The organism is Bradyrhizobium sediminis, assembly GCF_018736085.1.
GTDB lineage: Bacteria > Pseudomonadota > Alphaproteobacteria > Rhizobiales > Xanthobacteraceae > Bradyrhizobium > Bradyrhizobium sediminis.
Map to the genome: position 1 here is coordinate 2517865 of NZ_CP076134.1, position 54584 is coordinate 2572448.

A 54584-nucleotide genomic window follows, 5' to 3' on the forward strand; every position below is an offset into this window, starting at 1 on the left:
CGTCAGCCCGTTCGACAGAGCGGACGAGCGGTCGCCGTAGTAGGCGTAGACGTTCCTGACCAGCGATTCCGGCGAGCGGAACCCGGCCTCGAGGCTTGCGCAGCCGAGACCGCTCATTAGCGCCAGAATGGCCGCCGATATCCGCGCCATCATCGGCCGGCTCGCTTTATTTGCACCCATCGATGTCGTATTCTCTTTGTGAAAACTATCACCGGCGCGAGAGACGGAAAACCGCATGCGCGAACTATTCGATGAAGTGGCAGGACAATCGCCGCTCGATCCGGAGGAGGCGGTGCGCCGTACGACGCGCACCCCGCGGCGCAAGCGCTTTTACGCTCGCGCCGGCGTCGTCGAGACCGCGGACGGTTTCGCGATCACGCTGGATGGCAAGCCGATCCGCACGCCATCGGGGCGTCCGCTGGAGGCGCCGACCCGGGAAATCGCCAACGCCATCGCGGTGGAGTGGGAGGCGCAGCAGGAATTGATCGATCCCCTGACCATGCCGCTGACGCGCTTCGCCAACAGCGTCGTCGATGGCGTGGTCGAGCGGGTAGAGGCGGTCGCCGACGATGTCGCGAAATATCTCGGCACCGATCTGTTATTTTACCGCGCCGGTCATCCGGAAGCGCTGGTGGCGCGGGAAGCCAAGCATTGGGACCCGGTCGTGTTCTGGGCCGCCGAGACGCTGGGTGCGCATTTCATGCTGGCCGAAGGCATCGTGCATGTCCGCCAGCCCGAGCCGGCGATCGCGGCGGCGCGCGCGGCTTTCCCCGACGATCCCTGGTCGATCGCCGCCCTGCATGTGGTCACGACCGTGACCGGATCGGCGCTGCTCGCGCTGGCGCTGCTGCACGGCGTGCTCGACCAGGAGCGGGTCTGGGCCGCCGCCCATGTCGATGAGGACTGGAACATCGAGAAATGGGGCGTGGACGAGGAGGTGGCGGCGCGCCGCGCGGCGCGGCTGGTCGATTTACGGGCCGCCGCCCATATTCTCAAGGCGCTGAATCCCGGCGCATGATCCGCCGAGGTGCGCGCGGCCCGGCGTTCAGGGTCATGCGTTCATTCAGCGAATTGGAGGCGCGAGCGGACGCGAAACCGATTCGGCCGCCCGTTCGCAGCAAAGAACGACAGGATCGCTGACCTTCTTGTGTCAAGTGATGTGACATTCCCTCGTGGCCGATTTCCATCGTATGTTGCAGATCAGTGACATTCAATCGTACTGACTCCGCCTAGGATCCTCATTGCGTTTCCGTTAATTTCCGGGGGACCCCATGAAAAATTCATTGGCGGCAGCGGCTATTTTGGCGATGGGGGCGACGGCTGCCCAGGCGGCCGATCTGCCTTACAGGAAGGCCCCTCCCGTAGCGGTCGCTCCCGCTTACGATTGGACGGGGTTCTACGTCGGCGCTAATGCCGGATGGGTCGGCTCCGTCAACAATGATGTCGGTTTGACGGGAACGGATACCGGTGGCGGCGGCTTCGGATCGGAACTCGCCGATGGATCGACGCCTAGGACTTTCAACACGCGTTACAGTGGCTTCATCGGCGGCGGCCAGGTCGGCTACAATAAGCAGTTCGGTACTTGGCTCCTCGGCGTCGAGGCAGACATCATGGGATCGAACGCCAGCGCCAGCGCCACCCATATCAATCTTCCCCAGCCGCCGTTCCCGGCTCGCTCCGCGATAACGACAGTTGTCTCGAACAAGCTGAACTATCTGGGCACCGTCAGGGGCCGCCTTGGCGTTGTGGTCAATAATCCCTTGCTGCTTTACGTGACGGGCGGTCTCGCCTACGGCCAGACCGAGCTTGGGGTCAGTTCGGTTTGCCCGACTTGCGGTCCGGCGCGTAATCTCGCCACAACGAGCGGCCCGACCAACTTTGGTTGGACGGTAGGCGCAGGCGCCGAGTGGATGTTCGCTGCGAATTGGACCGCCAAGGTTGAATACCTCTATTATGACCTCGGTACCAACACGACGGCGCCGCTCGTCTATAACTACGGTGCAAGCACGTCCACGCTGACCGCCTCGATAAGGGAGACGGGTCAGCTCGCGCGCGTCGGTATCAACTACAAATGGGGCGGCCCACTCGTCGCGAAATACTGATCTTCCTTCCGATCAATTCAAAGGCCTCGGCATTGCCGGGGCTTTTTTGTAGCGTCTGCCTTGCCGTCGTGGCCGGCGCCTGCTGGGGCATTAGATTAACGAGAGGTTTACGACGCTGGGCTAGCCTTCGCCGTCCAGCGAGACCGCCCGATGCCCTTGACCGTCAATCCGATCCTTTCCGTCGTTGCCGCGCAAGGGCCGGCGCGCGACCTCGTGCTGCAGCCGGGGACGGTGGTCGACGCCAAGGTGATGCAACTGCTCGCCGACAATCTGGTGCGGATCTCGATCGCCAACATGTCGATCGATGTCGTCTCGGAAGTGCCGCTGCAGGCCGGACAAGCTTTGCGGCTGGCGGTGTCGCAGAACGAAGGCGGTATCCGGCTCGCGGTGGTCGGGCAGGGCGCCGGCGCGGCCGCCGACACCGTGACACTGACGCCGGGTGCGCTGGTCGACGCGCCGGCCAATCCGGCCGTGATCGGTGCGCCCGCCAAAGACATTCTGACGCCGATCGAGAAGCTCGCGGTGTCCACGGCGGCGCAGGCCGCCGCCACGCAGCAAGGCAGTCTGGCGCCGCTGTTCGCGGACGCCAGTTCCGCCGTGTCGTCGCATGCGCTGCCGGCGAACCTGCAAACCGCGGTGACGCAATTGCTGGCGCAGCGCACCAGCCTCGATCAAAACCTGACAGGCAGCGAGATCAAGAATGCCTTTCAGAAATCCGGGCTGTTTCTCGAGGCTTCGCTGGCGTCGGGATTGGTTGCGCCTGGGGCCGCCGGCGTTCCAGATCTCAAGGCTGCGCTGATCGTGCTTCGCCAGACGCTGCTGTCGTCGCTCGCCGCAGCACGGGGGCCTGCTCAGGGACCGGCCACGGATGTCGCGGCATCGCCGGCGCTTGCTCCGTCGCTGTCGCCGGATGTCGAGGTGCAGGAAATTCTGCTGCCGCAGACGCGGCTCGCGGTCGCGGCGGATTCCCTGGCATTGAGGGGCGGATCGCGCGCCGCGGCCGGCGCCGCGCTGACCTTGTTGCAGGAGGGACTGCAGGAACTCGGCAAGGCCTCGCTGGCGCCGGGAGCCGTGCGAGACCTGCGCAGCGAAGACGTCACCTTCCATACCAACGTGCCGCCGCCGCCGTTCCGCGGCGCGCAACCGACGGCCCAGCCCATCGCCTTGCCGTCGCTCCCACCGGATGCACCGCTCGCCACCACAGCGCATCATCTGCTCGGCGATACCGACGCCGCGATTGCGCGCCAGACCCTGCTGCAGGTGGCTTCACTGCCCGACCGTGTCGATGCGTCTCCGGCACGGATCGATCCGGCGGCGCCGCGCTGGCATTTCGAAATTCCGTTTGCGACGCCACAGGGAACCGCGCTGGCGCAGTTCGAAATTTCCCGCGACGGCGGCGGCAGCGAGGTCGAGGCCGCCAAGCGGGTATGGCGGGCGCGGTTTTCGCTCGACGTCGAACCGGCCGGTCCCGTACATGCGCTGGTGTCGCTGGTCGATGACAAGACCTCGGTGCGGATGTGGGCGGAACGGCCCGCGACCGCGGCGCAACTGCGTGCCGGTGCCGCGCAGCTCAGTCAGGCGCTGAGCAGGGCCGAGCTCGTGCCCGGCGATATCGTGATCCGCGACGGCACTCCGCCGCAATCGGCGCCCGCGCCCGCCGGGCATTTCCTGGACCGCGCGCTATGACCGTGGAAACCAAGAGGCAGGTTGCGGTCGCGCTGCATTACGACAAGACCGGCGCGCCGCGCGTCGTCGCCAAGGGCAAGGGCTCGATCGGCGCCAAGATCATCGAAGTCGCCAAGGCCCACGACATTCCGATCGAGGAGAACGAGGTGCTCGCCGGCGCGCTCTCCAACGTCGAGATCGGCGACGAGATTCCGGCCGAGCTCTACAAGGCGGTGGCGGAAGTGCTGGTGTTCGTGCTGCGGCTGTCGGGGCGGATTCGCTAGGCCGCATTTCCGGTCATCATTATTTTACCACGATGCCGGATGCATCGTCGGCCGCCTTCAACGCCATCGGATGCTCCCCGTGATCAATCGCCGTCATGCGCTCGGCCTCTTTGCCGCCGCCAGCCTTTTGTCTTCCCGCAGTTATGCCAATGTCGCGTATCAGCGCAGCGAGATCCGCGCGGATCTGGCGAAACGCTTCGCCGACGAGGGAACGCCTGGCACCTTCGTCGGCTACAAGACCGACGATTATCTGATCATCGCCAGCGACAAGGATCGTTCCGGCGAAGCGAAGCTGCCGGCCTCGACCTTCAAGATTCCGAATTCGATCATCGCGCTGGAGACCGGCGTGGTCGAAGACCCGGACAAGGACGTCTTCAAGTGGGACGGCGTTACCAGAAGCATCGAAGCGTGGAACAAGGACCACACCTTGCGCACGGCGATCGCCGCCTCCGTGGTGCCCGCCTATCAGGAGATCGCCCGGCGCATCGGGCCCGAGCGGATGCAGAAATATCTCGACCTCTTCGAATATGGCAACCGCAACATCGGCGGCGGCATCGACCAGTTCTGGCTGACCGGCGATCTGCGCATCGATCCGGTGCAGCAGATCGATTTCGTCGACCGGCTGCGGCGCGGCGTGTTGCCGGTGTCGAAACGCAGCCAGGATCTGGTGCGCGATATCCTGCCGGTGACAAAAGTCGGCGATGCCGTGATCCGCGCCAAGACCGGGTTGTTGGGCGCCGAGCGCGGCGAGCCCTCGCTCGGCTGGCTGGTGGGCTGGGCCGAGAAGGGCAGCGCCATTACCGTGTTCGCGCTCAACATGGATTGCCGCGAGCCGCGCCATGTCGCCAGCCGCATCAAGGTGGCGCAGCAATGCCTTGCCGATATCGGCGCGATCTGATCCGCTGCGGCGAGCAGAGGAACCGGAGATGACCGACGTGTCGCATGATCCCGCCCCGCGATCCCTCCGCGAGATCGCAAGCTTCCACGCCCACGTCTATTACGATCCCTACGCGACGCGGCCGGAGGCCGAGCGGCTGCGGGCATGGATCGGCGAGCGGTTTTCCGTGACGCTCGGCCGCTGGCACGACGTCAAGGTGGGCCCGCACGACCAGGCGATGTTTCAGGTCGCCTTCGCGACGGAAATCTTTCCGGAGCTGGTGCCGTGGCTGATGCTCAACCATGGAAGCCTGAGCATCCTGGTGCATCCGAACACCGCCAACCCGCGCCGGGATCATCTCGGCGATCCGCTCTGGATCGGGCCGGCGCTCGACCTGCATGGCGAGAAGCTGCCGGAAGAGGGCCCCATGGAGCAGGCGCCGGCGCCGAACACCCATCCGGTTCTCCGTCCGTAACCGGGATACTTGCTGCCGCGCGGCGAGAACCCTGCCGCCGCAGTATCAGGTCGCCTTCGCCGCATCCTTGCCGATCCGGCCGAGATGGGTGAAGCCGAAACCGGTGGAATATTTCAGGCCGTAGCCGAGTGCGCGGTCGATGCCGATATGGGCCAGCCAGATCATCGCGAGCGAGAGCGTGAGCGGCGAGGGAAGCGCCAGGCCCGTCGTCATCAGCGCCATCGGTGCCAGATAGCTGTGGGCGGCGTTATAGACGGCTGCCCCGATCCGGGGGCCTGCGAGGTATCCTGCGAAGCTCAGATCGGGCGCCAGGAACAAGAGGGCGTAGACCCACCACGATCCCTCCCATACCGCGTAAAGCAGGGTCATGCCCGCAAACAGCGCCAGTCCCTCCAGCCGTAGCAGCGTCCGCGCCCCACCTATGGCGGCGCCTGTCGCGCCCCCGCTTGCGATATCAGTCATCTCGTCGCCTCCGTTGGGCCACCGGATATAGGCGGCCCTGGTAAGGAGTGCCAGAGGGCCGGGAAGGGCGTTTCCCGCCCGCGAAATGCCGTGTTAGAAGCCTTGCCAAATCCTGCGGCAAATACGGGCGGAAGCAGATGAAGGACATCCTGGACACCCTCGAAGAACGGCGCGCCGGCGCCAAGCTCGGAGGCGGCGAAAAGCGCATCGAGGCGCAGCACGCCCGCGGCAAGCTGACCGCACGGGAGCGCATCGAGCTCCTGCTCGACAAGGGGTCGTTCGAGGAGTTCGACATGTTCGTCGAGCACCGCTCGACCGAATTCGGCATGGAGAAATCAAAAGTGCCGGGCGACGGCGTCGTCACCGGCTGGGGCACCGTCAACGGCCGCAAGACCTTCGTCTTCGCCAAGGACTTTACCGTGTTCGGCGGCTCGCTGTCGGAAACCCACGCGCAGAAAATCGTAAAAATCCAGGACATGGCGATGAAGGCGAGGGCGCCGATCATCGGGCTCTATGACGCCGGGGGTGCGCGCATCCAGGAAGGCGTCGCAGCACTGGCGGGCTATTCCTACGTGTTCCGCCGCAACGTGGTTGCGTCGGGCGTGATCCCGCAGATCTCCGTCATCATGGGCCCCTGCGCCGGCGGTGACGTCTATTCGCCCGCCATGACGGACTTCATCTTCATGGTGAAGAACACCTCTTACATGTTCGTCACCGGCCCCGACGTGGTGAAGACCGTCACCAACGAGGTGGTCACGGCCGAAGAACTCGGCGGCGCCTCCGTGCACGCCACCCGTTCCTCGATTGCCGATGGCGCCTTCGAGAACGACGTCGAGACGTTGTTGCAGATGCGCCGGCTGATCGATTTCCTGCCTTCCAACAACACCGACGGCGTGCCGGAATGGCCGAGCTTCGACGACATCGAGCGGGTCGACATGTCCCTGGACACGCTGATCCCGGATAATCCGAACAAGCCCTACGACATGAAGGAGCTGATCCTGAAAGTCGTCGACGAGGGCGACTTCTTCGAGATCTCCGAGATGTTTGCCAAGAACATCGTCACCGGCTTCGGCCGCATCGCCGGCCGCACCGTCGGCTTCGTCGCCAACCAGCCGATGGTGCTGGCCGGCGTGCTCGACAGCGACGCCTCGCGCAAGGCCGCGCGCTTCGTTCGTTTTTGTGATGCCTTCAACATCCCGATCGTCACTTTCGTCGACGTCCCGGGCTTCCTGCCGGGCACCGCGCAGGAATATGGCGGGCTGATCAAACACGGCGCCAAGCTGTTGTTCGCCTACAGCCAGTGCACCGTGCCGCTGGTCACCGTGATCACGCGCAAGGCCTATGGCGGCGCGTTCGACGTGATGGCCTCGAAGGAAATCGGCGCCGACGTCAACTACGCCTGGCCGACCGCGCAGATCGCCGTGATGGGCGCCAAGGGCGCGGTGGAAATCATCTTCCGCGCCGACATCGGCGACGCCGATAAGATCGCCGCGCGCACCAAGGAGTATGAGGACCGCTTCCTGTCCCCCTTCATCGCCGCCGAGCGCGGCTACATCGACGACGTCATCATGCCGCACTCGACCCGCCGCCGCATCGCGCGGGCACTGGCGATGCTGAAGGACAAGCATGTCGAGATACCGATGAAGAAGCACGATAACTTGCCGTTGTAAAAACTTACCTCAAACTGTAAAGTTGTTAATTTAAGCAACAAATCTACTGAGTGATATGCGATGATTTTGGGTTTAGAATGGACTCGCGCCATCCCCCTGAAGGATGCATCAAAGGAAAATCTTATTTATTCGATTCCGTTAGACAAGCTACCCAGTGCGCCCGGGATATATGTGTTCGGGCGGCGGTATGGGCAAAAATTTGAGGCGCTCTACGTTGGCAAGGCCAACAAGATACGTGGTCGCGTCAAGGGTCAATGCAACAACCTTCGCCTCATGCAACATTTGAAGAATGCCAAGTCCGGAAAACGGATCGTTTTGGCTGCCCGATTCATAGCAAGGCCGGGACAGCAGAAGCCCAACTGCCTCTCATTGATTGAACGCGCCCTTATTCGATACTTTCTCTCGGAGGGGCATGACCTTGTGAACAAGCAGGGTGTTAGGATTCGTCGTCACGAGATTACTTCTGCCGGAAAGCACCCCAAGCGATATTTCCCCAGTCCAATATTTTTGGAGCGGTGAGGACGATGCTCGCTGCAGGCATGAGCTCGACGATAGCTAAAGCCCTGTCGAAGGCCATCTCCCCGTTAACTGGAGAGGTCACCAAGGAATTATCTGGCTATTTGGGTGATCAGATAAGGTTCATGAGATGGAAAAGTGCTATTCATATTGTGAAGCGCGCGAGATTGTTCTGCGATGAAGAGAATCTAGCTCCCGAAAGAATCCCTGTAAAATTTCTAGTGCCGTTCTTGGAAGGCGCCTCATTCGAAGATGTAGAATCTGATCAATCAATTGCGGACATGTGGAGCTCCTTGCTCGGCGCTGCTGTTACAGGCTATCAGGCTCGGCACGCAGTCTATGTCGACATATTGAAGAAGCTATCGACAAAGGAGGCGAGCTATTTTCGAAGCCTCCACTCTCTTATCATGAAGGAGGAGATTTATCAGGATGATGGATTTGATCCTGACATGTGGAGTTCGAACGACAGACAAGACCAGATAGATTTGTTTGTGTCGTCGTTTGAAAGAGAAGGCGGTCAAATCTTGAAGATGTACCGCGAAGGGGATTTTATTCCGACCGAACCCTATGATCAATTAATGAACAGCCTTATGGGCCATTGCATCCGGACTGATGTGATACCTCTCGCATATGATTTGGGCTTTTATCAATCGGAGGGTTGGACGAACGGGATCGGAAGCCCATTCAAACAGTCCGAGGAGCACATCGAAGCGATTTTCAATCTCGTAGCTCTGGGATTGATGGAAAAGTTCGATGTCGCTGCGTGGTACCCGAAGCGGCATCAGGTTGGCAAATGGGCGATACGCGGCACTTGCTCATTCGCAATACTCACGTCTTTGGGTTTTGATTTCATGAAAGCTTGCATGCGAGAAGAGCTGAAATCGCCCAAGGGGAAAAAGGCACGAAGGACGAGTCCCGCAAAGAAGGTCTCTAATCCCAAATAGCGCGCAGGGCAGATTAGCGCAGCGTAATCCACCATGTCTCCGTCCAGCACCGCTTCGGCGGCGGGTCGAGTCCGTCTTGCGTCCTTTTCTCCGTCACTACATTGCCGCGGCAAAAAGAGAGCCCCGCCCCATGTCCACTGTCTTCGCCTTCCTCCACCATCTCTGCGCCTTCACGCTGGTGTCGGCGGTCGCGATCGAGTTCACGCTGGTCCGCGGCGAGCTGACGCTGGCGTCGGCACGCCGGTTGTTGGCGACCGATGCGGTGCTCGGCATTTCGGCCGCCGCGCTGCTGGTGATCGGGCTGTTGCGGGTGTTCTTCTTCGAGAAGGGCGCGGACTACTATTTCCACAATCACGCCTTCCTGGCCAAACTCGCGATCTTCATCGCGGTCGCGCTAATGTCGATCGTGCCGACCCGCGAGTTTCTGTCGTGGCGCGGGGCGCTGCGGGCCGGGCAGGCGCCGGCGGTCAGCGCGAGGAAGCTGGCATTGGTCCGCAGGATCCTGCATGGCGAATTGTTCGCCATCGTCCTGATCCTGCTGTGCGCCGCGATCATGGCGCGCGGCGGCTGGGTTTAAGCTATCATCCACGCCTCCGGAGCCCGCCCATGTCCAAAACCTATTTCGTCGTCCGCGCTACCGTCGCCGATCCCGCGAAGCGCCGGGCGTTCGACGAATGGTACAGCCGCGAGCATCTGCCCGACGCCACCAAGGCGTTCGGGGTGAAGAAGGCGCGGCGGTTCTGGAGCGCCGGCGATCCCGCGCTGCATCTGGCGATGTACGAATTCGCCGACCAGGCCGCGCTCGAGCGCGCCACCGGCGGCGATGCGCTGAAGGCGCTGGTCGCCGAATTCGACCGTTGCTGGCCGGATGTAACGCGCACGCGCGAGGTGCTGGTGCTGGCGGAGGAGGTCGGCTAGGCGAGACGTTTTCCACTCGTCGTCCCCGCGACCGGCAGAGGCGGAAATAGCCTTTCTCTCGCCCCACTTCACCGCCATGCAGCATGATAATAGGCAATCCCGCCGCCGCCGGGCCGCTCGCATGCAGGACTAAAGCCGGGCGAACCGGCTTGCCAAGCCTGCTGCGTGGTGGCCTAATCAGCTTCAAGGTCAAGCAAAAACCATCATCGACAAGGAAACGCATCATGGGCTTTCAATCACGGCGCGCGAACGCGGCCGCCCTTTATCGAACATTGGCTTTGGCGGCCTTTGCGGTCTTCGCACTCGCCGGCGGACCGGCCACAGCGCAGGGCTGGCCGGAACGGCCGGTGACCTTGATCGTGCCGTTTCCGGCCGGCGGCGGCACCGATGCTTTCGCGCGTCCGCTGTCGGCGCAGCTCGACAAGCAGCTCGGTGTACGCGTTCTGATCGACAACCGCGGCGGCGCCGGCGGCACCATCGGTGCGGCAGCGGCGGCCAAGGCCGAACCCAATGGCTACACCTTCTTCGTCGGTGCGGCGCATCATGCGATCGCGCCATCGATCTTTCTCAAGCTCGATTACGACATTGAGAAGGATTTTATCCCGGTTGCCCTGATCGCCGCCCCGCCGCAGGTGATCGTCGTCAATCCCTCCAAAGTTGAGGCCAAGACGCTGGCCGAATTCATTGCCTACCTGAAGGCGAATCCGGGCAAAGTGGATTTTGCCTCTGCAGGTCGCGGAACCACCCATCAGCTGGCGGGCGAATTGTTCAACATCCTCGCCGGCACCAAGATGAATCATGTGCCGTATCGCGGCGCGGGTCCTGCGATGCAGGATCTGGTCTCCGGGCATGTCCATGTGATGTTCGACGGGCTTGGTTCGTCGGCGAACCAGATCCAGGGCGGCACGCTGCGCGCCCTGGCGGTCGCGGCGCCGCAGCGCTCGGCCGCGGTCCCCAATGTGCCGACCGCTGCCGAAGCGGGGCTCAAGGGCTTCGAGGTGTCGACCTGGTATGCGCTGTTCGCCCCGAAGGGCACGCCGCCGGAGGTCATCAAGCGGATGTCGGCCGAAGTGCGCAAGGCACTGGACTCGGAGCCCATCAAGGAAATGTGGGCGAAGAACGGCTCCGCTATCCCGACGCTGATGGGGCCGGAGTTCGGAAAGTTCGTTGCAGCCGAAGTCGTGCGATGGCGCGACGTGGTGCAGAAGGCCGGCATCAAGCCGGAGTGAGCCAGCGCTCGATGTCGATGCAGCTCAATTGAATTGCAGTAAGGACAGGATTTTCATCGACCGGCAGAAGCGGAAGCAGCTTCCGCTTCGCCTTACTTCATCCCCATGCAACTCGCATAGAACGTCGTGGTCGCCGGCCAGTCGGAGAACATGGCGCGCACGCCGACCTGTTGCGCCAGCGCATCGAGCACCGTGAGCGTGTCGCCGTCGCGGTCGATGGCGCGTTTGATCGAGCGGTGATAGAAGCCGCCCCCTTTGCCCAGCGGCCCGTCGCGCTCCAGCGACCAGCCGATCAAATCGAGGCCCGCGGTCTTGGCAGCCCTGGCATATTCCGACGGCACGATCTCGCCCTTGTCGTTCAGCGCCAGCATCAGCGCGATCGGCGGCCCCAGGATCTTCACGCCAGAGGCCTTCAATTCCGCCATCGAAGGTTTCCAGGTTTCGGGCTTTCCGGCGTCAAGGCCCTGCTTCTCGTAACGGTCTTCGAGATAAACCGCCTGCGCCGCGAACTCCGGCGCGGTCTTCACCCAGAACAGGATGTCGGCGAGGCCAAAGCTTTGGGCGAACACGTCGCTCGCGGGGATGCCGGCGGCCTTGTAGGCGTCCAGCATCTGTGCGGCGTATTTCTCCTGGGTGTAGTCGCCGTCGAACGGCATCGGCACTTCAGGCGCTTTCAGTTCGGGCGTGAATTTGGCGCCGAAGCTCCTGATCAGCGCAATGCTCTCGTCGTGGGTCATCAGGGTTCCGGAATTGGCGTAGAGGTCGGTGCGCCAGCGTGGCGTGCCGTTCTGGAAATCGGCCGCGGTGGTGGCGTTCGGGTTCGAACCGTCCATCTTGGCGGTGAGCTGCCTGAATTCGGCGAGCGTGATGTCGCTGGTGCAGCATTTCGCCGCCGCCTTGCGGCCGGTCGCGGGATCGGCCGGGACGAACGGCTGCGAACATTTTGCGGCGAGTTCCGGCACCGACAGGATGTTGGTGGTGGTTGCCAGGTCGCATTGCGAATGCCGGCACACCAGTTGCCGGTCTTTTGTGAACGTCACGTCGCATTCGATCACGCCGGCGCCCATGCGGGCCGCCGCGGTATAGGATTCCCGGCTGTGCTCGGGGAATTGCAGCGCAGCACCACGATGGCCGATCGAAAAGTCGCTTCTGCGGAACGGACCGGTGCACTGGCTCAGCTTCTGCTTCAGCGCTCCGTCCTTCATCTTGTCGACGAGGTAGAACGGTCGCGGGCCGATCTGTGCTTCGGGCAGCGCTACCTGCGCCGCGGCGGGGGAGAGGAGGGCCACGCCCAACAGCGCGGACAACAGCGTGAAACGATGGCGGGTCGGCATGGGCGGTTCCCTCGAGATGATGCGCAGGCTGATATCACCATAGCATTGTGACAGTGGGTGTGGGGTTGCGTAACACAGCCCGGGACCGATGAACGCGCGGTTCAGCGGCTATTCATCTCGCCGCGATCAAACTCGCGTCGCATCACTCACCACTCCTTGCGAAGAGGGAGCTGTCATGGAACGCCGCCATTTTCTGAAACTCGCCGTTGGATTTGCCGCGGGCGCGGCCGCGCTGGCCGCGAGCGCGCAGGCAGCCCCCCTGATGCCGCAACCTCTCGCCGCAGACGGACGGCTGCCGCCGGAGGGTGATGCGCATCCCGCGGTCGTCACCGGAGACGAGGTGGATCGTCTCACGCCCGAGGAAGTGCACTGGGGCCGCGGACGCGGCCATCACCGGGGCTGGGGCAGGCGTCACTGGGGCTGGCGCCGCCGTCATTGGGGCTGGCATCGCCGCCGCTGGCACCGCCGCCGCTACTGGCGCCGCCGTTACTGGTAATATCCCGAATGAAATAGTTCACGGGAGGGCGGGAATCCGTCCTCCCGTTTCCGCGTTGACGACAGGCCGCCGGCTGCTGCCCTTCAAACAAACAAAAGCCCCGCGCGAGCGGGGCTTTGCCGTGAACCTTAATGCCGTCAATAACGGCAACGTCCATGACGCCAGACCATGCCGTAGGGGCAGACGCGGGCGCGAGGCACCACCACGACCGGAGCCGCCCGGTACACCACCGGCGGACGCACCACGACCATGGCGGCATTGGGCCGGCATCCGCCATAGGGGCCGCGATGGAAGCCGCGACCGCATCCGCCGGCGGCATCGGCCGTGGCGCCAAAGCCCACAACCGTGGTCGCAAGCAGGGCCGCTGCGATAAGATACTTCATGGTTTCTCCCTCATTTCGGGCCGCATCGCGCGGCGCCGCAATCCCGGCGATTCGATATGTTGACGAATTGCAACAGATCGAAACATTTCTGCGACCTTAATGAGGCGACCTGAACCCGGAATGAATGCGGGCGCGCTAGACGGTGGCACTCTCGTCAAGCCCGGCCATGAGCACAACGCAACAGTCAGCCGCCAGTCTCGCCGAACAGCGCGGCGAAACGTTTCTCGCCGGTGCGGGTGAAATTGACGACGCGGCTGCCGGGGGTGGCGTCGCGCGCGGCCCATTTCAATTCGGTGAACCGCGCCATGATGGCCGCGCCCAGCGTTCCCGCGAGATGATGGCGGCGCTCGCTCCAGTCCAGGCAGGCCTTGCACAGCGGCCGGCGCGGATGCGCCAGCGAGCCGGCGTCGATCTGCAGCGCTTTCGCCATGAAGCGCTCGCCCTCGGCGGTGAGCTCGATCACCTGCTTGCTTTGCCGCAGCAGCCGCTGCTGCTTCATGCTGTCGAGCATCTGCACGCCGAGATCGCCGGCCAGATGGTCGTAGCAGATCCGCGCCCGGCGCAGCGCCGGATCCTTCGGCCCGGTGCGCACCCGCATGTGGCCGACGCGCGCGGCAAGGCCGGCGAGGCCCTCGAGCACGTCGGCGACGTCGGAATCGCTGAGGCGATAATAGCGGTGGCGGCCCTGTTTCTCCTGCTCGATCAGGCCGCCGGCCTCGAGCTTCGACAAATGCGAGCTCGCGGTCTGCGGCGTGATGCCGGCCTGGTGCGCCAGCTCGCTCGCGGTCAGCGCGCGGCCGGTCATCAGCGCCGTCAGCATGTTGGAACGCGCGGGATCGCCGACCAGTGCGGCGATCATGGCGATATCGGGACCTGCTTTCATAGTTCGATGTTAGACGAAGCATCGACGTCGATCAAGCGGCTATTGTCGGATCCGACAAGTGCTCGGGCTCGTCATTGCCTGCGACAAACGCGAAGCGTTTGCGCAAGGGAGCGCAAGCGATGAAGCAATCCATCGTGCCGATGTGGCAGCATGGATTGCTTCGCTTGCGCTCGCAATGACGATCGCTGGCGCTATGGCGTAAAAAATCCACCGGAGGTTTCCTTGGCCGTCACCGTTTTCATCCGCTACCAGCTCGACCCGTTCAAGCGCGCGATGTTCGAGCAATATTCGAAGAACTGGCTCACCATCATCCCGAAATGCGGCGGCGACCTCTTGGGCTACTGGATGCCGCATGAGGGCACCAACAACATCGCCTTCGCGCTGATTTCGTTCGAAAGCCTCGCGGCCTACGAAAGCTATCGCGCGCGGCTGCGCGCCGACCCCGAAGGCATGGCCAATTTCGATTTTGCCGAGCAAAATAAGTTCATCCTGGCGGAAGAGCGGACATTCTTGCGCCCGGTGATGCGGTAGACTGCCGCGACGCGCAAGGGAGGCGAACATGATTGCCGTGATCTTCGAAGTCTGGCCAAAGCCGGAGCACCGACAGGAATATTTCGATCTGGCCGCCGAACTGCGGCCGGCGCTTCAGACCATCGACGGCTTCATCTCGGTCGAACGCTTCGAAAGCCTGACCGAGAAGGGCAAGATCCTTTCACTTTCGTTCTGGCGCGATGAAGAGGCCGTTGCGGCCTGGCGCAACCTGCCGGGCCACCGCAAGACCCAGGGCAAGGGCCGTGCGGTGATATTCGAGAACTACCGGCTGCGTATTGCCGGGGTCATCCGCGACTACGGCATGACGGATCGTGCGCAGGCGCCGACGGACAGCCGCGCGACCCACGACGCGCACTAGCCTCGAACATGGCGCGCGGATATCTTCGCGGCCCAAACAAGCAATCGAAGGGAGCGACCATGGCGGTCACGACTTCAGACAAGCGCGCGACATTCCGCAAACTGCACGAGGGCGGATGCTTCATCATTCCCAATCCGTTCGACGTCGGCAGCGCCAAGGCGCTGCAGCATCTCGGCTTCAAGGCGCTGGCTTCCACCAGCGCGGGCTTTGCCTGGACCATCGGCAAGGCCGACAACCAGGTCACACTCGACGATGTCTGCACGCATCTTGCTGCGATGTGCGCGGCCGTCGATCTGCCGGTCAATGCCGATTTCGAGGGCGGGTTTGCGCATGAACCGGCGCAGGTTGGCGCCAATGTTGCGCGCGGGGTGTCGACCGGCGTGGCCGGGCTGTCGATCGAGGATTCCACCGGCGATGCGGCCAAGCCGCTTTATGAGCGCGCGGTCGCGATCGAGCGCATCAGGGCGGCGCGGGCCGCGATCGATGCCGACAACAGCGGCGTGCTGCTGACCGGCCGCTGCGAGGCGTTCCTGTGGGGGCTGACGGACCTCGACCTGGTGATCGACCGCTTGAAAGCCTATTCGGAAGCGGGCGCCGATTGCCTCTATGCGCCCGGCATCAAGACCAGGAAGCAGATTTCGGCTGTGGTGAAGGCGGTGCATCCGAAGCCGGTCAATCTCCTGATCGGCGCCTCCGGCCTCAGTCTCGGCGAAGCCGCCGAACTCGGCGTCCGCCGCATCAGCGTCGGCGGTTCGCTGGCGCGGGCGGCGTGGGGCGGCTTCATGCGGGCTGCGAGCGAGATGGCCGGGAAGGGCACCTTCACCGAACTCGCCAATGGTTATTCCGGCGGCGAATTGAACAAGATGTTCCGCTGACAAAAAGACGCGGCGGGCAATTCGTTGCCCGCCACGCAGTTTGTCAGCTTGCGGACTCTTCAGCCGTTACTTGCTGGCCGGGTTCGAAGCCGGCGGGCTCTGCGGGCGCGACGGAGCGGCGCCGGTGGTCATTCCCGGTTGGCTGTTGGCCCTCGGGGTCACGTCACGCATCCCCGGAGGGGCCGCGGGAGGCGACGATTGGGTGTTCTGCGCCGTCGCCGACGACGGAGTGGTTCCGGCCTGATCGACCGACGAGCTGTTGAGGCCGTAGAAGACCGCGCCCAGCACGACCGCGATGGCGATGGCGAACATCGCCACCTTGCTGCCGCTGGTGGCGCCCTCGACGAGCTCCGGATCGGCCCGCAGCTGATTGTTGAGACGGGCCTGGCGGCTGAATTCGTCGTCGCTCAGGTTGGCGCGATAGGGATCGTTCGGATTGGATTGGGTGGCCATGAGTTGGTTCCTCCATTGCGGCACGACAATCGCCGGAGTCCGCGGAGGTTCCCGGAACCGTGTAACTTTCAGCCTGTTCAGAATGGAACCCGCCACGTAAGTTCCACGAATCTTTTCCATGGGGTTGCGATGTGGAGCCTGCCTGCCAGTGATGTCGTTTTATACGGGCTCTCGCTGGTGGCGCTCACGGCGCAGGCGATGACCGCGGCGTTGGCTGCCGGAAAGCGCAGCATGGATTGGGCCGGGGTCTGCATGCTCGGCTGCATCACCGCGCTCGGCGGCGGCACCATCCGCGATGTGCTGCTCGGGCATTACCCGCTGGTCTGGGTGCAACACCCGTCCTACCTGCTGCTGACGGCGGGCGCTGCGCTCGCCACCATCCTGATCGCGCGCGTGGTGCACCGGCTGAACACCGCGTTTCTCGTGCTCGATGCGATCGGCCTGGTGGTCTTCACCATGGCCGGCTGCGACGTCGCCTGGCAAATCGACCCATCGTTGCCGCTCGTGATCGTTGTGGTGGCGGGGATGATCACCGGCTGCGCCGGCGGCGTGCTGCGCGACATCCTCTGCAACGACGTGCCGCTGTTGTTTCGCGCCGAACTCTACGCCAGCGTCTCCATCGTCACCGGGCTGTTTTACTCGACGGGGTTCGGCCTGAAGCTGAATGACGAGCTCTGGACGGCGTTGACCTTCGTGCTCGGCCTGTCGTTCCGTCTGCTGGCGATCCGCTACAAATGGGAAATGCCGAAATTCGTCTTTGACGAGAATCGCCGGTAGACGCGCGGGAGGTGAAGTCCTATCGGCGCGCTTTCCTGACCTGTGCCGGCGTCACCGGCGGCGCGGCGTTGCCCCAGGAATTGCGGATGTAGTTGGTGACCTCTGCGATCTCTCGATCGGACAGTTGCTTGGCGTAGGCCGGCATCGATCCGGTGTTGGGCGCGCGCGGCGTCGTCACCGTCTGCGCGCCGTCGAGGATGATGCGGAGCGTGCTCGACGGATCGGCCGCCTGCAGATTGGCGTTGCCGGGCAGCGGTGGATAGATCCGAGGCGCGCCTGAGCCGTCGGCCTCGTGGCAGGCGATGCAGGCGCGGGCGTAGATAGCCTTGCCTGCGGTCATCTCCGCCTGCGGCGGCGGCGTCACCGCGGGCTCCGGCGCGCCGGCCGGCAGGTCCTTCAGATACACCGCGATGGCTCGGATATCGGCGTCGCTCATCTTGGATGTCGAATTGACCACCACTTCCGCCATCAGCCCGGCGGCGTGGCTCTTGCCGTTGCGGCCGCTCTGCAGATATTCGGCGATGTCCTCGATGCTCCAGGATTTCAGCCCGCTACGGTCAGAGCCGTCGAGGCGCGGCGCGAACCAGCCATCGACCAATCCACCGCCATAGGCTTGGCCACGTTTGTCGGCGCCCAGAATGTTCTTCGGCGTATGGCAGGCGCCGCAATGCGCCGCTCCCGTGACCAGATAACCGCCGCGATTCCATTCCGCGCTTTTCTGCTGGTTCGGCTGGAAGATACCCGGACGGAAGAACAGGAAATTCCAGCCCCGCATCAGCACGCGGTAGTTCAGCGGCCAGCGCAGTTGCGGCGGCGGCGGGCGGTTGCGAACCGGCGGCAGCGTTGCGAGATAGGCGCGGATCGCCAGCACGTCGTCACGGATCAGCCTGGTGAAGTTCGGATAGGGGAAGGCCGGGTAATAGCGCGAGCCGTCGGGCGCCACGCCGTAGCGCAGGGCGCGGATGAAGTCGTCGTCGCTCCAGGCGCCGAGCCCGGTCTCGCGATCCGGCGTCAGGTTCGGCGAATAGATGGCGCCGAACGGGGTATCGATGCGCTTGCCCCCGGCGAACGGTTTTGAGGGATCGGCGGTATGGCAACTGGCGCAATCGGCGGCGTAGGTCAGAGCCTTGCCGCGTGCGATCGTCTCGGCCGAGGGGGAGGGCTGGGCATGGGCAATGGCTGACGCGGTGCACAAAAAGAGGCCGGCGAGAATCGCCAGGCTTGCGCGATGTCGTCCCTGCACCAATCTGTCTCTCCTTGAGGCCTTGTAGCGCAAAACGACACGGCGAGCGCGTCACGTCGTTTCGCCGGCAGCCCGCGCCGAGACACAAAGCGAAAAAGCCGGCCGCCGTTTCGGGCACGAAATTGCGATTTGCGGATGCGGGGCTCCATTGCCGAGAATTGTGATGCGCGGCCCGCAAAAACCGACATAGACTGCCGCCAAGCTGAGAGAATACCTGGCTAAAATCGGGCTAAAATCGCTTGGGCGAGGCGGCTCAAAGAGGGTGGAATGGGAATCAACCAAGGTCCGATCAGTCTCGACCAGAAATACACCCAAGGCTCCGGCCACGTCTTTCTGACCGGCATCCAGGCGCTGGTCCGCCTGCCGATGGCGCAGATCCGCCGCGACCGCGCCGCCGGTCTCAATACCGCGGGCTTCGTCTCGGGATACCGGGGTTCGCCGCTCGGCGGCTACGACCAGCAACTGTTCGCCGCACGCAAACACCTCGAGCAGTACAACGTCAAATTCCAGCCCGGCGTGAACGAGGACCTCGCGGCGACGGCGATCTGGGGCTCACAGCAGCTCAATCTGTCGAAGGGCGCCCGCCACGACGGCGTGGTCGGCATCTGGTACGGCAAGGGCCCCGGCGTCGACCGCTGCGGCGACGTGTTCCGCCACGGCAATGCCGCCGGCTCGGCGAAGAACGGCGGCGTGCTGTGCTTGGCCGGCGACGACCACGGCGCCAAATCCTCCACCGTGCCGCATCAGTCCGACCACGCCTTCATCTCCGCGCTGATGCCCTATCTCTATCCCTCCAGCATCCATGAAATGATCGAGATGGGCCTGCTCGGCATCGCGATGTCGCGCTACTCGGGCTGCTGGGTCGGCATGAAGGTGATTACCGAGACCGTGGAGACCACCGCGGAGATCGATCTCGCCGACGAGATGAAGCCTTTCATCATCCCGACCGATTTCGAGATGCCGCCGGGCGGGCTCAACCTGCGCTGGCCCGACGACCGCTACGACCAGGACCGCCGCCTGCAGGACTACAAGGGTTTTGCCGCGATCGCCTTTGCCCGCGCCAACAAGGTCAACCGCATCACCATGGATTCGCCGAATGCGCGCTTCGGCATCATGGCTTCCGGCAAGAGCTACGAGGATATCCGGCAGGCGCTGCGCGAACTCGGCGTCACTCCGGAAGTCGCCGCCAAGATCGGCTTGCGGCTCTACAAGATCGGCATGCCGTGGCCGCTGGAGCCCGAGGGCGTGCGCGAATTCGCTGTCGGTCTCGAAGAGATCATGATCATCGAAGAGCGCCGCGAGATCGTCGAGAATCAAGTGAAGCAGGAGTTGTTCAACTGGCGCGACGACGTCCGCCCGCGCATCGTCGGCAAGATGGACGAGCACGACAAGCGCTTCCTGCCCTTCGCCGAGGAACTCAGCGTCGCCTCCCTGGCAGGCTCGCTCACCGAGCGGCTGCTGCGCCTCAACCTCAATCCCGAAATTGCCGCGATGCTGCGCGCCAAGGCCGACTGGTTCAACGGGCGGCTCGCCACCCAGATGCAGCCGGTGTCGCCGATTTCGCGCACGCCGTATTTCTGCTCGGGCTGTCCGCACAATACTTCGACCAAGGTGCCGGAAGGCAGCCGCGCCTTCGCCGGCATCGGCTGTCACTTCATGGCGCTGTGGATGGACCGCTCTACCGAGACCTTTACCCATATGGGCGGCGAGGGCGTGCCGTGGGTGGGCGTTGCGCCTTTTACCGACGAAAAGCATGTGTTTGCCAATCTCGGCGACGGCACCTACTTCCATTCCGGCAGTCTCGCGATCCGTCAGGCGGTCGCCTCCGGCGCCAACATCACCTACAAGATCCTCTACAACGACGCGACCGCGATGACCGGCGGCCAGCATGTCGACGGCGAGCTGTCGCCGCAGCAGATCACCTTCCAGCTGCACGCTGAAGGCATCCGCAACATCTATCTGGTGTCGGAAAATCCCGACGCCTATCCGGCCTCCGACATCGCGCCGGGCACCAAAACCGCGCATCGCGACCAGCTCGACGCCGTCCAGAAGACGTTGCGCGAGGTGAAGGGCGCTTCCGCCATCGTATTCGTGCAGACCTGCGCGGCCGAAAAGCGCCGCCGCCGCAAGCGCGGCACGCTGGAGGATCCGGCGCGCCGCGTCATGATCAATCCGGCGGTCTGCGAAGGCTGCGGCGACTGCTCGGTGCAGTCTAACTGCATCTCGGTGGAGCCGCTGGAAACCGAATTCGGCCGCAAGCGCATCATCAATCAGTCGACCTGCAACAAGGACTATTCCTGCGTGAAGGGCTTCTGTCCGTCCTTCATTACCGTCGATGGCGGCAAGCTGCGCAAGCGCGCGCCGGCCGACCTCGGCCAGATCGGCGAGCTGCCGGAGCCGGCTTCGAGGCCTTCGCTGGACCGGCCCTATAACGTCGCGGTCGGCGGCGTCGGCGGCACCGGCGTGCTCACCATCGGCGCGCTGCTCGGCATGGCCGCGCATATCGAGGGCAAGGCCAGCATGATCCTCGACATGTCCGGCCTCGCGCAGAAGGGCGGGGCGGTGCTCAGCCATGTCCGGCTGTCGGAACATACCGCCGACGTCACCTGTTCGCGCATCGTCACCGGCACCGCCGACCTGGTGCTCGCCGCCGACGAGGTCGTCGCCGCCGCCAAGGAAACCATGACGCTGTGCGAATCCAGCCGCACCTATGGCGTCATCAACACCCATCTCATTCCGATCGCGGATTTCATCCTCAACCGCGATTTCAATTTCCAGAGCCGCAAGGTCAATCACGTCCTCGAAACGGCGCTGCGCAAGGATTCCTCCTTCTTCGACTTCACAAAGCCCGCCGAGATGCTGCTCGGGGATTCCATCGCCACCAATATGATGATGATGGGCTACGCCTATCAGAAGGGCCTGCTGCCGCTTTCGGCCAAGGCGATCGAGCAGGCGATCGAGGTCAACGGCGTCGCGATCAAGATGAACACGGAAGCCTTCCGGCTCGGCCGTCTCGCTGCCGCCGATCCGGCGCGGCTGGTGGCGATGATGAAGGGCCAGGACGAGACGGTGGCGCCGAAGACGCTGGAGGAGATGTCGCTCGACGAGATCATCGCCCATCGCAGCGCGCATCTGACCGACTACCAGGACGGCAGGCTCGCCGACCGCTATCGCATGATGGTGGCCAAGGTGCGCAACGCCGCGCTCGACGGCGGCTACGGCGAGGCGCTGCCGCGCGCAGTCGCGATCAACTACGCCAAGCTGCTCGCCTACAAGGACGAGTATGAAGTGGCGCGGCTCTTTACCGACGGCCGGTTCGAGAAGCAACTGCGCGACCAGTTCGACGGCGACTTCAGGTTCTCCTTCAACCTCGCGCCGCCGATCCTCGGCGGGGCCAGGGATGCGCTGGGACGGCCGGTCAAGCGCAAGTTCGGCGCCTGGATGATGCCGGTGTTCCGTCTGCTGGCGAAGATGCGGAGCCTGCGCGGCACATCTTTCGATATCTTCGGCTACAGCGCCGACCGCAAACTCGAGCGCGAACTGATCGCCGGTTACGAGAAGGACATCTTAACTGTGCTCGGCTTGCTGTCGCCGCTGACACTGGATACCGCGATCGAAATTCTGTCGCTGCCGGATCGCATCCGCGGTTACGGGCCAGTCAAGGAGAAGGCGGTGCAGGCGGCGAAAATCCGCTATGCGGAATTAGCCGGGGATCTCGTCAACCCGCCGCCGGCGCCACGGCAGGTCGCGGCGGAATAGGGCCTTGCGATCTGGGGCGCTTGCCAATCCCGTTCTGACGCGCGAAGACATCCGCTGGGAAGAAACACCAGCGGAGAGTTTTGTTGACCATCAAGGGCAAGGCCTACATTGCCGGGATTTACGAACATCCAACCCGGCACGCACCCGATAAATCCACCGCACAGTTGCACGCCGAAGTTGCCAAGGGGGCGATCGAAGACGCCGGGCTGACCAAGGCCGATATCGACGGCTATTTCTGCGCCGGCGACGCGCCGGGCGGGCTGTGGCCAATGGTGGATTACCTCGGCCTCAAGGTGCGCCACATGGATTCCACCGAGACCGGCGGTTGTTCCTACCTGATCCATCTCGGTCATGCTGCCGAAGCCATCGCCGCCGGCAAATGCTCGATCGCGCTGATTACGCTGGCCGGCAAGCCGCGCACCGGCGCGATGCCGCCGCGCGCGGCGGGCGCCGAGCTCGATTTCGAGGCCGCCTACGGGGCGACCACCCACAACGCCTACGGCATGTGTGCCATGCGCCACATGCACGACTATGGCACCACCAGCGAGCAACTGGCCTGGATCAAGGTCGCGGCCTCCCATCACGCCCAGTACAACCCGCATGCGATGCTGAAGGACGTCGTCACCGTCGAGGACGTGATCAATTCGCCGATGATCTCCGATCCCTTGCACCGCCTGGATTGCTGCGTCGTCTCTGACGGCGGCGGCGCGCTGATCGTCACCACGCCGGAGATCGCCAAAAGCCTGAAGAAGCCGCTGGTGCGCCTGATCGGCCATGGCGAGGCGATGAAGGGACCGCGCGGCGGCAAGGATCTCGATCTCACTTACTCCGCCGGCGTCTGGTCCGGACCGCGCGCCTTCGAAGAGGCCGGCGTCACGCCGAAGGATATCAAGTACGCCTCGATCTATGACAGCTTCACCATCACGGTGCTGATGCAGCTCGAAGACCTCGGCTTCTGCAAGAAGGGCGAGGGCGGCAAGTTCGTTTCCGACGGCAATCTGATTTCCGGCGTCGGCAAGCTGCCGTTCAACACCGACGGCGGCGGCCTCTGCAGCAATCACCCGGTCAACCGCGGCGGCATGACAAAAATCCTCGAAGCGGTGCGCCAGCTGCGCGGCGAAGCGCATCCGAAAGTGCAGGTGCCGAACTGCGATCTCGCCATTGCCCACGGCACCGGCGGCCTGCTCGGCGTGCGTCACGCCGCCTCAACCTGCATTCTGGAGCGTGTGTAATGGCCGAAGCAAAGAAGTACCCAACGCCGCAAGGCAATCCCGAGACCGCGCCGTTCTGGGAAGCGGCCAAAGAGGGCAAGTTCCTGATCAAGCGCTGCACCGCCTGCGGCGAAGCGCATTATTTCCCGCGCTCGATCTGCCCGTTCTGCTTCTCCGACAAGACGGTGTGGGAGGAGAGTTCTGGCGAGGCCACCATCTACACCTGGAGCCTGATGCGGAAATCGCCGACCGGTCCCTACGCGATCGCCTATGTCACGCTGAAGGAAGGCCCGTCGCTGCAGACCAATATCGTCGATTGCGAGCTGGAGAAATTGAAGATCGGCCAGAAGGTGAAGGTGGTGTTCAAGCCGACCGACGGCGCGCCGCTGCCGTTCTTCACGCCGGTCTAGTTCTTCCTTCTCCCCTTGTGGGAGAAGGTGGCAGCCGAAGGCTGCCGGATGAGGGGTCTCTCTCCACGGAGAAGGTTTATCCGTGGAGCCAACCCCCCCCACCGTAGCGAGTTTGTTGCCGACGCCTGTGTAGCCCTCTCCCACAAGGGGAGAGGGCGCAGCAACGGGCGCCGAAAAAGAAAATGAATTCGGGAGAGAACCAGAAATGCCGATCAAGTACGACGAGCTGATGGCGCTGAAGAACCTCGGCCAGAAATACGCCTACACCGACCGCGAAGTGATGCTGTACGCCCACGGCATCGGCATGGGCGCCGACCCCATGGATGAGAAGGAGCTGGCCTTCGTCAACGAGGCGGTCGCCATCCCGCGCCCGCTGAAGGTGGTGCCGACGTTCGCCTCGGTCGCGGCATGGGGCGCCGGCCCCGGCGAGATGCATCTCAACCGCCTGATGGTGGTCGACGGCGAGCGCGACATCACCTTCCACAAGCCGCTTGCGATCGCCGCTCACATCACCGCCGATTCCACCGTGCTCGACGTGTTCGACAAGGGCAAGGACAAGGGCGCCGTGATCCGGCACCAGACCGTGCTCAAGGACGAGAAAGGCGAGAAACTGGCGACGCTGGTGGCGTCGCGTTTCGCGCGCGGCGACGGCGGCTTCGGCGGGCCTTCGGAAGGCCAGCCCGAACCGCACAAGGTGCCGACCCGCAGCCCCGACAAATCAGTCGACATCACGACGCGCCCGGATCAGGCGCTGATCTATCGTCTCTGCGGCGACCGCAATCCGCTGCATTCGGATCCCGAATTCGCCAGGCGCGCCGGTTTTCCGAGGCCGATCCTGCACGGCATGTGCACCTACGGTATCACCTGTCGCGGCGTGCTGCAGACCTATGCCGATTACGATCCTGCCGCCTTCCGGCAGCACGCGGTGCGGTTTTCCTCGCCGGTCTATCCCGGCGAAACCGTGACCATGGAAATGTGGAAGGACGGCAACGTGATTTCGTTCGAGGCCAAGGTGAAAGCGCGCAACGTCACCGTCATCAAGAGCGGCAGGACGGTGCTGGGCTAATTCGCACGTCATTCCGGGGCGCGCGCCTGCGCGAACCCGGAATCTCGAGATTCCGGGTTCAGCCCTGTGGGCTGGCCCGGAATGACGGCAAATAACGGAGGAGAGAACACCATGGGATTGCTCGATGGCAAGGTGGCGCTGATCACCGGCGCGGGTGGCGGGCTCGGCGAGGCCTATGCAAAGCTGTTCGCGCGCGAGGGTGCGGCTATCGTGGTCAACGACCTCGGCGGTCCCCGCGACGGCAGCGGCGCCGATGTCTCGATGGCGCAGAAGGTGGTCAATGCGATCAAGGCCGACGGCGGCCGCGCGGTCGCCAACGGCGCCGATATCTCCACCATGGCCGGCGGCCAGTCGGTGTTCGACGACGCCATCAAGCACTTCGGCCGCGCCGATATCCTGGTCAACAATGCCGGCATCCTGCTCGACCAGACTTTCGCGAAAGCGACCGAAGCTGCCTGGGACAAGGTGTTGAAGGTGCATCTGAAGGGCACCTTCTGCGTCACCCAGCCGGTGTTCCGCTGGATGCGCGAGAACGGCGGCGGCGTCATCGTCAATACCTCCTCGACCTCCGGCCTGATCGGCAATTTCGGCCAGAGCAATTACGGCTCCGCCAAGGGCGGTATCTGGGGTCTCTCCAACGTGCTGGCGATCGAGGGCCGCAAATACAACATCCGGATCTGGACGCTGGCGCCGGGCGCGCTGACCCGCATGACCGCCGACTTGCCGCGCTATATCGAGAATCCCGGCGCCGCATTGGGGCCTGATGGCATCGCCCCGGCCGTGCTATACATGGTCAGCGAGCTCTCGGGCGACCAGACCGGCAAGACGCTCGGCGTCTCCGGGCCGCGCGGGGTGCGCGAAATGCGAATGATGGAGAAGCCGGGCTGGAAGCCGCCGCATACCGGCTGGAAGGCCCAGGATATCGCCGCACACGCCAACGAGATTTTCTTCTCCGAGGAAGAGATCAAGATGGGCGCCCGGCGGTTTTAGAAACGTCGTCGTTCCGGGGCGATGCGAAGCATCGAACCCGGAATCTCGAGATTCCGGGTCTGGTCCTTCGGACCATCCCGGAATGACGAAAGGGAACAGAGGCACACATGACAAAGCTCACTCCCAAGGCCGCAGGTACCTTCGCGATCGCGCCGACGCCGTTCCACGATGACGGCCGGATCGACGAAAAATCCATCGACCGGCTGACCGACTTCTATACCGAGGTCGGCTGCGACGGCGTCACGGTGCTCGGCATTCTGGGCGAGGCGCCGAAGCTCGACGCCGCGGAAGCCGAACAGGTGGCGGTCCGCTTCGTCAAGCGCGCCAAGACCATGCAGATCATCGTCGGCGTTTCCGCGCCGGGCTTTGCCAGCATGCGCTCGCTGGCGCTGAAATCGATGGATGCGGGGGCTGCCGGCGTGATGATCGCGCCGCCGCCTCACTTGCGCACCGACGACCAGATCACGGGCTATTTCAAGCAGGCCCAGGAAGCGATCGGCGACGATATTCCCTGGGTGCTGCAGGACTATCCGCTGACCCTGACGGTGGTGTTCACGCCCGCGGTGATCCGCAAGATCGTGATGGACAGCCCGTCCTGCGTGATGCTCAAGCACGAGGACTGGCCGGGGCTGGAGAAGATCTCCGCGCTGCGCGCCTTCCAGAAGGACGGCTCGCTGCGGCCGCTGTCGATTCTGACAGGCAATGGCGGGCTGTTCCTCGATTTCGAAATGGAGCGCGGCGCCGACGGCGCCATGACCGGCTACGCCTTCCCGGAATTGCTGATCGATGTAGTGAGGCTATTCAAGGAGGCCCGCCGCGACGCCGCGCATGACCTGTTCGACGCCCATCTGCCGCTGATCCGCTACGAACAGCAGCCCGGCGCAGGGCTGGCGGTACGCAAATATGTGCTGCAGAAGCGCGGCATCATCGCTTCATCCGCGCAGCGCAAGCCCGGCGCGACCATTACCGCCACCGCGAAAGCCGAGGTCGATTATCTGTTGTCCCGGGTCGCCCGCGTCGACAAGCGCGCCAACCTGCAGCCGCAAGCCAGCGCGGCGGTGTAACCTGATCCTCTTTTCGACCGTCATTGCGAGCGAAGCGAAGCAATCCATAGTGCGGGCAAAGGAAGCGTGGATTGCTTCGTCGCTTCGCTCCTCGCAATGACGGGAAAATTGAGATTTATGACAAGTCCAGGAACGAAACCCATGTCCACCGAAGCCGCCAAACCGCCGCGTCCCGCTTCCACCATCCTGTTGCTGCGCGACAGCGCAGCCACGAAAGGCGCCGACGGCAAGAGCCGCGGCGAGATCGAGGTCTTCATGATGGTGCGCCATTATGAGATTGACTTCAATTCCGGCGCGCTGGTGTTTCCCGGCGGCAGCGTCGACAAGGGCGATCAGGATATCATCGCCAATCCCTCGCTTTATGCCGGCGGCGAGAGGCTCGACGCCAGCGCCTTGAGCTTCCGGATCGCCGCGATTCGCGAAACCTTTGAAGAAAGCGGCATATTGCTGGCGCGTCCCAAGGGATCGAAGGCGCTGGTCGATGCCGGGCGGGCCAGCGAGATCGAGGCCGCGCATCGCGCAGATCTTTGCGACAACAAGATCACCTTCCTGAAGGTGCTGACCGACAACGGCATGGTGCTGGCGCTCGACGAACTCGTGCCCTATGCGCACTGGATCACGCCGGAGGGCATGCCGAAGCGTTTCGACACCTGGTTCTTCCTCGCCGCCGCGCCCCCGGAGCAGGCCGGCGCCCATGACGGCAAGGAATCCACCGACTCGATCTGGGTGTCGCCGCGCGAGGCGCTGGAAGGCGGCGAGAGCGGGCGGTTCAAGCTGCCGTTCCCGACCACCCGCAACCTGATCCGGCTCGGCAAGCAGTCGAGCGTACAGGCCGCGCTCGACGACAGCAGGGGCAAATCCATCGTCACGGTGATGCCGGTGATGACAAAGCTCAACGGCGGCCGCCAGCTCCGCATCCCGCTGGAAGCCGGCTACGACGGCGAGGTGTTCGAGGTCGGCGTGGTGGGGTGAGACAAAGCTGGATTGCATCGCGGAGCCTGTCATCGGGCGCGCGTTCGCGCGACCCATTGGCTCGCAACGACGACCGCGGCGCTTGTGTGCACGTCCGGCACACTTCGGCACGCAACGAAGTATTCCAGATCTCCCGTCCTGTAGTCTCCCGTCTCGACAGAATCGAGAACGGGAAACCACGACATGGAACAGACCCGCCAGCCCAACATGGCCGTCGAACTCGCGCTGCTCTTGGCGCTGGCGACGCTGTGGGGCGCGTCCTATACCTTCATCCGGCTCGGTGTCGCGACCATTCCGCCTGTTACCCTGATCGCCGCGCGCACCCTGATCGCCGGGCTGCTGCTCCTGGTCATCATGCGCTGGCGCGGCGTGAGCCTGCCGGCGGATGCCGCGACCTGGCGGCGCTTCCTGTTCCAGGCCTGCCTCAACAGCGTGATTCCCTGGACCATGCTGGCTTGGGGCGAGCGCGCGCTCGATGCCGGGCTTGCCACCATCCTCAATTCGACGTCGCCGATCTTCACCTTCTTTCTCACACTCGCCATCACGCGCCATGAGACGCTGACACCGCGAAAACTGCTCGGCGTCGGGGCAGGGATGGCCGGCATCTGCCTCATCGTCGGCGTGCAGGCGCTCAGTGGATTGGGCGAGCAGCTGGTCGCGCAGGTGGTGACTGTGCTGGCGGCGATCTGCTACGCGGGCGCTGCGATCTTCGGCCGCGGCTTCAAGGGCCTCGATCCGATGGCGCCGGCCGCCGGCTCGCTGTTGTGTGGCGCGGCGATCCTGATTCCCGTCAGCCTGGTGGTGGACCGGCCATGGACGCTGGCGCCGTCGATGAGTTCGATCTGGGCGCTGCTTGCGCTGGCGGTGTTCTCCACGGCGCTCGCCTTCGTGATCTATTTCCGGCTGATCCAGACGCTGGGTTCGGTCGGCACCACGGCGCAGGCCTATTTGCGGGTGCCAATCGGCGTCGCGGTTGGTGTGCTGTTCCTCGGCGAGAGCCCGTCGGCGACAGCGTGGATCGGCCTCGGTTGCGTCGTGATCGGCGTCGCCGCGATGACGATCCCGGCAAGGAAGCGGGGATCGACGAGATGGCTTCGTGTTTGAGCCGCTTGCAAGCTTCGGCCTTGGCTTCATTCCAAGGTCGCACGCCATGCAGCCCATCCTCTTTGGCCCGGATAATTGGGCATGACCTTGGATGGTTCGAAGCCGATAGGAGACCGCTAGACCTTTTCGGGCTTGGGCTACGTATGCTATATCCTGCAAGTTGTAGGGGGACGGTCCTCGCTCGAAGCGCAGATGGGGGCCGTCAGAAAGACAGACGGGGCAATGATCCTCAATCGTAAGCACCTGCGGGAAGCCCAGCTCACGGCTTTGGGCGGCGGATTTCTAATTGCAATCGCATTTTGGTTTCGCGGCGCAATCGAATTCTACCTTGGTCAGACAGCCACTAGTTGGCTGCTCAACGTTCTCCTGCTTCTCTATTTGGTGTCATTGATCCCAGTATCGAGCGGCTGGCTCGACATCCGCCACTGGGAAAGCACCGAGCGCGAGCAGAAGGAGGAAGACGAGCGTGATCAAGCCAAATGGAACAGCGAGCAAAGAGAGCAACAGGCCAAGTATGACGCCTTCCTGAACTGGGTGCGACAAAACCCGCGGACCGCCGACCGCCTGATGCGCATCGCCGAAGAGGAGCAGATTGAGAACCCGGAATATCGTAGCTGGCTTATCGAGCGACGTGAACGCGAAGGCCCCAACCCGTTGACCGACCTTCCCCGCTTGTTTGATTGGCTAAAAGCCCGTCGTGATCTCAAGCAATTTGGGATCGACCCTCCGCTACCCGGTTAGCGCGATCAAGGATCGTCGATGGCTTCAGATTGGTCAGGCTCTATCAACGTCAAAGTGACGGAGGCCAATATCCGTTGCGTTGTTACGGGCACCGATTCCGACGCTCTGGGCGTTGCAACAATGTCAGGTGAAGCATCGCTGTCACGCATTTCCGACACAGAGCCACCACGACAGGAATTTCGCCTATCGCTAGCGATCCAAGGTCGCTCGGCATTGCAGGCAAAGGCGGCAGCGACGGTGTGGCCAAAATTGTTCGACGAAGTCGCGGAGAACGATGATGTCATTGGCATTCTTCTTAAAGCCGACGAAGACGATCATCGGCGAGGGGACGTATTTCTCCTCGCCACTCAGTTTGACAAGCTAATGCCCGTGATGAGTAAGTTCACGACTGGCGCGGTTGTTGTGCTTTATATTCGGAAGAGCACGCTGTCCGAGTGCGACCTGATAGTGATGATTGACCTCAATACGACGGTTATCGCGCCATAGTGGGACAGCACCGAATAGCTCGACCCAGGGCGGGACGGGGGTGACGGTCGAGAGCCGGCAAACCCGGAGCTTGCGAAAGCGCCAAAAAGACCGTCAGGGCGGCGCGGGGGGACCGAGCATGTTCCCCCCCGGCCTCCAATCCATCGTATATATGGCCTCTGATTGGAGCCGGTCTCAATAACCATGCCTTCCGAAGCGCCGCAAAAGCCAAGGTCGTTCTCGCTCTCGATCGGTCAGCTGACATTTGGCAGTTTTCTGCTGGTGCTGGCCGTGATCACGATCACCAGCATCGCCAGCGTGGTCGCCATCCGTCACATCGATTCGACCTTTGCCGAACTGCAGCGGTTGCAGAGCGTCGGCGACCTCGCGCAGGACATCGACCGGCGGATGAACGAACTGCGCCTTGCGGCGCGCGACTTCGTCACCGATCCCGGCACGCAATCGACCCAGGTCGGCGACGCGGCCTCGGCGCTCAGTGAGATCCTGAAGAAGACCCGGCTGGAGCTTGCGCCGGAGCAGCAGGACATGATCGACGGCGTTACCGCGCGATTGGCGACCTATCGCAGCGGCATCGAACGCATTTCGTCGCTGATCAACCGCCGCGCCGAACTGATCGTCGGCCTGCCGCCGTTGCGCGAAGGTTTCGATTCGGCGATCGCCGAAACCCCCGATCCGGTGATCGCCTCGACCTTGTTCCAGACCCAAAGCCGCATCGCCTCGGCGTTGTTGGCGCGCAACCCGTCGGCCGCCGAGCAGGCGGCGCAAAGCATGCGGGCGCTGACGATCCCGGATCGCAAGCTGCGCGCCGCCGTCGACAATTACGCCGAAGCAATCATCGCGATCTCGATCCGCGAACGCCAGATCGCGGATATTGACAGGGAAGTGCTCGGTTCCGAAGGCCGCCTGATCCAGCGCGTCACCGAACTGCTGCGCGACGTCAGCGAGCGCCGCGGCCGTGTGCTGTCCCGCGATTTCGCGCGGACGCTGGCCGAGGCCAAATGGCAGAGCATCGTTCTTGGTACTGCCGGCGTCTTGATCGGGCTGTGGGCGGCGGCGGTCGTGGTGCGGCGGACTGTCCGGCCGCTCGCCTCGATCTCGGCCTCGATCCGGGCACTGGCGGCGGGCAAGAAAGACACCTCGATCCCCGCCACCGACGTGGAAAACGAGATCGGCGATATCGCGCGAGCCGCCGAAGTATTCCGCCGCACGCTGGTCGACGCCGATGCGGCGCGCGAGGCGGCGGTGCGCGCATTGGCCGAGCAGCGCCTTGCCGAGGAAAGCTATCGCAAGCTGTTCGAGGGTTCGGTCGACGGGATCTACGTGACGACGCCGGGCGGCGCGTTGCTCAACGCCAATCCGGCGCTGGCGCGGATGATGGGGTATGACACGCCGCAGGACCTGATTGACGGCATCAGCGACGTCGCAGAAGCGGTCTACGTGCATCCGGCGGCGCGGGCGGAATATCAGGCGCTGATGCGGCGCGACGGCATGGTGCGCGAGTTCGAGTATCAGGTTCGCGCCCGCGACGGCCGGGTGCTCTGGCTTTCCGACAGCGCAACCGTCGCCCGCGACGAAGCCGGCAAGATCGTCCGCTATGAAGGGACGGTGCGCGACATCACCGATCAGAAGCGCGCCGAGGACGCGATTGCCGAAGGTAGACGGTTGCTGCAGCAGGTGATCGACACCGTGCCCGCCGTCATCAACGTCAAGGACAAGGAGCTTCGCTACGTCCTGATGAATCGCTACATGGCCGGCATCTTCGGCGTCGAGCCTGCGGATGCGATCGGCCGCACCACCACCGATCTGATGTCGCGCTACGGCGCGGAAAAGACCGATGAGCATGACAAACGGGTGCTGGAAGCGGGCAGGGAACTCGGCTTCTACGAGGAGGAATACAAGGATTCCTCGGGCAACATGCGGCAATGGCTGGTCAACAAGCTTCCGCTGCTGAATGCCGAAGGCGAGATCGAAAACATCGTCACCGTCGCGCTCGACATCGGCGAGCGCAAGCGCGGCGAACTGGAAATGCGCAAGGCCAAGGACGCGGCGGAAGCGGCGCTGCGCAATCTGCGCGAGACCCAGAATTCGCTGATCGAGGCGGAAAAGCTCGCTGCCCTCGGGCGGCTGGTGGCGGGCGTCGCCCACGAGGTCAACAACCCCGTCGGCATCAGCCTGACGGTGGCTTCGTCGCTGGAGCGCAAGACCGCCTTGTTCTCCGCCGAAGTCGCCCGCGGCGATCTGCGGCGGTCGAGCCTGACCGATTTCCTCGAGGCCAGCCGTGATGCCTCCTCGCAGCTGGTGGCCAATCTCAACCGCGCCGCTGAACTGATCACCTCGTTCAAGCAGGTCGCCGCCGACCGCAACTACTCGGATCAGCGCACCTTCGACCTCGGCGATCTCACCGAGCAGGTCGTGATGAGCCTTCGGCCGGGCTTGAGAAAGCATAATCTGACGCTGACCGTCGACTGCCAGCCCAACCTCATCATGAACTCCTATCCCGGGCCCTATGGCCAGGTGCTCACCAACCTGTTTCTCAATTCGGTGGCGCACGCATTTCCGGACGGCAAGGCCGGGCAGGTCGATATCCAGGTGCGGGAGTCAGGCAAGGACAATGTCGAGATCATCTTCTCCGACAACGGAATCGGCATGAGCCTCGACGTCCGGCGCCGGGCGTTCGATCCGTTCTTCACTACCCGTCGCGACCAGGGCGGCACTGGGCTCGGCCTGCATATCGTCTACAGCATCGTGACCAACCGGTTGGGCGGCCGGCTCGACCTCGATTCGGAGCCGGGCGGCGGCACGCGGATCCAGATCATCCTGCCCCGGGTCGCGCCGTTGGAGCAGGCTGCGGAATGACGCGCATTTCGCAAAAGGGGATAGAGGTTCTGCGATCAGAATACGCGCAGCCAGGAAGGAGTTTGCTAGTCGACGTCGGCCAGCTTGTGCAGCGTCGCGCCGAAGATCTGGCTGGCCTTTCCGACCAGCGCGGTGCCGTTCATGACGCCTCGCGTGTCGGTGAAGGTGCCGGACACGCCGATGCCGACCGGACTGGGGCCGCCGAACAACGGGTTGGCATCGGGGCTGGACGTGTGACGCTGGACAAGCACCTCGCCCTTGAAGGTATCGTCCTTCACCGTGTAGCTGCCGGTGTAGAACAGATACGCGTCACCGCCGAGGATCTTGCCGTCGCGGAACAGGATCACGCCGCTGCCCTTGCCCGTGCGGCCATCCTGCAGGCTGACATGGATCGAATACAGTCCGTTTTTCATGATGTTCCGATTCCGACGCCCGTTGTCCCCCGGAGTCGGCGGCTAGTTATGCCAAAGCGGGGCACGCAGCGTCAACGCGGCAGCTTGACCGCACCCGACAGCAGACGCTCAAATTCTGCCAAATCGTGTAGCACTGCGATGATGGCGGCGTTGGTGGCGGCCAAGTTGGCCCGCGAAATGCATAGTCTTTGTTGCACCGGCCGGTGGGTGCTGGAGCAAGGGACAGGTGACCAACTGGATCGATTCCGGCGGCGATGCGTTGCCACCACATGCTGACGAAAACATCCGGCCGAACGGGGACCGCCGCCGCGCGGTTCGCTGCAAGACGCGGCTCAGTATCAGTAGTGCGATATTGCTCTCGGTGCTGGCGTCCGATGTCGGAACAGCCCGCGACCGCGGCCAGTTCGCCAACGCCAATCCCGAGCTGAAAGCGTGGTTCGAAAGCCTGAAGAGCGGCAAGGGACCCTGCTGTTCGGAGGCCGACGGCACCGCGATCAGCGATGCGGACTGGGAGTCACGCGGTGGCCATTATCGGGTGCGGATCGAAGGCGAGTGGGTCGATGTGCCGGAAGAAGCCGTCATCACCGAACCCAACCGCGTCGGCCGCACCATGGTCTGGCCGATCCGCGGCTATCTCGGGCTGACGATCCGCTGCTTCATGCCGGGCAGCATGACCTAGGCGCGTCGCAACCTCACGCGTATTTCTGGTCGCGCTCCAACAGCTCGATCGAGATGCCCTGCGGCCCGCGGATGAAGCAGATGCGCACGCCCGGCCGGATCGTGGTGGGTTCCTTGGTGAACTCGACGCCCTTCGCCTTGATCTCGGCGGCGACCGCATCAATGTCCTTCACCGTCAGCCCGAAATGATCGAGCCCCTGATAGGGCGTCACCGGCGGGGTGTTGACGCCGTCGCCCGCCGCGACCGCTGCGATGAACACATTGGCGCCGCCCAGCTTGACGTCGATCCGCCCGGGGCCGCGGACGATCTCGCCGCCGAGGATATTTTCCAGCCAGGCGGCCGTGGCCTCGGGGTCGGGACTACGCAGATGGACGTGATCCCAGGTGACGATCGGCATTGTTGGTCTCCCCGTTGGCTGCAGCACCGACAATTTTAGCGGCCGCATTCCGGCAAGACCATCCCTCCGGTGCGGACCTTTGCGGGCGAATTGGGATGCATTCCAATGTTGACACATTTGGATGGAACCATTGCCGGGTTTCGTGGATTGACCGGATGCTAGCAGCGCCGATTGACGGTGCAGTGCAGCAGCCAGCTTCGTTTCGCCGCTGTCGATGGCATGACATGAACGCAGGGCTTGATCGCATCGAATCGAACAGGCTTGCCGGGCTCGCGAAGCTCGCCGGGTTTCGCGGCCGTTCAGGAGGGCCCGAAGGCAAGACCTTCACGCCGGGATTTATCGGCGTGCTGGCCATCCTGATCGCCGGACTGGGGGCATGGGTGCTGTCCAGCAATGGCAGCAACACCGCTGAAAGCGAACCGCTGAGCCTCGCAGCGGCGGTTGCGAGCGAACCGGCACCGCCGCCCAGCACGGACCTCGGGCTGGACCTGTCCCTGCCCAACCAGGCGGCGAGCCCAGCCGATCCCCCAATCGAAGCGGCTCCCGTGGACGGGTTGAGGATCGCATCGCAGTCCTGGCGAAGGGGCGGCTTGGGGTCGAAGGCCCTGGTAACCCTGACGCTCCGCAACGGCAACGATTACGCGGTCAAGGACATCGAGATCTTCTGCTCGTTTGCCCGCCGGGACGGCAGCCACCTGACCGACCGCAAGCGCATCATTCCCGACACCATCGCCATGAAGAGCCGGAAAACCTTCGCGCGCCTGCATGTCGGCTTCGTCAACATTAGCGCGAATCAAGCGAAGTGCTCGCTGGTCACGGCCAGCCGCATCTGATTCGATCTTCACGAAAAGTTAACCGCTCGCAAAAAATTGGCCCTGCGGGTGAACCGTGCGGGCAGCTTCGGAACTAATTATGTAACCAGCAGTTGAGAGAACGATCCGTGTGGTTCCCGCATGGACGGAGCGGTCCTTGAGATGCCCGTAGCACGATACTTCTTCTATGTCGGCGGAGTGCTGCTGGCGCTGCTGTTCGCGGTTGACGCGTACGTGCCGAAGGAGCCGGTGGTGAGTGCGGCGATCGCGGCGGCGCCGATCGAGAATCCCACCCTGAGGATCCGCTCCGACCGGAAATGGCCGGAGCGTGTCGTATACGATACCAGCGTTCCCACCATCGTTCCGCCGCCGGCTGCGATAATCGAGGCTGCCGCCGCGGTTCCACAGCCGGTTGCCGAAATGTCGGCCAAGGCGCGCGTGCGGGAGTCGTTTGCGCAGTTCAGGCCGGCCGATGTTTCGAAGCCTGATGCCAAGCCGCATCCGAAGCGCAAGATTGCCAAGATCCGGGCGGCCCCACCGCCGATGTCGACGCCGATGATGCGGGTGGCGCAACGCCCGAATTTTGGATTCTTTACCAGTACCTGGTGAGGCAAGGCGTTGTAACGATCTCGCTGCTGCTGGCGCGCTCGGAGTGATTCGAATTCTGCCAATAACGCCCTGAAAACAAATCAATTTCGTCACGCTGCGTTGATCCGTGCGCTCGTCGGCGGTCGGAGAAGGGCTTCGGTCTCAGCTCTTGCCGCCCCAAGGATGGGGCTATGCTTCCGGGCGCCGGACTAGCTCAATAGCCGCGGCGATACCGCCGGTCGCGTCCTCCCGGCGACGCTGTTGCGCCCGCGTAAAACGGGTTGACGATGCACTGGGCGGGGAGGCCCGATGCGGCCTGGGCGCACTGTGCCAGCGAGGTATAGGCGCATTCGAAATGCTCACCGCCGAACATTTCGATGACCTTGAGGCAGACCGGATAGTTCGGATTATACGTCTGGGCGCGAGCTGACGGCGTCGCCGAAACCGTCGCAATCGCCAAGATCGCCAGAGCCAGAATGCGCATTAGAATCTCCATCGGGATTGACGGCACCATATCTCACACTCGCTGCGCCCAGTCACGCTCCGCGCGGCCTCGGCGTATTCGTGGGCCAGCTCGATGTCGTCATCGGTGTGGCCCGGATTCGCGCCCATGCCTCCCGGAACGGTAGCTTGGCAGCTCCAGCGCCGCCGATGGCGCGCTCGGAGAGATTCGAACTCCCGACCCTCGGAATCGAAATCCGATGCTCTATCCAGCTGAGCTACGAGCGCGTGCGTGGCTCGCTTACCAGACTTGTCCCGACAGGGCCAGCAGAGCGCCTCCGGACCCGGCCTGAGGGCCTGCGCGTCCCGGAATCGGATTGGTCTTCACTCAAGAGGCGACCGGATGAGGGGAAATTGCGTTGCCGCGCCTGCGGTCCGGCCATCGCCAGGGGGCCCGATCCGGCGCCAATTGACGCCTGAATGGGGGAAAATCGCCTGCGGATGCCCATTTTTGGTCCAATCCGGATGCTTAACGGAATCCCAACACACTAACGCCAGAGTCCTGCCCTCTGGTCCTCTGGCGGACCGGATTTCCCGGGTCCCGACAGGCTCTATCCGCGTCCGATCGATTCATGCGCATCACGCTCTTGCCTCTGCTGTTGCTCTCGCTGCTGGCCATAACGCCGGCACGCGCCGATCTGCACATCACCCGCGATCACGGCGGCTACGTCACCGAATACAAGGCGAAGTACGAGCGAATCCGCGACCGCAAGGAGCGCGTCATCATCGACGGCATCTGCAATTCGGCCTGCACCCTGGTGTTCGGCATCGTGCCGATGAACAAGGTGTGTGTGACGCCGCGGGCCAGCCTCGGCTTCCACCAGGCCTATTACGACAAGGCGTTTACCTTCGGTATCAAGGTCACCAGTGCGGAGGGGACATCCGATCTGATGTCCTACTACCCGCGGCCCGTGAAGGACTGGATCCGCCGCAACGGCGGGCTGACCACCGAGATGAAGAAGATCAAGAACGGGACCGAACTCTGGAAGATCGTCGACCCCTGTCCAGAAGAGTTCTGATCCCCTCAGGCCAGGTCAATCGTTCCTGACATCACCGGCACACAGCGGCCGCCGATCCAGGTCGCGGTAACCGCACCGTTTTTCTTCTCGGCCTGCGCCTGCAAAATGCTCGGCCGTCCCATCTCGACGCCTTGCGCGATCGTCTTCGACAACAAGAGGTTCGCCTCCGGGCGCAGACTGGCGAGCAGGCCGATCAGCGCGACGTTGGCAGCGCCGGTCGCCGGATCCTCGGGAATGTTAAGGTGTGGTGCAAACATCCGCGCGCGGATGTCGATGTCACCCTCTTGGACCTGCGCATAGATCATGATGCTGACGACGGGGTGCTTGGCGACTTCGAGCCGGAACACGTCGGCGTTCGGGTTTGCCCCGAGCAGCGCAGTGCGGCCCTTCAATTCGGCGAGGATGAAAGGGGCGCCGCAGGACGCGATGCATGGGCGATGATGGGCCGTCTCGATATCGGCGAGCGAAATCCCGCACGCTGATGCCACCAGTTCGCCCGCAACCTCCGCGCCGACCGCGAGCGGCTGCGGTGCCGCGACCTTTGATCCCACCGCCGTCGCGCCATCTCGCAAGATATCGATCGGGACCAGGCCGGCTTTTTCCTCGAAGATGACACGGTCGCCGCTGACAGGCCGGCCGTAACTGACGCCGGAGCGCGCCAGCACGAAGGCCGTGCCGACATTGGGGTGGCCGGCGAACGGCATCTCGCTGCGCGGGGTGAAGATCCGCACTTCGGCCGTGTGCGCGGGGTCCTTCGGGGGCAGCACGAAGGTGGTCTCCGCCAGATTGAATTCGGCGGCGATGGCCTGCATCTGCCCGGTCGACAATCCCTCGGCGTTGAGGACGACGGCAAGCGGATTGCCCACGAATTGCGTGCCGGTGAACACATCGACTGTCTGAAATTGCGGGCGCATCTTAGCTCCTATCTAGAAGGTCACCACGCCGCGGATCGACTCGCCGCGCTTCATCAGTTCGAACGCGTTGTTGATCTCGGCAAAGGGCATCACGTGGGTGATCATCGGGTCGATCTGGATCTTGCCCTGCATGTACCAGTCGACGATCTTGGGTACGTCGGTGCGGCCGCGCGCGCCGCCGAAGGCGGTGCCTTTCCAGACCCGGCCGGTCACCAGTTGGAACGGCCGCGTTGAAATCTCCGCGCCTGAAGGCGCGACCCCGATGACGATCGATTGGCCCCAGCCGCGGTGACAGGCTTCCAGCGCCTGCCGCATCACCGTGACGTTGCCGGTGCAGTCGAAGGTGTAGTCGGCGCCGCCGATCTGGTCGGCGCCGGATTTGGTCATGTCGACGAGGTGAGGGACGAGGTCCTTGCCGAGTTCTTTCGGGTTGACGAAATGGGTCATGCCGAAGCGTTCGCCCCAAGCCTTGCGGTCGTTGTTGATGTCGACGCCGATGATCATGTCGGCGCCGGCCAGCCGCAAGCCCTGCAGCACGTTGAGCCCGATGCCGCCGAGGCCGAATACAATGGCCTTGGCGCCTTGCTCGACCTTGGCGGTGTTGATGACTGCGCCGATGCCTGTGGTGACGCCGCAGCCAATGTAGCAGACCTTGTCGAACGGCGCGTCCTCGCGGATCTTGGCCACCGCGATCTCGGGCAGCACCGTGTAGTTCGCAAACGTCGAGGTGCCCATGTAGTGATGGACGGGCTTGCCTCCAAGCGAGAACCGCGAGGTGCCGTCGGGCATCAGGCCCTGGCCTTGCGTGGCGCGGATCGCGGTGCAGAGATTGGTTTTGCGCGACAGGCAGGACGGGCATTGCCGGCATTCCGGCGTATAGAGCGGAATGACGTGGTCGCCTTTCTTCACGCTGGTCACGCCTTTGCCGATATCGACCACGACGCCGGCACCTTCATGGCCGAGAATCGCGGGAAACAGGCCTTCGGGATCAGCGCCGGAAAGGGTGAATTCGTCGGTGTGGCAGACGCCGGTGGCCTTGATTTCGAGCAGCACTTCGCCCTCGCGCGGGCCGTCGAGCTGGACGGTGGTGATCTCCAGCGGCTTGCCGGCGGCGACAGCGACGGCGGCGCGAACATCCATGGCATTCCTCGTTTCATCGATCTGCGTTTTCCGGCGAGCGGGCCCGCGGGATTCTGGATTGCCGGATAGCATATGTTCAGGCAATCAGGGCCGCAAATGAGCAGAGACCTCGAAAATTTGGCCGCGCGCGCGGCGCCGGCGATTTTTGTCGTGCTCTGGAGTACCGGCTTCATCGGCACCAAATACGTCATTCACAATGCCGACCCGCTGACCTATCTGGCGCTCCGCATGGCTGTCGTGGTCGGGTTGATGGCGGTTATCGTCGCAATCGCCCGCCCGGCATGGCCCAACCGCACCGAGATCGGCCATAGCATCGTCGCCGGTATCTTGGTGCATGGGTTCTATCTCGGCGGCACCGCGGTCGCGATTTCGCTTTCGATTCCGGCAGGGCTTTCGGCGCTGATTCCCGGCCTGCAGCCGATCCTGACGTCGACCATCGCGAACCGCTGGCTGGGCGAGCGCGTCACGCCGTTGCAATGGTCGGGGTTGCTGCTCGGGCTCGCCGGCGTGGTGCTGATCCTGCACGATCGTCCAATGAGCGGGCAGGCGGGCTGGGGCTGGTTTGCCTCCGCGGTCTCGCTGGTCAGCATCACGCTCGGGACCTTGTACCAGCGGCGCTATTGCGGCCGGATCGACTGGCGCAGCGGCAATCTCGTGCAGTACGCGGCCGTGGCGGTGTTCTTCACCGCCGGAGCATTCATGTTCGAGAACCGCGTGGTTCACTGGACGGCCGAGTTCACCCTGGCGCTGGCATGGCTCGCGGTGGTGCTGTCGATCGGATCGATCGGGCTGTTGTACTGGCTGATCCGGCGCTCGGCGGTGACCTCGGTGGCGAGCCTGTTCTATCTGGTGCCGGCGGTGACCGCGATCATGGCCTATGTGCTGTTCGACGAGCGGCTGGACACGATTGCTATCGTCGGCATGGTGGCCTGCGCCGCCGCGGTATTTCTGGTCAACCGGCGTGCGTGACGAGATTCGCTTGAGTCCACAAGCCTCCGGGCTTTCACGCGGAGGCTTGTGCGGAATGGGTGCCGGTGATCAGCGCTTCGCACTCAACTACCGCGCACAGTCGCATAGGCCTTGAGCGCGCGCTCGCGTCCTCGTTTGTGAAGGCGCGTGTTGGCTCCGCGCTCGGACTCAGAGGTCGGCGACATGCTGGGCGAGATCAGGCTGGCGCCCGCGATCCTGTCCTACCCGCTCTATGTGGCCGGCGTTCTGATTTTCGTCAGCGGCTCGGCCGCCGCGACCTCGCAATCGACGCTGCTGTACGGTGCGTTGTTCGGATTGTTCTGCTATGCGACCTTCGATCTGACGTCGCTGGCGCTGCTCAAGCACTGTGCTGGCCGGCCGCCATTGTCGACGTGAGCTGGGGATCGTTCGTGACCGCTCTATCGTCGACCGCGGGCTTGCTGATCGCCAACTGGGTTGCGCCGAAGGTTTGACTCCCGTCATTCCGGGTCTGGTGCAGGCGCACCACCCCGGAATGACAGCCTCGAGTGCGTTACTTCGCCCGCAGTGACGACCCCGGGTCCTTACTTCGGCTGCGGCACGATCCGCAGGTAAGGCTTCGGCGCTTTCCAGCCCTGCGGATAGATCGTCTTGGCCTCGTCGTCGCTGACAGAGCCGGCGATGATGACGTCTTCGCCCGGCTTCCAGTCGGCCGGCGTCGCGACGCGATGCTTGGCGGTCATCTGCATGGAATCGATCACGCGCAGGATTTCCTGGAAATTGCGTCCTGTCGTCATCGGATAGACCAGCAGCAGTTTGATCTTCTTGTCCGGCCCAATGATGAAGACGTTGCGGACGGTCTGGTTGTCGGCGGCGGTACGGGTGGCGACGTCACCCGAAGTGGCGGCCGGCAGCATGTCGTAGAGCTTCGATACCTTGAAATCGGTGTCGCCGATCATCGGATAGTTCGGCGCCGCGCCCTGCGTCTCCTTGATGTCTTCGGACCACTTCGCGTGGTTGGTCACGGGATCGACGCTCAGCCCCATCAGCTTGACGCCGCGCTTGTCGAATTCCGGCTTCAGCTTGGCCAGCGCGCCGAGCTCGGTGGTGCAGACCGGTGTGAAATCCTTGGGGTGCGAGAACAGGAGCGCCCAGCTGTTGCCGATCCAGTCATGGAATTTAATTTTACCTTCGGTGGTTTCAGCCTCGAAATCCGGGGCTACAGCGCCAATCTGGAGAGCCATTTTACGACCTCATGTCCTTTAAGTTACAGGTAAATTCGTCTTTGCCAGTATAGTAGGCCGCACGTCCGATGTGAACGGCCGGCAGGCAAAAGGGTAGATCCTTCTCCGGGAGCGGAAACTCCTAGCATCTTCTTGCGATCAGCGCGCGTGCGGCGAAAAGACCGCAGCGGCGGCAAATGTCCCGGTTGCCCCGATATTGCCTTTTATGCCGCCCATCACCCCGGGCCCGGTTGCGATCGGGATCCGTGACGGATGTCACAGCGACTAATCGGCAACCAACTAAAAAACTCGCGAGCGAAGTTTCGAATCATTAACCACTCGTTTACGCCCGCGTGAAATTGCTCAACCAGAACAAGAAAATGAGAAGTGCACCAATGTCTGCTTCTGCCGGAATACTTGCCGACCGTCTCGGCGCCTTTGAGCCGTCCGACATCTCCTGCCGCGATACCGCAGCGCTTGCGCTGGCCGTCGTGCGCGATGGCGTGATCACCGGCGAGGGCCCCACCACCAAGGGCCGCGTTCATTTTTCCCGCGCGCTGGATGCCGATGACGCCGCCTGGTGCGCGCGCATCCTGACTGCGACCGCCGTTGAGCATCAGCCGGTCAGCCGTGCCGAAGCCGAGACGCTGTTCGAGATCAATGATGCCGCCGCCGAGCGTAGCGACGACGGGGTGTTCGACGATTTGCTGGCCAAGGCCGTCGTACACCATGCGGCGTCCGCCTCCGGCCTGCCGGTGCCGCCGCGCACGGTCGCGCTGTCGCCGGAAACCTCGATCGAAAGCTGGGCGCCAACCCAGGCAGTCGGCGTCGATATCGAAGTGCTGCAGTGGATCGCAAGCCAGATGCGCGGCAAGCGCCGCAGCAACCGCACACTGATGAGGATGGTCGCCACCATCGTCGGCGCCGCGACGCTGCCGCTGCTGCCGAACGTGTTCGACATCGGGATGTAACGGCGCGCGAAATGCGCCGCGCCCGACGCCGATCCAGCGCAACACGGCGGTGATTGGTTGCTGCGTTCGCAGCGGCGCCGGATGCGGATTTAGTTGTCAAACAGCCTCTGTGCCTTCTTCACCTCTCCCCGCAAGCGCGGCGAGGTGAAGAGGTGCAAACTTGACTTCGCGATCTCGCGGCGCAATCCGCCCGAGGTTTGTCATCAATTTCCTTACCCTCTCAATCAGAGGGCGCAGGGAATGCCGGGCGCCCGATGCGCCCGATAGCCGCGTGTGCAATGATAGTGGTAGCGCGCACACGCGTTAGTCAGGTCACACCGGAATCACCCGGCATTCCCCGCGCAATGGTTTTACGGTTTCCTTCGCGCTCTTCCGGAGCCCGGCTATCCGTCACTTACCTTTCGCGCCGCAATTATACGCCTTCCGAAATCCCGCAGCCTGGGCATCTTCCTCCGAGCAGAACCAGCGGTCCGGCTCCGTCAAACCAGGGTAGCTGCGGCAGCCCTGCAAGTGATAGACACCGCGATTGCCGGTGACGCGGGCGCGCACGGCAAATTTACCCTTGATGTTGCATCCCGACGGCATCACCGGTTGCTCGGGAAACAGCACCGCGCGTATCTCGCGGTCTTTGTCCGTCCTGCAGGAATCGCCGAGCAAGGCGCCGTCCTTCCGCCCGCGGCGGAATTCGGACGGCGCGACAAAGCAGCCTTTCCAAAGTCCCTGGCGTCTGTCCTTGGCGCCGGCTTCGTCCTCCCTGAAGCGTCCCTTTGCGGCGGGATCGAAATTCAGCGCGAAGCCTTGGCGCACCACGAGCTGGTTCAAGCTGGTGGTTTCGCCCACAACGGTGCAAACGCCGATGCGCCGCTTCTTGTAGGCCGGATCCGCACCCAGATCGCCGCAGCGGATCTCGCGGCCGCCGCTCAATTTGGCCAGTTGATCGCGCGCTTCAGCGCCGCAAGCCCAGGTATCGGCGTGCTCGTCGATGCACATCTGGTCGAGCTCAGGGGCATCGATTCCGTCGAGCCGGTAGGTGACGCCGGCGAGCTGAAGCGTGCCGCCGTCCTTGACGACGGCGCTGGCGGCCCAGCTATGGCTTGCCGAGAAGACCGCGAGGATCAAGATAAGAAAGCGCATATTGACCGTTGCCTCTATTTGGTTTTGCTTTGCGAACGGATTGTTGCATCCGTCGCGGCGCGCCGGACTGCGGCCCCGGAATCTGCGGGAAACGTTATGGTAAGTCCGCGCGCTGATCGAGGGGCCTCTTGGTCGTCGAGGCGCGCTTTCGCTGCCAAAGTTGGGAATAACCGGACTGCGCAGCCGACGTCGGGACAAGAATCCGGTATTGGCGGTGCGCACCGTGGCGGGAGTGTTGGGCAGGATGAACGCCATCTATTTCGATCTCGACGGGACGCTGACGGATCCAAAACCCGGAATTACCCGTTCGATCCAATATGCTCTCGCCAGGCTCGATCGGGCGGTTCCGGCGGAAGATGAATTGACCTGGTGCATCGGCCCGCCGCTGCATGCCAGCCTGAAAAAGCTGCTCGGCGCCGACGATCTGGCCGACAGGGCGCTGTCGCTTTATCGTGAGCGGTTCGCCGACATCGGTATCTTCGAAAACCACGTCTATCCCGGCATCGAGGACACCTTGTCCGCGCTGGCCCGGTCGGGCCGGCGCCTGTTTGTGGCGACCAGCAAAGCCAACATCTATGCCGAGCGCATTATCGATCACTTCAAATTGCGGGTCTATTTCGAACGCGTTTTCGGTGCCGAACTGGATGGCACGCGTTCCGACAAGACTGACCTGTTGGGCCATGCCCTGCAGTCCATGCGCATCGACCCGTCTCAGGCCATGATGATCGGAGACCGCAGCTACGACATGGTTGGCGCGAGAAACAACGGAATGACCGCCGTCGGCGTCCTCTACGGCTACGGCAGTGAAGCGGAACTGCGCGATGCGGGAGCGCATCATGTTTGCGCCACGCCCCGGGGATTGCTCAATCACACCGGTTAATCGAGCCCCTTCGGGGCGACGTTCAAGAAGGCCCTTTGTCTCGATACGGGATTTTGCCTGTTTGTCTGCCCTGCGACGGGGCCGGATCGGATATTAAATCCCGTTCCAAGGCGGATTTCGGTCTCATAAACCGTTGCCTCCGTTGAGTTTTGCTGTACGACGGGGAATTGTTACCGCCGCCCCCGCATGCCAGATTGCGGGTGAGGATCCCGCCCAAAGGTTGCAAGCAAGAAAACATGTTCAAACGAATTCTGATCGCCAACCGCGGCGAGATCGCCTGCCGGATCATCAAGACCGCCCGCCGTATGGGGATCGATACGGTCGCGGTCTATTCCGAGGCCGACCGGGACGCGCTGCATGTGGAAATGGCGGACGATGCCGTATTGATCGGATCACCGGCGGCGGCCGAAAGCTACCTCGTGATGGAGAAGATCATCGAGGCCTGTCGCAAGTCCGGCGCCGAGGCCGTGCATCCCGGCTACGGGTTCCTGTCGGAGCGAGAATCCTTCCCGCGGGCGCTCAGCGAGGCCGGGATCGTCTTCATCGGTCCCAATGCCGGCGCGATCGCCGCGATGGGCGACAAGATCGAGTCCAAGAAGGCGGCTGCCAAGGCCGACGTCTCGACGGTACCCGGTTTCCTCGGCGTCATCGAGGACGAAAAGCATGCGGTGAAGATCGCCGACGCCATCGGCTATCCCGTGATGATCAAGGCTTCCGCCGGCGGCGGTGGCAAGGGCATGCGGATCGCACATTCGACGTCGGAAGTCGCCGAAGGTTTCGGGCTCGCGAAGGCGGAAGCCAAATCGTCGTTCGGCGACGACCGCGTGTTCATCGAGAAATTCATCGTCGATCCCCGCCACATCGAAATCCAGGTGTTAGGGGATAAGCACGGCAACGTGGTCTATCTCGGCGAGCGCGAGTGTTCGATCCAGCGCCGCAATCAGAAGGTGATCGAGGAAGCGCCGTCGCCGCTACTGGACGAGACCACCCGCCGCCAGATGGGCGAGCAGGCGGTCGCGCTCGCCAAAGCGGTGAACTACGATTCCGCCGGCACCGTCGAATTCGTCGCCGGGCAGGACAAGAGCTTCTACTTCCTGGAGATGAACACGCGGCTGCAGGTCGAGCATCCCGTGACCGAATTGGTCACCGGCATCGATCTGGTCGAGCAGATGATCCGGGTGGCGGCGGGCGAAAAACTGTCGCTGGCGCAAAAGGACGTCACGCTGACTGGGTGGGCGGTCGAATCGCGGGTCTATGCGGAAGACCCGTTCCGCAACTTCCTGCCCTCGATCGGGCGGCTGGTGAAATACCGTCCGCCGATCGAGAGCTCGATCGACGGCATCACTGTCCGCAACGATACCGGCGTGCAGGAAGGCGGCGAGATCTCGATCTTCTACGATCCGATGATCGCCAAGCTGGTGACGCACGCGCCATCGCGCGCCGCCGCCATCGAGGCGCAGTCGACCGCGCTCGATTCATTTTACGTCGAGGGCATTCGGCACAACATTCCGTTCCTGTCGGCGCTGATGAATCATCCGCGCTGGCGCGGCGGCAAGCTTTCCACCGGCTTCATCGCTGAGGAATTTCCGAAGGGTTTTGCGGTTCGCGTGCCCGAAGGCGAGATCGCCCGCAGGCTGGCCGCGGTCGGCGCCGCCATCGACCATGTGCTCGGCGAGCGCAAGCGGCAGATTTCCGGCCAGCTGACCGGCCGGCTGGTGCAGCGCGAGCGCCGCCGCGCGGTCTGGCTCGACCGCAACGAGATCGCGCTCGATATCGTCCGCGAAGCCAGCGGTATCGTGGTGCGCTTCGTCGATGCCGACGGCACACCGCGCAATCCGCATCATCTGGTCTCGCCGTGGACGCCGGGCGATCCGGTTTGGCAGGGCACCATCGACGGCCATCTGGTGGCGATGCAGGTGCGCCCGATCCCCAACGGCATCCGCCTCGCGCATCAGGGGTTCGAGGTCGCGGTCAATGTCTTCACCGAATCCGAGGCGACGGCGGCGCGGCTGATGCCGATTGCGACCGCATCCGATACCGGCAAGAAACTGCTGTGTCCGATGCCAGGACTGGTGGTGTCGATCGCGGTGGCCGAAGGCCAGGAAGTCAAGGCCGGCGAAACATTGGCCGTGGTGGAAGCGATGAAGATGCAGAACGTGCTGCGCGCTGAGCGCGACGGCACGGTCAAGAAGATCCACGCCGCCGCCGGCGCCACGCTGGCGGTGGATGCGCTGATCCTGGAATTCTCCTGATGCCGTCATTCCGGGGCGATGCCAACGGATCGCGCGAATGCGCGCCCGATGACAGGCTCCGCGTCGAACTACGATGTGCAATTGCACATCGGAGAATCTCGAGATTCCCCGGTGCGCAATTGCGCACCTGGGGTCTGGTGCTTGCGCACCATCCCGGAATGACGAAGTTCAATAGAGGTGACAAATGGCCTTCCGGAAGCGCCGCGAAGCTTTGCGCTCGATCCTGTCGGGATCGGCGTGCATCCGCCCCGGCTCGGTCTATGACGCGGTTTCGATCCGTATCGCTGAGGACCTCGGTTTCGAGCTCGGCATGTTCGGCGGTTCGGTGGCTTCGCTCGCGGTGTTAGGGGATCCCGACATCGCGCTGATTACGCTGACCGAACTGGCCGAACAGATGCGCCGGATGTCGCGCGCGGCAAGCTTGCCGGTGCTGGTCGATGCCGACCATGGCTACGGTAACGCGCTCAATGTCCGACGCACGGTGCAGGAACTGGAGGCAGCGGGCGCCGCCGGCCTCACCATCGAGGATACCCTGCTGCCGCAGGCTTGCGGGGAGACGAAAACTCAGCTGATTTCGCTGGAGGAGGGCGTCGGCAAGATGAAGGCGGCGCTGGACGGGCGCGGCGATCCCTCACTCGTCATCATGGGGCGCACCGGGGCGGTGTCGGTGACCTCGATCGAGGATGCGATCGCGCGCGCCCGGGCCTATGAGGCGACCGGCGTCGATGCCTTGTTCTTCACGGGGGTGAATACGCGGGGCGAACTGGAAGCCATCGCAGCCGCCACCCGGCTACCAATCGTGCTGGGCGGCGCGCCCGAGGAGATGACCGAGCCCGCTTACCTCGCGGGCCAAAGGGTGCGGATCGCCCTGCAAGGCCATGCGCCGTTCGCCGCCGCTACGTTAGCTGTTTACGAGACGCTTAAAGCGTTGCGCGAGGGCCAGTCGCCCAAGGCCTTGAAAGGCCTTGCCTCGTCCGGACTAACCGGCCGCGTCATGCGTGAGGCGGATGTAAAGGCGCGCAGCGCCGAATTCCTGGGTCTCAAGAACTTGGGGCTCAAGAATTAGATGAGCGGCGCGATCCGTCAGGTGACGGTGCGGGGCCGGGTGCAGGGGGTCGGTTATCGGGCCTGGGTCGAGCACCGGGCGAGGGGGGTGCAAAGTCTGGAGGGATGGGTGCGCAACCGCAGGGACGGCAGCGTCGAGGCGCTGTTTGCCGGGCCGGCGGATGTCGTGGCGGATTTGATCGCAGCATGCCGGCGTGGTCCGTCATCGGCGCGCGTCGAGTCCGTGACGGAAGAACCCGCCGGTTCCGACGCGCTGAATTTGCGGCGGCCGGGCGAGCGGTTTTCGGTGCTGCCGACGATCTAGGATAGGTCACGCATGACGTACTTCATTGTCAAATGCCTGTTGTCGGGACTGATCGTCGCGATTGTTTCCGAAGTGGCAAGGCGCAGTCCTGCTCTCGGCGCGCTGGTCGTGTCACTGCCTTTGGTGTCCTTGCTGGGTATCCTTTGGCTCTGGCGCGATACCGGAGATATCGAGCGCATTGCCGATCATGCCCAGTCGACCTTTTGGTATGTGCTGCCATCGCTTCCGATGTTCCTGGTGTTGCCTGCGATGCTGCGGGCCGGTGTGGGCTTTTGGCCGAGCATTGGCGCAAGCTGCGTGCTGACGATGGCGCTGTACCTCGTCACCGCATGGGCTCTGTCCAAGTCCGGGATCAGTCTCTGACGTCAGGTCGAACCGCTAGACCGCCGTGGCTGTGTGCTATCGAAACATGGAAGCCGATCCATGCTGCCCTTTACGCCCGAGCAATTCCTCATCGTGTTCGTGAACTACAATCATGCGATCTGGCCGATCCAGATCGCAGCCTATCTGCTCGGCGGCATCGCGGTCACATCGCTGTTCCTGACAACACCGGCGTCAGATCGCGTTATCGCCGGTATTCTGGCGGCGATGTGGCTGTGGACCGGATTTTTCTATCACGGGATTTGGTTCGCCGTGATCAACAAGGCCGCCTATGTCTTTGCCGCGCTGTTCATGGTCCAGGGCTGCTATTTCATCTATGCCGGCGTGTATCGCCATCAACTTCGTTTCGGCCTGCGCCGCGGCCTGGCGGCTTGGGCGGGTGCGGCGTTCGTGGCCTACGCCGCCGCCGTCTATCCATTGATCGGCGTGGCGACAGGCCATCCTTATCCTGCGATGCCGATGTTTGGCGTCACGCCGTGCCCGGTGACGATCTTCACCTTCGGGATGCTGCTGCTGACGGTGGGTCCGGTACTGCGCGGGCTTCTCGTTATTCCCGTTGTCTGGTCGTTGATCGGCGGCAGCGCCGCCATCCTTCTCAACGTGCCGCAAGACTGGCTTCTCCTGCTCAGCGGCTGCATCGCGGTGCCTCTGATGGTGGTCTGCGACCGGCGGGCGATACAGGGTGTCATACCAACGGCCCGAAACTTTGACTCATTTGGGATTCCCAAATCAGTGAAACTCTGACTCGATGCTTGCTTTTGAGAGGAGCGGCCTCGATGGGAGCGGCGGTATCGATCACCCGACTTGATCTGACGGCTTCGGAGCTTCGCAAGGCGGCGAGCGGGGAGAAGAATAGTGCCGCGGCGCGTCGGATACTTGCGCTTGCGCTGGTTCTCGATGGCCTGGACCGCAAAACGGCGGCCGAAACCTGCGGTATGGACCGTCAGACCTTGCGGGACTGGGTGCACCGTTACAACGCCGCGGGACTGGCCGGGCTTCGCAATCTCAAGTCGCCAGGTCCCGGATCAAAACTCACGGCGCGGCAGCAGGCCGAATTGGCCGAGCTTGTCGAGGCCGGCCCCGACCCTGCGGTGCACGGGGTAGTGCGTTGGCGGCGGGTCGATCTGCGCGACGAATTGCAGCGGCGCTTCGGTGTTGCGCTCCACGAGCGTTCGATCGGGAAGGTTCTGGCCAAGCTCGGCTACCGCAAACTGTCGGTAAGGCCCCGCCACCCACAGGCTGACGAAGAAGCCCAGGAGACGTTTAAAAAAAATTCGCCGCGACAGTCACGGCGCAAATCCCCGACCGTGCCAAAGGCAAGCCGATCGAAATCTGGTTCCAGGATGAGGCCCGGATCGGCCAGCAGGGCACGCTGACCCGCGTCTGGGCCAAGCGTGGAACGAGGCCCCGCGCGCCGCACGACCAACGCTACGACTGGGTCTACCTGTTCGGCGCGGCCTGTCCGCAACGTCGCGTCGCAGCAGGGCTGGTCATGCCGGCGGCGAACGCCGAGACCATGTCGCTGCATCTGACTGCGATTGGCCGCAAGGTGGCGGCAGGTAGCCACGCCGCTCTCGTCCTCGATGGCGCCGGCTATCACATCGCTGCCGCGCTCACGATCCCCGACAACATCACTCTCGTGCGGCTGCCACCATACGCCCCTGAACTCAATCCGATCGAAAACGTCTGGGAATATCTGCGCGGCAACAAACTCGCGATCACCGTCTTCGACGATTACGACGATATCGTTGATAAAACCTGCGGTGCATGGAACTTCTTTGAACAAGATCCAAAGCGCATCGCATCAATCACAACCCGAACATGGGCAACAGTCAATGTTTAGGGCCGTTGGTATCAGAACAGCCTGAACCTCGATTGCGCGGCATGATTCCAGACGATGCCCGGGGATCGCGGATTGACAGTGCCGATGGTGTCGCCGGGCTGTTAGATGGTCGCTTCCGGCATGGGCGCCTCCACCGATCCAAACACCTCGGCGAAGGCCTGCCGGAGCGCGATGTCGACATCCGCCATGCTTGCGAGATGGCCGAGATCGGCAAGGCTGGTGACGCCGTAGCGCGGATCGGCGATGCCGCAGGGCACTATGGCCTGGAAATGGGTCAGGTCGGGTTCCACGTTGATCGCGATGCCGTGGAACGACACCCAGCGCCGCAGCCGCACCCCGATGGCGGCGATCTTGTCTTCATGTCCTGGGCCCTTGTCCGGCCGCTTGACCCAGACCCCGACCCGGTCCTCGCGGCGCTCGCCGCGCACGTTGAAGGCCGCAAGCGTCCGGATGATCCATTGCTCGAGGCCCGCGACATAGGCTCGCACGTCGGGCCGCCGTCGTTTCAGGTCGAGCATCACATAAGCCACCCGCTGGCCGGGGCCGTGATAGGTGAGCTGGCCGCCGCGCCCGGTGGCGAACAGCGGAAAACGGGGGTCGAGCAGGTCGGCATCCCGGCCGCTGGTTCCGGAGGTGTAGAGCGGGGGGTGTTCCAGCAGCCAGACCAGTTCGGGGGCCTCATGGGCCGCAATCGCCGCGACTCGCGCCTCCATGGCCGCCACGGCCTCCGGATACGGCACCGGCACGTCCGAGATCAGCCATTCGACCGCGCCCGCGCCGGAAGGGCCCGCAAACGGCGTCAAATCGAGGTTTTGGCGGTCATTAACCATTGGCTAACCATAACGTGGTGATCTCAAAACCAGCAATTTTGCCTCTGTCAGTCAGTCCGGGTCGCCAGTGCCAACCCTCGATAAAGTCAGCGTCGACCTCATGGTGGTGCTCGGCACCACCACGATGCCCATCCATCAGGTAATGCGGCTCAGCCGTGGCGCCATCATCGAACTGGACGCCACCGAGGCGGACGAGGTCAAGATCCTCGCCAACAACCTGCCGATCGCCAGCGGCGTCGTGCTGGTCGACCGCAACCGGATCGCGGTGGAGGTCAAGCAGATGCTGCCGAAATCGCCGGGCACCCGGTAAGCCAGCCCTCCGGGCCAAGATTCCCCTGCATTTCCACAGCTTTCGGCCGGGCCCAATCACGCGCCGGCAGGCCTTGTCCCCCCACCATTGATTTGTTACATCCCGCGCCGTTGATCCGGTCTGGCGCGTCCTGCGCCGATCCCAACAAAGCGCTCGTGGCGGAATTGGTAGACGCGCTGCCTTGAGGTGGCAGTGAGTAACATCGTGGGGGTTCGAGTCCCTCCGAGCGCACCATCAATCGACTTTGAAATGGCTGGGTTTCCACAGCTGGGCCGTTCCGATTTGGCCCGGGAACGGTCTGCCGCGTCCTTCCGTCAGATCAGAAGGTCGGTGACGCCGGTGATATGGACGTAAGAGGTCTGGGGCGTCACACCGCCATGAAGGTCGTCGATCTCGAGCGTATAGGCCACCGTCACGACCTCAGTGTCTTCGAGATAATCGAACACTGTGGAATCCGCGGCAAAGTTGAGACCGAGCGAGCCGGGTGACGATCCCGTCGGTTCGACCACGGCTCCCGTTATCATCAGTGCGATCAACGCCGCATCGTCCATTGCAGCGAAGCCTCCCGTTACCCCGCTGGCCGAGACGTGGGTAATTTGAGCGGTGTGGCCATCCTGCAAATCCGCATCGGTGAACGTGACCGGAATGGCCGCCGTCAGCGGGCTCGTGTCGGTCTGCTCGATAAGATTCTGCGGCGCGATCGAATTGATGGTCACCGCGTCATTGGTGCCGGTGATGGTGACATCGATGGTTCGATCGATGGTGCCGCCATTGCCGTCGTCCAGCGTGATGTGAACTGCTCGATCCTGATCTCGTTCTCCGCGAGGTATTCCACCGCCGAGGCCGCGATGCTGTAATTCCAGCTCACCACGCCACCGAGGCCGGAGCCGGTGGTGTCCGTGGTCACGCTTGCGGTCACGTACCCAGCGCCCCGGGCGAGGCCACGATGGTCGGGCTGATGCTGTGGGTATCGGTGAGGTCGACATCGGTGAACGCGATCGTCCCGCTGTCGGACAGATCGCCGGCCGGGGTGACAGCCTCGATCACCGTGCTGGTCACGTCCGAGACCGCAACGCGCCGGGGGACGAACCCTGGCCGCCGAACGACCCAGAATCGAATTTTTCAACGTAATTCAAAAGGCCATCGCAAAGGTTAATGAAATCAGACCGTCAGTATCGCAGCTACGGAATCATTTAGCACAAGTAATGCCCTGTTAACATTACCAAAAAAGAGGCTGTAATACGTTCACGGCGCGCGAAATTTCTCTCTTTGTTGTCGTCCTTGCACTCGAAATGCACGCAAAAATCGCGAACGCGGCAAATTCGGGCAAGCGTGAATCGGATAAATCCAGGCCGGAGCCACCGAAGCGCAGGCGCCACGGGTCAGCCGGCGCCAAAATCATGCAGGCTGACCGCGGGGGCGCCGGCGGGAAACGCAAATGAAAGCATTGGCCCGTTAAGCCTGTGCGCCGGTGTCCAACCGCCGGTGCCGAACGGCATGGGCGTCGCCGTACAGTACGAAGTCGGCATAGATCGACGGAAGCGGGAGTTTGGCCAGCGATACCAGCCGCCGGCGGTCATTCCCAAATTGCGTTCGCTCAAATGCCAGGCTGACTATCGATCGGATCACACGCATGAAGATCCTAGGCTACATCTACCGGATCGTCTCCAACTTCGCTTTTCTGGCGCTGGTCTATTACAGCCTGAATCATGTGGAGAAATATCAGCACCGCGCGATCATCGCGATCCTGGTGCTGGTCTACGCTTCGATGCGCGCGATCTCGGCGCTGCGTTCGTTCCACTTCTTCCAGAAGATCGAGCGGCTCGAGCTCGTGGCACGCCGCCTCGCGGAGCTGGCGGCGGAAGGCCCTGCCGCGGCCTCCGCGCGCAAACAAATCGTCGTTGAGGTGGGGGCGCTGCGCCGTGACGGCGAGGCGAAGTCCTATATCGACCTGTTCTTCCTCGCCATGGTCATGCTGCTTTGCGTGGCGAAGATCGTGACGGATTGATCCGTCACACGCTCCCTTTCTTGACCTGAACCAACCGCTTCAGGGAACGCCGGCCGGGCTGTGCCGCATGCTGGCCCGCGCGATCGGTGGTGTGTGACACGGCCGCTCGGCTGACGCCTCCGGGATGCGGCTTTCCGGCGACCGCCCGCCGGGACGCGCCAGCCTCCGTCGAGACCTGCTGCACGCCAGCCTTGCCATGCCTAGCAGATGCCATTTTTTGGGCGCGGCGCGACGGGAGCGCGACAGCCCGGGCCGCCAGCTGCGGCCGATCCCGGAGTTCGAAAACGCTGTGGGCCGGCACGGGCAGGGCGATGGCGGTGCTTTGCAGCGGCAGCGGCATTTGCCGGGGCCAAGGCGCCTGCCGCGACAGCGGAACGGCGCCCGCGCGCCCTTTGGCTTTGGCGCGATCGAGCGGCGCCGGCCAGTCATCATTCCAGTACGAATCGGACACCGCTGGGGCCGGCAGCATCCCGGTCTCGGCAAAAACGAATTTGGGAATCTTCGGCCAGCGCGAGATCGCGACGTTTTCCGATGGCGGGTGCAACAGCCATTGCTGCGGCTCGGTCGGCGTCGCGGCCAGCTCCGAAGTGGCCGGCACCACGTGCACGACGCGATAGCCGCGCGCTTTCAGCTCATGCAGGATCTTCGGCAAGGCGGCGACCGTTCGCGCCTGGATGTCGTGGAGCAAGAGAATGCCTTTTCCCTTGGCCTGCAGCCGTTGCATCGCGAGTTCGTAGACCCGCGACGAGGAAACAGGCCGCCAGTCGTCGGCCGGAAAGTCGGCGCTCCAGACCTGGGCGCCCCTCGATGCGGCGTA

60 protein-coding genes, 2 tRNA genes and 2 pseudogenes (2 of these 64 only partly in view) are annotated in these 54584 nt (G+C 63.5%); 44 read left to right on the forward strand and 20 right to left on the reverse strand.

Translation table 11 applies throughout. From position 1 onward, the window contains the following. Nucleotides 1–150: pseudogene (locus KMZ29_RS12095) on the reverse strand (hypothetical protein) (it extends 299 nt beyond the left edge of the window). A gap of 85 nt (nucleotides 151–235) precedes the next feature. Here KMZ29_RS12095 and KMZ29_RS12100 point away from each other — a divergent pair. The 6 genes from KMZ29_RS12100 to KMZ29_RS12125 all read left to right on the forward strand — a co-directional run bounded on the left by KMZ29_RS12100 (nucleotide 236) and on the right by KMZ29_RS12125 (nucleotide 5403). Then, on the forward strand, nucleotides 236–1018 hold the full coding sequence (locus tag KMZ29_RS12100) for an ATP12 family chaperone protein (protein ID WP_215623855.1): 783 nt from the start codon (nucleotides 236–238) through the stop codon (nucleotides 1016–1018). Nucleotides 1019–1271: 253 nt separating this feature from the next. After that, entirely contained in the window at nucleotides 1272–2102 is an 831-nt protein-coding gene (locus tag KMZ29_RS12105; protein WP_215623856.1) for an outer membrane protein, read from the forward strand. Between the two features lie 150 nt (nucleotides 2103–2252). Next, a complete protein-coding gene (gene fliK, locus KMZ29_RS12110) occupies nucleotides 2253–3788 on the forward strand; it encodes a flagellar hook-length control protein FliK (protein WP_215623857.1) in 1536 nt (511 codons plus the stop codon). After that, entirely contained in the window at nucleotides 3785–4051 is a 267-nt protein-coding gene (locus tag KMZ29_RS12115) for an EscU/YscU/HrcU family type III secretion system export apparatus switch protein (protein ID WP_215623858.1), read from the forward strand. Before fliK ends, KMZ29_RS12115 begins: the two co-directional genes overlap by 4 nt. 70 nt (nucleotides 4052–4121) lie before the next feature. Beyond that, on the forward strand, nucleotides 4122–4949 hold the full coding sequence (blaOXA, locus tag KMZ29_RS12120; RefSeq protein WP_369810101.1) for a class D beta-lactamase: 828 nt from the start codon (nucleotides 4122–4124) through the stop codon (nucleotides 4947–4949). A gap of 28 nt (nucleotides 4950–4977) precedes the next feature. Then, nucleotides 4978–5403, forward strand: a complete 426-nt coding sequence (locus KMZ29_RS12125) for a DOPA 4,5-dioxygenase family protein (RefSeq protein WP_215623860.1) — start codon at nucleotides 4978–4980, stop codon at nucleotides 5401–5403. 45 nt (nucleotides 5404–5448) lie between these two features. Here the strand turns inward: KMZ29_RS12125 and KMZ29_RS12130 are convergent, their stop codons facing one another. Further along, entirely contained in the window at nucleotides 5449–5865 is a 417-nt protein-coding gene (locus KMZ29_RS12130) for a DUF4260 domain-containing protein (protein WP_215623861.1), read from the reverse strand. A gap of 137 nt (nucleotides 5866–6002) precedes the next feature. Between KMZ29_RS12130 and KMZ29_RS12135 the strand changes: the two genes are divergently transcribed. The 5 genes from KMZ29_RS12135 (at nucleotide 6003) to KMZ29_RS12155 (ending at nucleotide 11142) form a co-directional block, all read left to right on the forward strand. Continuing rightward, complete coding sequence (locus tag KMZ29_RS12135; protein ID WP_215623862.1) at nucleotides 6003–7535, forward strand: acyl-CoA carboxylase subunit beta; 1533 nt, start codon at nucleotides 6003–6005, stop codon at nucleotides 7533–7535. A gap of 524 nt (nucleotides 7536–8059) precedes the next feature. Then, nucleotides 8060–8995 (forward strand): Abi-alpha family protein, encoded by a 936-nt coding sequence (locus tag KMZ29_RS12140; protein WP_215623863.1) that lies wholly within the window; start codon nucleotides 8060–8062, stop codon nucleotides 8993–8995. Nucleotides 8996–9125: 130 nt separating this feature from the next. Next, nucleotides 9126–9572, forward strand: coding sequence for a DUF2214 family protein (locus tag KMZ29_RS12145; RefSeq protein ID WP_215623864.1), 447 nt, complete (start codon nucleotides 9126–9128; stop codon nucleotides 9570–9572). Nucleotides 9573–9601: 29 nt separating this feature from the next. Next, a complete protein-coding gene (locus KMZ29_RS12150) occupies nucleotides 9602–9913 on the forward strand; it encodes a hypothetical protein (RefSeq protein ID WP_215623865.1) in 312 nt (103 codons plus the stop codon). A 224-nt stretch (nucleotides 9914–10137) separates the two neighbouring features. Further along, entirely contained in the window at nucleotides 10138–11142 is a 1005-nt protein-coding gene (locus KMZ29_RS12155; RefSeq protein ID WP_215623866.1) for a Bug family tripartite tricarboxylate transporter substrate binding protein, read from the forward strand. A gap of 92 nt (nucleotides 11143–11234) precedes the next feature. Here KMZ29_RS12155 and KMZ29_RS12160 read toward each other — a convergent pair whose 3' ends face one another. Next, on the reverse strand, nucleotides 11235–12476 hold the full coding sequence (locus KMZ29_RS12160; RefSeq protein ID WP_215623867.1) for a glycerophosphodiester phosphodiesterase family protein: 1242 nt from the start codon (nucleotides 12474–12476) through the stop codon (nucleotides 11235–11237). A 175-nt stretch (nucleotides 12477–12651) separates the two neighbouring features. Here KMZ29_RS12160 and KMZ29_RS12165 point away from each other — a divergent pair, with 175 nt between their 5' ends. Then, nucleotides 12652–12972: a twin-arginine translocation signal domain-containing protein gene (locus tag KMZ29_RS12165; RefSeq protein ID WP_215623868.1), complete on the forward strand. Its 321-nt coding sequence runs from the start codon at nucleotides 12652–12654 to the stop codon at nucleotides 12970–12972. Nucleotides 12973–13109: 137 nt separating this feature from the next. Here the strand turns inward: KMZ29_RS12165 and KMZ29_RS12170 are convergent, their stop codons facing one another. Together KMZ29_RS12170 and KMZ29_RS12175 are read right to left on the reverse strand one after the other, a co-directional pair. Next, nucleotides 13110–13355 (reverse strand): GCG_CRPN prefix-to-repeats domain-containing protein, encoded by a 246-nt coding sequence (locus tag KMZ29_RS12170; protein WP_215623869.1) that lies wholly within the window; start codon nucleotides 13353–13355, stop codon nucleotides 13110–13112. A gap of 184 nt (nucleotides 13356–13539) precedes the next feature. Next, nucleotides 13540–14238, reverse strand: a complete 699-nt coding sequence (locus KMZ29_RS12175) for an ArsR/SmtB family transcription factor (RefSeq protein ID WP_215623870.1) — start codon at nucleotides 14236–14238, stop codon at nucleotides 13540–13542. 222 nt (nucleotides 14239–14460) lie between these two features. On the opposite strand from KMZ29_RS12175, the gene KMZ29_RS12180 reads away from it, so the two are divergent. From KMZ29_RS12180 to KMZ29_RS12190, 3 genes are read left to right on the forward strand one after another with little or no spacing between them, the layout of a single operon-like run. Continuing rightward, a complete protein-coding gene (locus tag KMZ29_RS12180; RefSeq protein ID WP_215623871.1) occupies nucleotides 14461–14769 on the forward strand; it encodes an NIPSNAP family protein in 309 nt (102 codons plus the stop codon). A 28-nt stretch (nucleotides 14770–14797) separates the two neighbouring features. Continuing rightward, nucleotides 14798–15148, forward strand: coding sequence for an antibiotic biosynthesis monooxygenase family protein (locus KMZ29_RS12185; RefSeq protein ID WP_215623872.1), 351 nt, complete (start codon nucleotides 14798–14800; stop codon nucleotides 15146–15148). A 59-nt stretch (nucleotides 15149–15207) separates the two neighbouring features. After that, nucleotides 15208–16023, forward strand: coding sequence for an isocitrate lyase/PEP mutase family protein (locus tag KMZ29_RS12190; RefSeq protein ID WP_215623873.1), 816 nt, complete (start codon nucleotides 15208–15210; stop codon nucleotides 16021–16023). 66 nt (nucleotides 16024–16089) lie between these two features. On the opposite strand, the gene KMZ29_RS12195 is transcribed toward KMZ29_RS12190, so the two are convergent. Further along, nucleotides 16090–16476: a hypothetical protein gene (locus KMZ29_RS12195; RefSeq protein ID WP_215623874.1), complete on the reverse strand. Its 387-nt coding sequence runs from the start codon at nucleotides 16474–16476 to the stop codon at nucleotides 16090–16092. Between the two features lie 129 nt (nucleotides 16477–16605). Between KMZ29_RS12195 and KMZ29_RS12200 the strand changes: the two genes are divergently transcribed. Continuing rightward, on the forward strand, nucleotides 16606–17253 hold the full coding sequence (locus KMZ29_RS12200) for a trimeric intracellular cation channel family protein (protein ID WP_215606257.1): 648 nt from the start codon (nucleotides 16606–16608) through the stop codon (nucleotides 17251–17253). A 19-nt stretch (nucleotides 17254–17272) separates the two neighbouring features. Here the strand turns inward: KMZ29_RS12200 and KMZ29_RS12205 are convergent, their stop codons facing one another. Beyond that, complete coding sequence (locus tag KMZ29_RS12205; protein ID WP_369810102.1) at nucleotides 17273–18496, reverse strand: cytochrome c; 1224 nt, start codon at nucleotides 18494–18496, stop codon at nucleotides 17273–17275. A 267-nt stretch (nucleotides 18497–18763) separates the two neighbouring features. Between KMZ29_RS12205 and KMZ29_RS12210 the strand changes: the two genes are divergently transcribed. The 11 genes from KMZ29_RS12210 (at nucleotide 18764) to KMZ29_RS12260 (ending at nucleotide 33155) form a co-directional block, all read left to right on the forward strand. After that, nucleotides 18764–22255: an indolepyruvate ferredoxin oxidoreductase family protein gene (locus tag KMZ29_RS12210; protein ID WP_215623875.1), complete on the forward strand. Its 3492-nt coding sequence runs from the start codon at nucleotides 18764–18766 to the stop codon at nucleotides 22253–22255. Between the two features lie 83 nt (nucleotides 22256–22338). Continuing rightward, entirely contained in the window at nucleotides 22339–23487 is a 1149-nt protein-coding gene (locus KMZ29_RS12215; RefSeq protein WP_215606259.1) for a thiolase family protein, read from the forward strand. Beyond that, nucleotides 23487–23876, forward strand: coding sequence for a Zn-ribbon domain-containing OB-fold protein (locus KMZ29_RS12220; RefSeq protein WP_215612276.1), 390 nt, complete (start codon nucleotides 23487–23489; stop codon nucleotides 23874–23876). The genes KMZ29_RS12215 and KMZ29_RS12220 overlap by 1 nt, the downstream gene beginning before the upstream one ends. Nucleotides 23877–24081: 205 nt before the next feature. Beyond that, nucleotides 24082–24942 (forward strand): MaoC family dehydratase, encoded by an 861-nt coding sequence (locus KMZ29_RS12225; protein WP_215623876.1) that lies wholly within the window; start codon nucleotides 24082–24084, stop codon nucleotides 24940–24942. A gap of 111 nt (nucleotides 24943–25053) precedes the next feature. After that, nucleotides 25054–25932, forward strand: coding sequence for an SDR family oxidoreductase (locus KMZ29_RS12230; protein ID WP_215623877.1), 879 nt, complete (start codon nucleotides 25054–25056; stop codon nucleotides 25930–25932). Between the two features lie 107 nt (nucleotides 25933–26039). Then, nucleotides 26040–26996: a dihydrodipicolinate synthase family protein gene (locus tag KMZ29_RS12235; protein WP_215623878.1), complete on the forward strand. Its 957-nt coding sequence runs from the start codon at nucleotides 26040–26042 to the stop codon at nucleotides 26994–26996. Between the two features lie 141 nt (nucleotides 26997–27137). Beyond that, nucleotides 27138–27968 carry an NUDIX hydrolase gene (locus KMZ29_RS12240; protein WP_215623879.1) on the forward strand — a complete coding sequence of 277 codons (831 nt, stop codon included), beginning with the start codon at nucleotides 27138–27140 and terminating at the stop codon, nucleotides 27966–27968. A 183-nt stretch (nucleotides 27969–28151) separates the two neighbouring features. Next, nucleotides 28152–29072, forward strand: coding sequence for a DMT family transporter (locus KMZ29_RS12245; protein WP_215623880.1), 921 nt, complete (start codon nucleotides 28152–28154; stop codon nucleotides 29070–29072). A gap of 222 nt (nucleotides 29073–29294) precedes the next feature. Then, nucleotides 29295–29813, forward strand: coding sequence for a hypothetical protein (locus KMZ29_RS12250; RefSeq protein ID WP_215623881.1), 519 nt, complete (start codon nucleotides 29295–29297; stop codon nucleotides 29811–29813). Nucleotides 29814–29831: 18 nt separating this feature from the next. Then, nucleotides 29832–30299 carry a hypothetical protein gene (locus tag KMZ29_RS12255; protein WP_215623882.1) on the forward strand — a complete coding sequence of 156 codons (468 nt, stop codon included), beginning with the start codon at nucleotides 29832–29834 and terminating at the stop codon, nucleotides 30297–30299. A gap of 183 nt (nucleotides 30300–30482) precedes the next feature. Further along, nucleotides 30483–33155, forward strand: a complete 2673-nt coding sequence (locus KMZ29_RS12260) for a PAS domain S-box protein (protein WP_215623883.1) — start codon at nucleotides 30483–30485, stop codon at nucleotides 33153–33155. Nucleotides 33156–33220: 65 nt separating this feature from the next. Here KMZ29_RS12260 and KMZ29_RS12265 read toward each other — a convergent pair whose 3' ends face one another. Further along, complete coding sequence (locus tag KMZ29_RS12265) at nucleotides 33221–33568, reverse strand: GrlR family regulatory protein (protein WP_215612266.1); 348 nt, start codon at nucleotides 33566–33568, stop codon at nucleotides 33221–33223. Between the two features lie 226 nt (nucleotides 33569–33794). Between KMZ29_RS12265 and KMZ29_RS12270 the strand changes: the two genes are divergently transcribed. Next, nucleotides 33795–34247 carry a hypothetical protein gene (locus tag KMZ29_RS12270; protein ID WP_215623884.1) on the forward strand — a complete coding sequence of 151 codons (453 nt, stop codon included), beginning with the start codon at nucleotides 33795–33797 and terminating at the stop codon, nucleotides 34245–34247. A 13-nt stretch (nucleotides 34248–34260) separates the two neighbouring features. Here KMZ29_RS12270 and KMZ29_RS12275 read toward each other — a convergent pair whose 3' ends face one another. Beyond that, the gene (locus tag KMZ29_RS12275; protein WP_215623885.1) at nucleotides 34261–34644 is read right to left on the reverse strand and encodes a VOC family protein; all 384 of its coding nucleotides are present in this window, start codon (nucleotides 34642–34644) and stop codon (nucleotides 34261–34263) included. A 224-nt stretch (nucleotides 34645–34868) separates the two neighbouring features. Here KMZ29_RS12275 and KMZ29_RS12280 point away from each other — a divergent pair, with 224 nt between their 5' ends. Beyond that, nucleotides 34869–35477: a hypothetical protein gene (locus KMZ29_RS12280; RefSeq protein WP_215623886.1), complete on the forward strand. Its 609-nt coding sequence runs from the start codon at nucleotides 34869–34871 to the stop codon at nucleotides 35475–35477. Between the two features lie 141 nt (nucleotides 35478–35618). Beyond that, complete coding sequence (locus KMZ29_RS12285; protein ID WP_215623887.1) at nucleotides 35619–36065, forward strand: hypothetical protein; 447 nt, start codon at nucleotides 35619–35621, stop codon at nucleotides 36063–36065. Between the two features lie 193 nt (nucleotides 36066–36258). Here KMZ29_RS12285 and KMZ29_RS12290 read toward each other — a convergent pair whose 3' ends face one another. Both KMZ29_RS12290 and KMZ29_RS12295 read right to left on the reverse strand, forming a co-directional pair. Then, the gene (locus KMZ29_RS12290; protein ID WP_215623888.1) at nucleotides 36259–36528 is read right to left on the reverse strand and encodes a DUF3551 domain-containing protein; all 270 of its coding nucleotides are present in this window, start codon (nucleotides 36526–36528) and stop codon (nucleotides 36259–36261) included. Nucleotides 36529–36696: 168 nt separating this feature from the next. Then, nucleotides 36697–36773: transfer RNA gene (locus KMZ29_RS12295), tRNA-Arg, on the reverse strand. A 344-nt stretch (nucleotides 36774–37117) separates the two neighbouring features. Here KMZ29_RS12295 and KMZ29_RS12300 point away from each other — a divergent pair. Next, complete coding sequence (locus KMZ29_RS12300; protein ID WP_215623889.1) at nucleotides 37118–37564, forward strand: hypothetical protein; 447 nt, start codon at nucleotides 37118–37120, stop codon at nucleotides 37562–37564. 5 nt (nucleotides 37565–37569) lie between these two features. Here KMZ29_RS12300 and KMZ29_RS12305 read toward each other — a convergent pair whose 3' ends face one another. Both KMZ29_RS12305 and KMZ29_RS12310 read right to left on the reverse strand, forming a co-directional pair. Beyond that, on the reverse strand, nucleotides 37570–38478 hold the full coding sequence (locus KMZ29_RS12305) for a PhzF family phenazine biosynthesis protein (protein WP_215623890.1): 909 nt from the start codon (nucleotides 38476–38478) through the stop codon (nucleotides 37570–37572). A 12-nt stretch (nucleotides 38479–38490) separates the two neighbouring features. Then, entirely contained in the window at nucleotides 38491–39618 is a 1128-nt protein-coding gene (locus tag KMZ29_RS12310) for an S-(hydroxymethyl)glutathione dehydrogenase/class III alcohol dehydrogenase (RefSeq protein ID WP_215623891.1), read from the reverse strand. 96 nt (nucleotides 39619–39714) lie between these two features. On the opposite strand from KMZ29_RS12310, the gene KMZ29_RS12315 reads away from it, so the two are divergent. Together KMZ29_RS12315 and KMZ29_RS12320 are read left to right on the forward strand one after the other, a co-directional pair. Further along, complete coding sequence (locus KMZ29_RS12315; protein ID WP_215623892.1) at nucleotides 39715–40587, forward strand: DMT family transporter; 873 nt, start codon at nucleotides 39715–39717, stop codon at nucleotides 40585–40587. Nucleotides 40588–40755: 168 nt separating this feature from the next. Then, a pseudogene (locus tag KMZ29_RS12320) lies at nucleotides 40756–41060 on the forward strand (DUF2177 family protein); the annotation flags it as partial. A gap of 90 nt (nucleotides 41061–41150) precedes the next feature. Here KMZ29_RS12320 and KMZ29_RS12325 read toward each other — a convergent pair. Beyond that, complete coding sequence (locus KMZ29_RS12325; RefSeq protein WP_215606282.1) at nucleotides 41151–41810, reverse strand: peroxiredoxin; 660 nt, start codon at nucleotides 41808–41810, stop codon at nucleotides 41151–41153. A 374-nt stretch (nucleotides 41811–42184) separates the two neighbouring features. Between KMZ29_RS12325 and KMZ29_RS12330 the strand changes: the two genes are divergently transcribed. After that, entirely contained in the window at nucleotides 42185–42760 is a 576-nt protein-coding gene (locus KMZ29_RS12330) for a hypothetical protein (RefSeq protein WP_215623893.1), read from the forward strand. A 390-nt stretch (nucleotides 42761–43150) separates the two neighbouring features. Here KMZ29_RS12330 and KMZ29_RS12335 read toward each other — a convergent pair whose 3' ends face one another. Next, nucleotides 43151–43894 (reverse strand): thermonuclease family protein, encoded by a 744-nt coding sequence (locus KMZ29_RS12335; RefSeq protein WP_215624242.1) that lies wholly within the window; start codon nucleotides 43892–43894, stop codon nucleotides 43151–43153. Nucleotides 43895–44138: 244 nt separating this feature from the next. Here KMZ29_RS12335 and KMZ29_RS12340 point away from each other — a divergent pair, with 244 nt between their 5' ends. The 7 genes from KMZ29_RS12340 (at nucleotide 44139) to KMZ29_RS12370 (ending at nucleotide 50619) form a co-directional block, all read left to right on the forward strand. Then, on the forward strand, nucleotides 44139–44774 hold the full coding sequence (locus tag KMZ29_RS12340) for an HAD family hydrolase (RefSeq protein WP_215623894.1): 636 nt from the start codon (nucleotides 44139–44141) through the stop codon (nucleotides 44772–44774). Between the two features lie 236 nt (nucleotides 44775–45010). Next, a complete protein-coding gene (locus KMZ29_RS12345) occupies nucleotides 45011–47026 on the forward strand; it encodes an acetyl-CoA carboxylase biotin carboxylase subunit (protein ID WP_215623895.1) in 2016 nt (671 codons plus the stop codon). 184 nt (nucleotides 47027–47210) lie between these two features. Beyond that, entirely contained in the window at nucleotides 47211–48092 is an 882-nt protein-coding gene (locus KMZ29_RS12350; RefSeq protein WP_215623896.1) for an isocitrate lyase/PEP mutase family protein, read from the forward strand. Beyond that, on the forward strand, nucleotides 48093–48395 hold the full coding sequence (locus tag KMZ29_RS12355; protein WP_215623897.1) for an acylphosphatase: 303 nt from the start codon (nucleotides 48093–48095) through the stop codon (nucleotides 48393–48395). A gap of 12 nt (nucleotides 48396–48407) precedes the next feature. Continuing rightward, nucleotides 48408–48758, forward strand: a complete 351-nt coding sequence (locus tag KMZ29_RS12360; RefSeq protein WP_215623898.1) for a DUF3147 family protein — start codon at nucleotides 48408–48410, stop codon at nucleotides 48756–48758. 60 nt (nucleotides 48759–48818) lie between these two features. Continuing rightward, complete coding sequence (locus tag KMZ29_RS12365) at nucleotides 48819–49520, forward strand: DUF6064 family protein (protein ID WP_215623899.1); 702 nt, start codon at nucleotides 48819–48821, stop codon at nucleotides 49518–49520. Between the two features lie 32 nt (nucleotides 49521–49552). After that, a protein-coding gene (locus tag KMZ29_RS12370; protein ID WP_215623900.1) for an IS630 family transposase occupies nucleotides 49553–50619 on the forward strand; the annotation gives its coding sequence in 2 pieces (ribosomal slippage) (nucleotides 49553–50048 and nucleotides 50048–50619; 1068 coding nt in all). Nucleotides 50620–50720: 101 nt separating this feature from the next. On the opposite strand, the gene lipB is transcribed toward KMZ29_RS12370, so the two are convergent. Then, nucleotides 50721–51449, reverse strand: a complete 729-nt coding sequence (gene lipB, locus KMZ29_RS12375; RefSeq protein ID WP_215623901.1) for a lipoyl(octanoyl) transferase LipB — start codon at nucleotides 51447–51449, stop codon at nucleotides 50721–50723. A gap of 67 nt (nucleotides 51450–51516) precedes the next feature. On the opposite strand from lipB, the gene KMZ29_RS12380 reads away from it, so the two are divergent. After that, the gene (locus KMZ29_RS12380) at nucleotides 51517–51759 is read left to right on the forward strand and encodes a FliM/FliN family flagellar motor switch protein (protein ID WP_029584764.1); all 243 of its coding nucleotides are present in this window, start codon (nucleotides 51517–51519) and stop codon (nucleotides 51757–51759) included. A gap of 149 nt (nucleotides 51760–51908) precedes the next feature. Then, a tRNA-Leu gene (locus KMZ29_RS12385) sits at nucleotides 51909–51993 on the forward strand. A gap of 80 nt (nucleotides 51994–52073) precedes the next feature. Here KMZ29_RS12385 and KMZ29_RS12390 read toward each other — a convergent pair. From KMZ29_RS12390 to KMZ29_RS12400, 3 genes are read right to left on the reverse strand one after another with little or no spacing between them, the layout of a single operon-like run. After that, nucleotides 52074–52475 carry a hypothetical protein gene (locus KMZ29_RS12390; RefSeq protein ID WP_215623902.1) on the reverse strand — a complete coding sequence of 134 codons (402 nt, stop codon included), beginning with the start codon at nucleotides 52473–52475 and terminating at the stop codon, nucleotides 52074–52076. Next, on the reverse strand, nucleotides 52472–52666 hold the full coding sequence (locus tag KMZ29_RS12395) for a hypothetical protein (protein ID WP_215623903.1): 195 nt from the start codon (nucleotides 52664–52666) through the stop codon (nucleotides 52472–52474). Before KMZ29_RS12395 ends, KMZ29_RS12390 begins: the two co-directional genes overlap by 4 nt. Before the next feature lie 8 nt (nucleotides 52667–52674). Next, nucleotides 52675–52818, reverse strand: a complete 144-nt coding sequence (locus KMZ29_RS12400; protein ID WP_215623904.1) for a hypothetical protein — start codon at nucleotides 52816–52818, stop codon at nucleotides 52675–52677. Nucleotides 52819–53392: 574 nt separating this feature from the next. On the opposite strand from KMZ29_RS12400, the gene KMZ29_RS12405 reads away from it, so the two are divergent. Then, on the forward strand, nucleotides 53393–53767 hold the full coding sequence (locus tag KMZ29_RS12405; RefSeq protein WP_215623905.1) for a hypothetical protein: 375 nt from the start codon (nucleotides 53393–53395) through the stop codon (nucleotides 53765–53767). Nucleotides 53768–53771: 4 nt separating this feature from the next. On the opposite strand, the gene KMZ29_RS12410 is transcribed toward KMZ29_RS12405, so the two are convergent. Further along, nucleotides 53772–54584: the 3' portion of a polysaccharide deacetylase family protein gene (locus KMZ29_RS12410; RefSeq protein WP_215623906.1), read on the reverse strand. Its footprint extends 552 nt past the window's final position; 813 of the gene's 1365 nt are visible here — the last part of the coding sequence; the start codon falls outside the window, past its right edge; its stop codon occupies nucleotides 53772–53774.

Coding starts and splice junctions, on each gene's coding strand:
- KMZ29_RS12100 (WP_215623855.1), top strand. CDS start 236: ATGCGCGAACTATTCGATGAAGTGGCAGGACAATCGCCGCTCGATCCG.
- KMZ29_RS12105 (WP_215623856.1), top strand. CDS start 1,272: ATGAAAAATTCATTGGCGGCAGCGGCTATTTTGGCGATGGGGGCGACG.
- fliK (WP_215623857.1), top strand. CDS start 2,253: ATGCCCTTGACCGTCAATCCGATCCTTTCCGTCGTTGCCGCGCAAGGG.
- KMZ29_RS12115 (WP_215623858.1), top strand. CDS start 3,785: ATGACCGTGGAAACCAAGAGGCAGGTTGCGGTCGCGCTGCATTACGAC.
- blaOXA (WP_369810101.1), top strand. CDS start 4,122: ATGCTCCCCGTGATCAATCGCCGTCATGCGCTCGGCCTCTTTGCCGCC.
- KMZ29_RS12125 (WP_215623860.1), top strand. CDS start 4,978: ATGACCGACGTGTCGCATGATCCCGCCCCGCGATCCCTCCGCGAGATC.
- KMZ29_RS12130 (WP_215623861.1), bottom strand. CDS start 5,865: ATGACTGATATCGCAAGCGGGGGCGCGACAGGCGCCGCCATAGGTGGG.
- KMZ29_RS12135 (WP_215623862.1), top strand. CDS start 6,003: ATGAAGGACATCCTGGACACCCTCGAAGAACGGCGCGCCGGCGCCAAG.
- KMZ29_RS12140 (WP_215623863.1), top strand. CDS start 8,060: ATGCTCGCTGCAGGCATGAGCTCGACGATAGCTAAAGCCCTGTCGAAG.
- KMZ29_RS12145 (WP_215623864.1), top strand. CDS start 9,126: ATGTCCACTGTCTTCGCCTTCCTCCACCATCTCTGCGCCTTCACGCTG.
- KMZ29_RS12150 (WP_215623865.1), top strand. CDS start 9,602: ATGTCCAAAACCTATTTCGTCGTCCGCGCTACCGTCGCCGATCCCGCG.
- KMZ29_RS12155 (WP_215623866.1), top strand. CDS start 10,138: ATGGGCTTTCAATCACGGCGCGCGAACGCGGCCGCCCTTTATCGAACA.
- KMZ29_RS12160 (WP_215623867.1), bottom strand. CDS start 12,476: ATGCCGACCCGCCATCGTTTCACGCTGTTGTCCGCGCTGTTGGGCGTG.
- KMZ29_RS12165 (WP_215623868.1), top strand. CDS start 12,652: ATGGAACGCCGCCATTTTCTGAAACTCGCCGTTGGATTTGCCGCGGGC.
- KMZ29_RS12170 (WP_215623869.1), bottom strand. CDS start 13,355: ATGAAGTATCTTATCGCAGCGGCCCTGCTTGCGACCACGGTTGTGGGC.
- KMZ29_RS12175 (WP_215623870.1), bottom strand. CDS start 14,238: ATGAAAGCAGGTCCCGATATCGCCATGATCGCCGCACTGGTCGGCGAT.
- KMZ29_RS12185 (WP_215623872.1), top strand. CDS start 14,798: ATGATTGCCGTGATCTTCGAAGTCTGGCCAAAGCCGGAGCACCGACAG.
- KMZ29_RS12190 (WP_215623873.1), top strand. CDS start 15,208: ATGGCGGTCACGACTTCAGACAAGCGCGCGACATTCCGCAAACTGCAC.
- KMZ29_RS12195 (WP_215623874.1), bottom strand. CDS start 16,476: ATGGCCACCCAATCCAATCCGAACGATCCCTATCGCGCCAACCTGAGC.
- KMZ29_RS12200 (WP_215606257.1), top strand. CDS start 16,606: ATGTGGAGCCTGCCTGCCAGTGATGTCGTTTTATACGGGCTCTCGCTG.
- KMZ29_RS12210 (WP_215623875.1), top strand. CDS start 18,764: ATGGGAATCAACCAAGGTCCGATCAGTCTCGACCAGAAATACACCCAA.
- KMZ29_RS12220 (WP_215612276.1), top strand. CDS start 23,487: ATGGCCGAAGCAAAGAAGTACCCAACGCCGCAAGGCAATCCCGAGACC.
- KMZ29_RS12225 (WP_215623876.1), top strand. CDS start 24,082: ATGCCGATCAAGTACGACGAGCTGATGGCGCTGAAGAACCTCGGCCAG.
- KMZ29_RS12230 (WP_215623877.1), top strand. CDS start 25,054: ATGGGATTGCTCGATGGCAAGGTGGCGCTGATCACCGGCGCGGGTGGC.
- KMZ29_RS12235 (WP_215623878.1), top strand. CDS start 26,040: ATGACAAAGCTCACTCCCAAGGCCGCAGGTACCTTCGCGATCGCGCCG.
- KMZ29_RS12240 (WP_215623879.1), top strand. CDS start 27,138: ATGTCCACCGAAGCCGCCAAACCGCCGCGTCCCGCTTCCACCATCCTG.
- KMZ29_RS12245 (WP_215623880.1), top strand. CDS start 28,152: ATGGAACAGACCCGCCAGCCCAACATGGCCGTCGAACTCGCGCTGCTC.
- KMZ29_RS12250 (WP_215623881.1), top strand. CDS start 29,295: ATGATCCTCAATCGTAAGCACCTGCGGGAAGCCCAGCTCACGGCTTTG.
- KMZ29_RS12255 (WP_215623882.1), top strand. CDS start 29,832: ATGGCTTCAGATTGGTCAGGCTCTATCAACGTCAAAGTGACGGAGGCC.
- KMZ29_RS12260 (WP_215623883.1), top strand. CDS start 30,483: ATGCCTTCCGAAGCGCCGCAAAAGCCAAGGTCGTTCTCGCTCTCGATC.
- KMZ29_RS12265 (WP_215612266.1), bottom strand. CDS start 33,568: ATGAAAAACGGACTGTATTCGATCCATGTCAGCCTGCAGGATGGCCGC.
- KMZ29_RS12275 (WP_215623885.1), bottom strand. CDS start 34,644: ATGCCGATCGTCACCTGGGATCACGTCCATCTGCGTAGTCCCGACCCC.
- KMZ29_RS12280 (WP_215623886.1), top strand. CDS start 34,869: ATGAACGCAGGGCTTGATCGCATCGAATCGAACAGGCTTGCCGGGCTC.
- KMZ29_RS12285 (WP_215623887.1), top strand. CDS start 35,619: ATGCCCGTAGCACGATACTTCTTCTATGTCGGCGGAGTGCTGCTGGCG.
- KMZ29_RS12290 (WP_215623888.1), bottom strand. CDS start 36,528: ATGCGCATTCTGGCTCTGGCGATCTTGGCGATTGCGACGGTTTCGGCG.
- KMZ29_RS12300 (WP_215623889.1), top strand. CDS start 37,118: ATGCGCATCACGCTCTTGCCTCTGCTGTTGCTCTCGCTGCTGGCCATA.
- KMZ29_RS12305 (WP_215623890.1), bottom strand. CDS start 38,478: ATGCGCCCGCAATTTCAGACAGTCGATGTGTTCACCGGCACGCAATTC.
- KMZ29_RS12310 (WP_215623891.1), bottom strand. CDS start 39,618: ATGGATGTTCGCGCCGCCGTCGCTGTCGCCGCCGGCAAGCCGCTGGAG.
- KMZ29_RS12315 (WP_215623892.1), top strand. CDS start 39,715: ATGAGCAGAGACCTCGAAAATTTGGCCGCGCGCGCGGCGCCGGCGATT.
- KMZ29_RS12325 (WP_215606282.1), bottom strand. CDS start 41,810: ATGGCTCTCCAGATTGGCGCTGTAGCCCCGGATTTCGAGGCTGAAACC.
- KMZ29_RS12330 (WP_215623893.1), top strand. CDS start 42,185: ATGTCTGCTTCTGCCGGAATACTTGCCGACCGTCTCGGCGCCTTTGAG.
- KMZ29_RS12335 (WP_215624242.1), bottom strand. CDS start 43,894: ATGCGCTTTCTTATCTTGATCCTCGCGGTCTTCTCGGCAAGCCATAGC.
- KMZ29_RS12340 (WP_215623894.1), top strand. CDS start 44,139: ATGAACGCCATCTATTTCGATCTCGACGGGACGCTGACGGATCCAAAA.
- KMZ29_RS12345 (WP_215623895.1), top strand. CDS start 45,011: ATGTTCAAACGAATTCTGATCGCCAACCGCGGCGAGATCGCCTGCCGG.
- KMZ29_RS12350 (WP_215623896.1), top strand. CDS start 47,211: ATGGCCTTCCGGAAGCGCCGCGAAGCTTTGCGCTCGATCCTGTCGGGA.
- KMZ29_RS12355 (WP_215623897.1), top strand. CDS start 48,093: ATGAGCGGCGCGATCCGTCAGGTGACGGTGCGGGGCCGGGTGCAGGGG.
- KMZ29_RS12360 (WP_215623898.1), top strand. CDS start 48,408: ATGACGTACTTCATTGTCAAATGCCTGTTGTCGGGACTGATCGTCGCG.
- KMZ29_RS12365 (WP_215623899.1), top strand. CDS start 48,819: ATGCTGCCCTTTACGCCCGAGCAATTCCTCATCGTGTTCGTGAACTAC.
- lipB (WP_215623901.1), bottom strand. CDS start 51,449: ATGGTTAATGACCGCCAAAACCTCGATTTGACGCCGTTTGCGGGCCCT.
- KMZ29_RS12405 (WP_215623905.1), top strand. CDS start 53,393: ATGAAGATCCTAGGCTACATCTACCGGATCGTCTCCAACTTCGCTTTT.